Below are 57,671 nucleotides of genomic sequence, written 5' to 3'. Positions count from 1 at the left end.
CTCAGCACCACCCCGCGCCTGGCCGAACGCCTCGGCGCGTTCGTCGCCGAAGACCGAGTGTCCGAGGTCTGGCGCGGCGTCGCCTCCATCTTTCGGGACTACGGCTACCGCCGTCTGCGCGGCAAGGCACGCCTGAAGTTTCTGCTCGCCGAGTGGGGACCGGAGAAGTTCCGTCGTATTCTCGAAGACGAATATCTCGGTTACACCCTGCCCGACGGCCCCGCCGCTCCCCGCCCGAAGACGCAGGGCGACCACATCGGCGTGCACAAGCAGAAGGACGGCCGTTTCTACATCGGCGTTGCCCCCTTCGTCGGCCGCGTCTCCGGCCAGACCCTGATCAGGCTCGCCGACTTGCTCGAAGCCCACGGCTCGACCCGCCTGCGCACGACCCCGCATCAGAAGATCGTGGTGCTCGACGTGGCCGAAGAGCACGTGGAACCGCTCATCACGGCCCTCGATGAGATCGGCCTCTCGGCCCGCCCGAGCCTGTTCCGCCGCTCGACCGTGGCCTGCACCGGTATCGAATTCTGCAAGCTCGCCATCGTCGAGACCAAGCAGTCGGCAACGGATGCCATCCTCGAGCTCGAGAAGCGCCTCGCCGACATCGACGCCCCGCACCCGATCACCCTGCACGTGAACGGATGCCCCAACTCCTGCGCCCGCATCCAGACCGCGGACATCGGGCTCAAGGGCCAGCTGCTGCCCGACGGCAATGGCGGCTCCACCCCCGGCTTCCAGGTGCACCTCGGCGGCGGCCTCGCCTCCGTCGACCGCGACGAGGCCGGCCTCGGCCGCACCGTGCGCGGCCTCAAGGTGACCGCCGACGACCTCGCCGACTACGTTGAACGTCTCGTGCGCCGTTTCCTGGCCGCCCGCGCCGCCGACACCGACGAAACCTTTGCCCAGTGGGCGCACCGCGCCGATGAGGAGGACCTCACATGAGCGCCATCAACCTGAACGCGCGAGCAGCAGCATCCGCTGCCCCCGCCCGTGTCTTGCCGCCGCGCCGACCGGCCGCCGAGCTGCAGGCGCTCGCCGAAGCCGGGTCGGCCGAACTTGAAGCGGCCGCCGCAGCGAACGGCCGTGAGGCCACCGCCGCCGAGGTCGTCGCCTGGGTCGCCCGCAACTTCAGCCCCGACACCGTGGCCGTAGCCTGCTCCATGGCCGACGCGGTGCTGCCCGAGATCGTGTCGCAGCAGCTGCCCGGAGTCGACGTGCTCTTTCTCGACACCGGTTATCACTTCGATGAGACCTATGAGACCCGCGACGCTGTCGCGGCCGCCCTGCCGGTCACCGTCGTCGACGTGCTGCCGCTCACGACGGTCCCGGAGCAGGACGCCCTGCATGGCGCCGAGCTGTTCGCGCGCGATGCCACCGCCTGCTGCGCGATGCGCAAGGTCGAACCGTTGCAGCGCTCCCTCGGCGGCTACGAGCTGTGGTTCACCGGTGTGCGCCGCGACGAAGCGCCCACCCGCGCCAACACGCCGTTGGTGACCTGGGACGAACGCAACGGCCTGGTGAAGGTGAACCCGGTCGCCGCCTGGAGCTACGACGAGCTCATGGACTACGCCACCCAACATGAGGTTCCGGTGAACGCGCTGCTCTCCCAGGGCTATCCCTCCATCGGTTGTGCCCCCTGCACCCAGCCCGTCGCGGCGGGTGCCGATCCCCGTTCCGGCCGCTGGGCCACCCTCGAGAAGACAGAATGCGGGCTCCACCTATGACCACTGCAACCCACCGCCTCTCCGAACTCGACGTGCTCGAGAGCGAAGCGATCCACATCATTCGCGAGGTCGTCGCCGAATTCGAACGCCCCGTGCTGCTGTTCTCCGGCGGCAAGGACTCGGTCGTGGTGCTGCACCTCGCCGCGAAGGCGTTCTGGCCGGGCAAGATTCCGTTCTCGCTGCTGCACGTGGACACCGGGCACAACTTTCCCGAGGTGCTCGAGTTTCGCGACAAAACCGTTGCGGCCCATGGGGTGCGCCTCGTCGTCGCCAAGGTGCAGGACTACATCGATGACGGCCGGCTCGCCGAGCGCGCCGACGGCACCCGCAACCCGCTGCAGACCCTGCCGCTGCTCGACGCGATCGCGGCTGGCCGGCACGACGCCGTCTTCGGCGGCGCCCGCCGCGACGAAGACAAGGCCAGGGCCAAGGAGCGCATCCTTTCGCTGCGCGACGAATTCGGCCAGTGGGACCCGCGCAACCAGCGCCCAGAGCTGTGGAACCTCTACAACGGCCGCCACACCGTGGGCCAGCATGTGCGCGCCTTCCCGATCAGCAACTGGACCGAACTCAACGTCTGGCGTTACATCGAACGCGAGAACATCGAACTGCCCCCGCTCTACTACGCCCACGAGCGTGAGGTCTACCGTCGCGACAACATGTGGCGCGCCGTCAGCCCGGTCAGCCCGGCGAGGGCCAACGAAATCATCGAACTGCGCACCGTGCGGTACCGCACGGTGGGCGACATGAGCTGCACCGGCGCGGTCGACTCGGCCGCGGCATCCGTTGCCGATGTCGTGCGCGAGGTCGGCGTGAGCACCATCACCGAACGAGGCGCAACCCGCGCCGACGACCGCATCTCCGAGGCCGCCATGGAAGACCGCAAGAAGGAAGGATATTTCTGATGAAGACCTCGCTACGTTTGGGCGCCCTCATGCTGGGAACCGCCCTTCTTGTGAGCGGATGCGCCGCCACGGTCAGCACCGAGCCCGCCACCGACCAGGGACCCGCCGCCGAACTGCGGCTGGGCTACTTCGACAACGTCACCCACGCCGCGGCACTCGTCGGAGTACAGAACGGTTTCTTCGACGACGCCCTCGGCGATACGACGCTGACCACCCAGACCTTCAACGCCGGCCCGGCCGCCGTTGAAGCGCTCAGCGCCGGTGCCATCGACGCCGCCTACATCGGTCCGAGCCCGGCCGTAAACACCTTCGTGCAGAGCGGCGGCCAGTCCGCCGTCATCGTGGCCGGAGCAGCGAGCGGCGGCGCTGCACTCGTCGTGCGGGACGGCATCGACAGCCCGGCCGACCTGGCCGGCACCATCCTCGCCACCCCGCAGCTCGGCAACACCCAGGATGTCGCCCTGCGCTCCTGGCTCGGCGATGAAGGCTACGAGACCAGCACGACCGGCGGCGGCGACGTCACCGTGGCTCCCACCGACAACGCGCAGACACTGACGCTGTTTCAGAGCGGCAAGATCGACGGTGCCTGGCTCCCGGAACCCTGGGTGTCCCGCCTGCTGCTCGAAGCCGACGGTCACGTTCTCGTGAACGAAGCCTCCCGGTGGGAGAACGGCGACTTTCCGACCACCGTGCTGCTCGTGCGCAAGGCTTTTCTCGAGGAGCACCCCGACACAGTCCAGGCGCTCTTGGAGGGCCATGTCACAGCCGTCGACTGGCTCACCGAGAACCCGGCCGAGGCCGCGACGGTCATCAACGCGAAGCTCAAGGCCGACACCGGCAAGGCACTCGCCGACGACGTGCTGGCCCGCGCCCTGACCGAAGTGAAGTTCAATGTCGACCCGCTGGCCGCCACCTTTCCGGTCTCGCTCGCCGAGGCGGTCAAGGCCGGCATCGGCAAGGACGGCGACCTGGACGGACTGTTCAACGTGGCCCTGCTCAATGCCGTACTCGCGGAACGCACAGAAGAACCGGTCTCGGCCGGCGGATTGGGAACGGAATAACAGATGACCCTCACCATTGACACCCAGAACCTCGCCACGGAGGCCGTCGTTTCTGCTCCCGAAGGCACCCTGTTTCGTTTCGCAACGGCCGGCTCGGTCGACGACGGCAAGTCCACCCTCGTGGGCCGGCTGCTGCACGATTCCAAGGCCATCCTCGCCGACCAGCTGGAAGCGGTCACCCGCACCTCGACCGAGCGCGGCTTCGGCGGCGAAAGCGGCGGCATCGACTTTGCGCTGTTGACCGACGGCCTGCGCGCCGAACGCGAACAGGGCATCACCATCGACGTGGCCTACCGCTACTTCGCGACACCGGTCCGCTCCTTCATCCTCGCCGACTGCCCCGGCCACGTGCAGTACACCCGCAACATGGTCACCGGCGCCACCACAGCGGATGCCGTCATCATGCTCATCGACGCCCGCAAGGGTGTGCTCGAGCAGACCCGCCGGCACCTCAGCGTCGTCGCCCTGCTGCGCGTGCCGCACGTGATCGTCGCGGTCAACAAGATCGACCTGCTGGACTACGACGAGGCCGCCTACCGGGCGGTTGAGGCATCCGTTCGTCTGGTCACCGCCGAACTCGGAATCGCCGACGTGCTGGTGATTCCCGTGTCGGCCCTTGCCGGAGACAACGTCGTTGACCGCTCCGAGCGCACCCCCTGGTATGACGGGCCGAGCCTGCTCGAACTGCTCGAAACCCTCACCGTGATCGATGATCTCGACGATTCGGGCCGAGCCACCGAGGCGTTCCGCCTGCCCGTGCAGCTCGTGCTGCGCCCGCAGGGCGCGGTCGTCGTCGCCCCGGAGCTCGCCGACTCCTTCCGCGACTACCGGGCCTACGCCGGGCAGGTCGCGAGCGGCAGCATCAAGGTCGGCGACACCGTCACCGTCGAGCCCGGCGGCGGCACCAGCACCGTCACCGGCATCGACTTCGCCGGGGTCGCCCTCGACGAGGCCTTCGCGCCTCAGTCGATCGCGCTGCGCCTGGCCGACGACCTCGACATTGCCCGCGGCGCCGTGATCGCGGCCGCCGACACCCTGCCACCGGTCACCCGCACCCTCGAGGCCGACCTGTTCTGGCTCGACCCGCGCCCACTCGCACCGGGCGCCCGCGTTCTCGTAAAGTTCGGCACGACCGTCGTGCAGGCCCTGGTCAGCGCGGTCACCGGCCGGCTCGACCTGACGACGCTCGGCGTGGAACCCGCCACGGCCCTCGCCGTGAACGACATCGGGCAGGCGAGCATCCGCTTGTCGCGCGATCTGCCCGTTGAGCGTTACACGCAGAACCGCCGCTCGGGCGCGTTCCTGGTGATCCACCCGCAGGACGGCGCGACCCTGGCCGCCGGCATCGTGACCGCGCCCGGCGAGCCCACCCGCGCCGGCGACGGCTCCGGCGCCGGGTCGGAAGTGTCGCCGTGACCAACGTGTCTGTTGCCACAGCCCCGACCACTGCTGGGGTCGGGCCGGCAGCGATCACGATCGACGCCCTCGGCAAGCGTTACGGCACCGGACCGCTCGTGCTCGACGACATCAACCTGTCGATCGAGGCCGGCCAGTTCGTCTGCCTGCTCGGTGCGAGCGGGTGCGGCAAGTCCACGCTGCTGAACATCATTGCCGGTCTGGAGAAGCCGACCGAGGGCTCCGTCACCGTGGCGAGCGGCAAGGCCGCCGTCATGTTCCAGGACGCGGCCCTGTTTCCGTGGCTGACCGCCGGTCGCAATGTGGAGCTCGCCCTCAAGCTGGGCGGGGTGCCCCGCAAGGAACGTAGCGGTGCCGCCCTGGAACTGCTCGACCTGGTCAACCTCGCCGATGCCGCCGACAAACGTCCCCACGAACTCTCCGGCGGCATGCGTCAACGCGTCGCCCTCGCGCGCTCGCTCGCGCAGGACCGCAAGGTGCTGCTCATGGACGAACCGTTCGCCGCGCTCGACGCCATCACCCGCGACCTGCTGCACGAGGAACTGGAACGGGTCTGGCGCCAAACCGGCCGCACCATTGTTTTCGTCACCCACAACGTGCGGGAGGCCGCCCGGTTGGGGCAACGCATCCTCCTGATGTCGTCGCGCCCCGGGCGCATCGTCAACGAGTGGACCATCACCGACACCGGCTCACGCCGCATCGAATCCCCCGAAGTCGCCCGTCTGGGCGACGAGATCACCGACCAGCTGCGAGAGGAGATTCGACGCAATGCCGCTTGACACTCGCACCGGCACCGCCTCCGACCCCGACCACGACGAACTCCGCCGCCTCGAAGCCGGCCTGGATTCGCTGCAGGCCGTGCCCGAACCCCCCCGCGGCGCCTTTCGCCGCACCCTCGACGGTGTGGTGCCGCCGATTCTGCTGCTCATCACCCTGGTCGCGGCCTGGCAGGCCTACATTGTGATCGCCAAGCCCCGCCCCGACCTGATCCCCGGACCGTTCGACGTGTTCGGCGCCCTGGTCAGCGCCTGGTCGAGCGAGCGCCTGCAACTCGCGGTGCTGACCAGCCTCGAACGCGGCGGGCTCGGATTCCTCATCGCCGTCGCCATCGGGACTCCGATCGGGCTGCTGCTCGCCGAATGCCGCCCGGTGCGACGGGCTCTCGGCCCGTTACTGTCCGGGCTGCAGGTGCTGCCCTCGGTCGCCTGGGTGCCCGCCGCCATCATCTGGTTCGGCCTCACCGACGCCACGGTCTATTTCGTGGTACTCATGGGCGCGGTGCCGTCGATCGCCAACGGGCTCGTCTCCGGTGTCGACCAGATTCCGCCGCAGCTGCGCCGCGTGGGCACCGTGCTGGGCGCATCGCGCGTGCAGATGGCCACCCTCGTGGTGCTGCCGGCCGCCCTGCCCGGCTACTTCTCCGGCCTGAAACAGGGCTGGGCCTTCGCCTGGCGCTCGCTTATGGCCGCAGAAATCATCGCCATGGGCGGCACGATGGGCTTCGGCCTCGGCTCGATGCTGCAACAGAGCCGGGAACTCGCCGACCTGTCCGGCGTGCTTGCGACGATTCTGGTGATTCTGTTCGTCGGCATCCTGGTTGAGCTCGTCGTCTTCGCTCCGATCGAGCGTCGTCTGCTGCGCCGCCGCGGACTCATGGCCGCCGGCCTGCGCTGACCCGCGCGCATCCATTCTTCTGTTGTTTCATTCTGCAAGCTTGCGCCATTGAAAGGCACACTATGACCCCCGTTCCCTCTGCCCTGCGCGTTGCCATCATCGGTGCCGGCCCGGCCGGCATCTACGCCGGGAATATTTTGAACCGGCTGGTGCAGGAGGCCGGGCACACCGTGGCCATCGACCTGTTCGATTCGCTGCCGGCGCCGTACGGGCTCATTCGCTACGGCGTCGCCCCTGACCACCCCCGCATCAAGGGCATCGTCAAGTCGTTGCAGGAAATGCTCGACGCCGATACGATTCGCTTCATCGGCAACGTCACCTACGGCACCGACCTGACCCTGGCCGACCTGCGCGAGCACTACCACGCGGTCATCTTCGCGACCGGCGCCATTCTCGACGCCCCGCTCGTCATTCCCGGCATCGACCTGCCCGGCTCATTCGGCGCCGCCGACTTCGTCTCCTGGTACGACGGCCACCCCGACGTGCCGCTGGAGTGGCCACTCGACGCGACCGACGTGGCCGTCATCGGAAACGGCAACGTGGCCCTCGACGTCGCCCGTATCCTGGCCAAGCACGCCGACGACCTGCTCACCACCGACATCCCCGCCTCGGTCTATGCCGGGCTCGCCGGATCCCCGGTCACCGACGTGCACGTGTTCGGCCGTCGCGGGCCGTCGCAGGTGAAGTTCACCCCGATCGAGCTGCGCGAGCTCGCCGACATCCCCGACGTTGACCTCGTGGTCTACGCCGAGGATTTCACGCCCGATTCGCACAGCGAACAACTCGTCGCCAGCAACAACCAGGTCAAGATCATGACCCGCACGCTGAACGGATGGTTGACCAAGGTTCCGCAGGGCGCCTCGCGTCGCCTGCACCTGCACTTCCTGCACGCACCGCTCGAGGTGTACGGCGACGGGCGGGTCGAAGGCATCCGTTTTGAACGCACCGAACACACCGGGGACGGCGACGTCAAGGCTACCGGGGAGGTCGTCGACTACCCGGTGCAGGCCGTCTACCGAGCGGTCGGCTACCGCGGCAGCGCCCTCACCGAGGTGCCGTTCGACGCCGTACGCGGTGTCATTCCGAACGACGGCGGGCGTGTGCTCGATGCATCCGGCGAGCCGATCGCCGGACTGTACGCCACCGGCTGGATCAAGCGCGGTCCGGTCGGCCTCATCGGCCACACCAAGGGTGACGCTTTGGAGACCATCACCCGGCTCGTCGAAGACGTACCAGCGCTCGTCGCTGGCAACCAGACGTTCGGCGCAGCGGATACGATTCTGTCCCTGCTCGACGAACGCGGGGTGGAATTCACGACCTGGGCCGGCTGGCGTACCCTGGACGCGCACGAACGACTGCTCGGCACGCAGGACTCTGTCACGCCGGGCCGGGAGCGCGTCAAGGTCATCTCCCGCGCCGAACAGGTCGCGATCTCCCGCACGGAAGCGTTGCTGACACTGTGACCTATGTGATCGCTCTTCCCTGCGTCGATGTGAAAGATCGTGCCTGCATCGACGAATGCCCGGTGGACTGCATCTATGAGGGCGAACGTTCCCTCTATATCCATCCGGACGAGTGCGTCGACTGCGGCGCCTGCGAACCGGTCTGCCCGGTCGAGGCCATCTACTACGAAGATGACCTGCCCGAGCAGTGGGCCGACTACTACAAGGCCAACGTTGAATTCTTCGACGACCTCGGCTCCCCGGGCGGCGCGGCCAAGGTCGGCGTGATCGCCAAGGACCACCCCGTCATCTCGGCACTGCCGCCACAGGTTTAGGTCGCCACAGGTTTAGGTCGCCACAGGTTTAGGTCGCCACAGGGCTAGCCCGCCGCAGCATCCGCCCGCTGGTCTGCACGGGTGCCGACGCGCTGGCCGACCACGGCGCTGACCCCGTCTTGCCGCATGCTGACGCCGTAGAGGGCATCCGCTATTTCCATGGTGCGTTTCTGGTGGGTGATCACGATGAGCTGGCTGGTCTCGCGCAAGTCTTCGAAGATGGTCAGCAACCGGCCGAGGTTGGCGTCGTCGAGGGCGGCTTCGACCTCGTCCATGATGTAGAACGGGCTCGGGCGCGCCTTGAAGATGGCGATCAGCAGCGCGACGGCGGCGAGCGAGCGTTCGCCGCCGGAAAGTAGCGACAGGCGTTCGATCTTCTTGCCGGCCGGTTTGACCGATACCTCGATGCCGGTGGTCAGCAGGTCGTCGGGATCGGTGAGCCAGATGCTTCCGCTGCCGCCGGGAAACAACACCGGGAACACCTCAGCGAAGGCCGCCTGGGTGTCGTCGAACGCCGACCCGAAGATGGTCTGCATCTTCTCGTCGATGTCGGCGATGATGGTGAGCAGGTCGCTGCGGGTCGAGGTCAAGTCGGTGAGTTGCTCGGTGAGAAACTTATGTCGCTGCTCAAGCGCGGCGAATTCCTCGAGCGCGAGCGGGTTGACCCGGCCGAGCCGGCCCAGCGTGCGTTCGGCAGCCGCAAACCGTTTCTGCTGCTCAGCCCGGTCGAAGCGGATGCCGTCGGTCGTGCGGCCCTCCGCGGGCGCGTCATCGGCACGGATGTCATCCAGACCGGTGCCATCCGCCGGGATGAGCTGGTCGGGCCCGTATTCGCCGACGAGCACGCCTTCGGTCAGGCCGAGTTCGCTGCCGGCGCGTTCCAGCAGGGCCGAGAGGTGCAGCTTCTTCTCGTAGATCTCCAGTTCGAGGCCGTGCACGTTCTCGGTGATCGAGGCGAGCCGCTCCCGCAGGGCGTTCTCGTCACGCCGCAGTTGCTGCAGTTCGCTGTTCTGGCTCGCTCGCTCGGCTTCGGCGCTGGCCAGCTGAAGTTGCGCTGCAGCGACTGAGCGGTCAGCCGCGGCGAGCACGGCGGGAAGCGCCTCGGCGACGCGGGAGGCGGCATCCACTTGGCGGCGACGGATGACGGCGCGGCGGGCGGCCGCAGCGGCCGCCGTGCGGTCGGTCTCCAGCTGCCGGGTCAGGGTCGCCACCTGCAGTTCGCCGGCGCGCACGCGTTCGCGGGCGGTTTCCACCTGCAGCCGGGTCTCGACCTCGGATTCGCGGGCGGCCTCGAGTTCGGTATGGAGCGCGTCGCGCAGGGTCGCGTCGAGGACCGGTCGTGGCTGAGACCGGGCGGTCACCAGGACGGCAGCGGCCCGTTCCGCGACGGCCTCGGCTTCGGTGACGGCTCCGCTGGCGAGCTCGAGCGCGGCGGAGACTCGGTCGACGTCGGCGGCGGCCGCATCGGCCTGCACCACGAGTCGACCGCGACGTTCCGTGCGGGTGGCGAGCTGCGTCTCGAAGGCGCGCAGGGTCGCTCGCGAGCTCACCGACTGTTCCTTGTACGCCTGCAGGAGTGTGCGCTGTTCGGCGAAATCAAACCGCGTCCGCTCGGTCAGCACGGTGACCGTCGCGAGCTTCTCGGCAGCGATATCACGCTCGGCGACGAGTTCGAGCTTGCTCTGCCGGGCCCCCGACCCGCCGCGTACGACCCACGGGCTCAGTACCTCGCCGGCGAGGGTGATACGGGTGAGGCTGTCGGGCAGCTCCGCTGCGCCGGCCAGCGCGAGATCGTCGACGATGACGGTCTGCGCGAGCAGGCCGCTCACGCCTGCGGGACCGTCGATGACCGAGGTCGCCCAGCGGATGCCTGCCCTGTCTCCCAAATCGATCGCTGGATCGATGCTGTCCTGCCCGTCGGCCAGGATCAGTTCGACCCGCCCGAAGTCGTCGCGTGAGGCCTGCACGATCGCGTCGAGGGCAAAGTCGCGGTTCTCGGCGAGCACGGCATCGGCGAGGGAGCCGAGCGCGGCGGCGATCGCCGCTTCGAACCCCGGCTGCACCCGCACGTGGTCGGCCACGAGCCCGCGAATGCCGGTCAGCTGCGCGCCGAGCAGGGCCGACGAGCCGTCTTTTTGGTCGAGCGCGAGGGAGAACGCACCCTGCCGTGCCGCCTGGGCGTCGCGTTCCCGTTCGTGCCGGTGCAGCTCATCGCGCAGTCGCTCCACCTCGACCTCGACGCGCTGTACCGCGGCCTGCGCCAGTTCGAAGGCTTCGGAGAGCTCGCCCGAATCGGGTTCGCCAGCGGGCACTGAAGCCTCCAGTTCGTCGAGCTGCAGCTGCGCCTTCTGGTTGCGGTCCGTCGCCGCGTCCAGGGCATTCTGCTGCCGCAGACGTTCACCGCGAACGGCCGCTAGTCGCGAAGCCGCCGTCTCGGATTGCCCGGTCAGGTGGGAAATCTCCAGGTCATGCCGAGAGACGAGCGCTGCCTGCGCCGCAATATCTTCGTCGACAGCGTCGAGCCGCGACCGCGCAGCCGCGCTCTGCTGCCTGGCGTCATCCCAGGCACTCTGAGCCGCTCCGATACCCGCGCGCAGCCGCTCCATCTCGGCCGCAGCCTCGGTCAGCATGGTCGGGGTGACACTCGGTACGAGGGCTGACGACTCGGCCTGCGAACCGAGCAGGGCCAGTCGTTGGTTGGCCAGGGTGAACAGGCCGCGCAGTCGCTGTTGTACCGATTCGAGCTCGTAGCTGGTGCGGCGGGCCAGGTCGACGGCATCGCCGACCTGGGCGCGCTCGAGCCGCTGTACCCGCCCCTGTTTCTGCACGAGCTGTTCCTGCAGCACGACCCGTTCGGTGTGGCGTTCACTCTCGGTGCGATTGTGGGCGTCGAGCGCGGTGCGCAGCGTCACGACGTCGTCGGCGAGCAACCGGGCACGGGCGTCTCGCACGACGGCGGCGATGGTCTGCGCCTCGCGGGCGATTTCGGCCTGGTGGCCGAGCGGCTTGAGCTGGCGGCGAATCTCCCCAGCGAGGTCACTCAGCCGGGTGAGGTTAGTCTGCATCGCATCGAGCTTGCGCAGGGTCTTCTCTTTGCGGCGGCGGTGTTTGAGTATGCCGGCGGCCTCTTCGATGAAGCCGCGGCGTTCTTCGGGGCTCGCGCGCAAGACGGCGTCGAGCTGTCCCTGCCCCACGATGACGTGCATCTCGCGGCCGAGGCCGGAGTCGCTGAGCAACTCCTGCACATCGAGCAGCCGGCAGGTGCGCCCGTTGATGGCGTATTCACTCGCACCGTTGCGAAAGAGCGTGCGCGAGATGGTCACTTCGGAGTATTCGATCGGCAGGGCGCCGTCGGCGTTGTCGATGGTGAGAATGACTTCGGCCCGGCCGAGCGGGCCGCGGGTCGACGTGCCCGCGAAGATGACGTCTTCCATCTTGCCGCCGCGCAGGGTTTTCACACCCTGCTCGCCCATCACCCAGGCGAGGGCGTCGACGACGTTGGACTTGCCCGACCCGTTCGGACCGACGACACAGGTGACGCCTGGCTCGAACGCGAACATCGTCGGCTGCGCGAACGATTTGAACCCCTTGAGGGTGAGGCTCTTCAAATACAACGTAAGACCCTTTCGCTCGGTCCGCCGCAAGTCCTGGTCTCGGGGCTGATTCAACGGTACCGTGCCCCACCGACACTGGCCGGGACATCCGCTTGTCGGGGAGTGTGGCGGGCAGAACTGCGGAGGTTACCCGGATGAGCACCGATGCCCCGACGGCCGGGCTTGAGGAGCCGGAAGATGTCTGGACCGCCGATGGGCTGCGAAAGGGCTTGGAAACGAGTCGTACCGCCTGATGCCCAATCCTGAGTCACAATTCTGAGTTGTTGTGTTTAGCGGTCGAGAATCTCCCAAGCTCCCCGTCAAGGTGCTGCTAGCCTTGCAGTTTCAGGCTGAGGGGGTTCTGGTGGTTGCACTTACCCAGATGAAAGCGATCGTTCCGTTGGTGTATCTGGTCATGGGGATGCTCTCGGCGATCGTCGGGCTCTTGCCTTGGCTGGTCACCGGGATGCGCCTTCCCCTACAGAATTTGTGGGCCGTCAACACCTTGCCGGAGGACATGCCGATCGTCCTGCTGCCATTTAGCCAGTACACGATCACGCTCATCGTGGCGGTGATCGTGACCGGGTCAGCGCTCGCCGGCGGCCTCGCGCGGGTGACGCGCGCGCAGCACCCCCGATTCACTCTCGCCGCGATCGTCGTCGGCGTGCTGACCGTGCAGGTCGTTGCCATCGTGCAGACCGCCGTCACCACCGCCGTCGGACTCACCGAGAGCCCCGCGGCGAAGGTGTACCTGTTCGTCCTGACCGCCGGAACACTGGCCGCCAGCCTGATCGGACTGCTCATTCTTGCGCTCATCGCCCGAGCGCCCGTCGCCGGCGCGATGGTGGCCGTGAGCCTGGCCGCCGTCGCCTCTAGCGCCTGGCTCAACGGATTCATCGCGCATCCGCTCAGCTTCGAGGTATCGGAGACAGCCAGGGCTCTGCTGAACGCAACCCGGTGGGTTCCGGCCGTGATCGTGGGGCTCGCCGTGGCCTGGGGCGGCCTGGCAACAATTGGTCGGGTGGCCGGGGCGGTCGTCAGTTTTCTTGCCCTCTGGATCGGACCGACACTGTTCACGGCCGTGAGCGCCGCAGCGGGAACGCGTGTGCTGGCCGCCTATCCCGCCGAGATGCTCGATTATGGTGCGCAGGTATTCGTCAGCGCGCTGGGCGTGAAGGGCGGATCGGCCTCACTCCTGATCCCCGCGGTCATCGTGATGGTTCTCGGCTTGGCTGTGCGCTGGGCGCTGCGTCGTCGGCGTCTCCAGGCTGCCCTGGCCTGATGCCCACGTTACCGTTCAGCGGCTAACGCAGGCGCTGACAGCGCGGGCAGAAGTGCGAGCCGCGATTCATGAACTGCTCGCGCACGATCAGGGTGCCGCAGCGGGAGCACGGCGTGCCCTGCCGCCCGTAGGCCTCAAGGCTGTGCGCGAAATAGCCGGACTGCCCGTTCACGTTCACGTACTGGGCGTCGAAGCTGGTTCCGCCCTCGGCGAGGGCGCGGTGCAGAATGGTGCGCACTGCGGCGAGCAATACCGTGGCCTTCGCCGAAGACAGCGACGCAGCCGGCTGCTCGAAGTGGATGCGCGCGGCGAACAACGCTTCGTCCGCGTAGATATTGCCGATGCCGCTGATCAGGTTCTGGTCGAGCAGCGCCCGCTTGATGCCGGTGTTCTTGCGCGCGAGGGCTGCGAAGAAGGCGCTCGACGAGAACGACGGATCGATGGGGTCGCGAGCAATGTGCGCGACCTGGGAGGGTATGCGGTGCTGCCAGGCGGCATCCGCTTGCAGCTCCCCCGAATATCCCGCCGGGAGCGCGTCCCTGGTCGGGCCCATCACGTCGACGGCCATGCTGCCGAAAATGCGCTGGTCGACGAAATTCACCCAGAGCTCGCCGTGGGTCGGGTGTTCCAGCGTCAAGCGGATGCGCAACATCCGATCCAGGGCGGCGCCCGGTCTGCGCAGCAGAACTTGTCCGCTCATACCGAGGTGGATGACCAGGGCTCGGCCGCTGCCGAGCGGCAGCCACAGGAACTTGCCGCGACGTACGGCGGCGAGAATTCGGCGCCCGGTGAGTTGTTCGGCGAAGGAACCGGAAGCCGGATCGTGACGGCGCAGGGAGCGTTCGTCGAAGATCTCGACGCCGGTGACGATGGCATCGGTGACCGCCGGTTGCAGGCCGGCCCGCACGACCTCGACTTCGGGGAGTTCCGGCATAGCGGAGAACTACAGCGCGTTGAGCCGGTCGATGGCTTCGCGGGCGGCAGCCATCTCGGCGAATTTCTTGCTCGGGCCAACGCCCGCGGCGGTGACGACAGTGCCGATCGCTACGGTGGCCACGAACACCTTGGAGTGATCGGGCCCGCTCGCTTCGAGCGTGTAGACGGGAACGCCGACGCCGGCACTAGCCGCTAGCTCCTGCAGGGCTGTTTTCGGGTCCATCGACACACCGAAGTGGCCAGGTTCGGCCAGCAGAGGAGCGATTAGCCGCAGCACGAATGCAGTGGCGACGTCGCCACCGGCGTCAAGGAAAGTCGCACCGATGAGCGCTTCGACAGTGTCAGCCAGGATGGACGCCTTGTCGCGACCGCCGGTGAGGATCTCACCACGACCGAGGCGGATATACTCCCCCAGACCCAGACCGCGGGCGATCTGGGCGAGCGCCGCCGTCGACACCAGGCTGGCCCGGCGCTTGGCCAGGTGTCCCTCGTCGAGGTCGGGATAGGTGCGATAAAGCATCACCGTGACGGCCTGTCCCAGAATCGAATCGCCGAGAAATTCCAGACGCTCGTTGGTGGGGATACCGCCGTTTTCGTACGCAAAAGACCGGTGGGTCAGAGCAAGCTCCAAAATCACCGGTTCAATCTGCACGCCGAGGGTCGCCAACAGGGGCGACCGCTCGGTCTTCACGTCTCTCATTTACACATCTTCATCGACCGAGTTCCGGTCCGGTGAAAAGAGGTGTCCTAGATGTCGGCGACTTTACGGCCCTTGTATTCCATGAACAACGGGGTACCGGTGGAGTCGGTGACAACCTTGGCGCGGTGCGGAAGGCTGTAGACGACCTTGCCGCCCTCCATGGTCTTCACGAGGGTGGGAGGCGTGGCCTTCCACTGCGCGCGACGCGAGTGGGTGTTGGAACGCGACATCTTGCGCTTCGGTACTGCCATGACTACTTCTCTTCTCTGTCTGAAACATGGATGTCCGCACCCATGTCTTTGTCTGTGGAAGCCGTAAACCCCGCAAGCGCTGACCACCGGGGGTCGGGCGCATCGTCGGAAACGAGTTCAGGTAGTTCGGCAAGCGGCTGCCCGGTCTCACTGTCAAGACCAGGGCAATCCCGCCGACATACTGGCTGGAACGGAAGTGATAACACTACCGCGTCCCGGATCAAAGATTCCAAATCGACATGGTCGTCCAAAATCTCAAACTCGAAGGCTTCCTCCTGAGGATAACCGAAAAGCTCGGCAAACTGAACTCGGACGGGCAGGTCGATGTCCTTGAGGCACCGGCCGCACTCCCCGAGGGCGCGCGCATAGACCTCGATGCTCACCAGGATCCCCTCGTGCATCGCCTCGAGGCGCAGCTCGGTCGACAGGGTCGAGCCGGCTTTCACAGCCACGAGGCCAGCCCCGAGGTCGTCGGGAACCACGATATCGAGGTGGCGTTCGTGCATGGTGCCCGGGCGGTTGATGAGGTCACGCACGTCGACCGTGTACGGCGTCTTCTTGAACTTAGTCACGGTCGTAAATTGTACGCTTTCTGGGTGAGTGCTCCGTTCAGGGGGCAGTCACTCGGGCGGGGCGCTCACCGCGCAGCAACGCACCCAGGCTGGCGAACAGCGAGGTCGGCGCAAACGTCGCTCGCAGACGGATGCCGACACTCGCGCTGGCGTGCAGCGCCCGCAGCACCACGGCCAGGTCGGCTGCAAGGGTGTCCCCCCCTGCCGGCGATCGGTCGAACCGCGAACGTTCCAACGCCAGCAACACCCGTTCGAGCGCTTCCATCGACGCAGGGTCGAGCGTTCCCTCCAGGCGGCCCGCGAAAGCACGCGGAGTTTCGGTGACCGGCACCGCTATACCGTGATCGAGACTGGTGTGCTGCAGTTCAGTCCAGGCGAGGCCGGCACCGGTCGAGCGGATGCGGCGCAGCCGCGAACGACGCAGCATCCGCCTGGCGACCCCCGGCAGAACCAGCACAAGCAGTCCCAGCGCGCTGAAACCGATGATAGCCAGCAGGTTGCCGGTCACGGCGTCCTGCGTTGTGGCGCCGCGTTCGAGGGCGGAATCGTCGGCGAGCCGGTCGGCGCCGAGACCGGGTGCACTCGTGGCGGCCGCTCCGCCTGGCAGCGTCGTCGGTGTGTCGGCATCCACTGTCTGCTCGTAGTTGGGAACGGTGCCGCGCCCGGGGGTCGGCTCAAATTTCACCCAGCCGATACCCACGAAATACAACTCCGGCCAGGCATGAAGGTCATGCGAATCCACGAGGTACTGCCCGAGGCCCTGCTCGAGGTCCTGCGATTTCACGCCGGGCAGGTAGCCGAGCGAGACCCGGGACGGAATGCCTAGGCTGCGTGCCATCGTCGCCATGGTCGCGGCGAAGTGCACGCAGTAGCCGCGTTTCTCCTGGAGGAACACTCCGATCACGTCGATTCCGCCACCGTCGTAACCGGCTTCGACGGGCGCGTCCGTGTCATAGCTGAAGGCGCTGCCGCGCAGATAGGTTTGGATCGCGATGGCGGCGTCGTAGGTCGACGCAGCCTGGGCCGTCACCTCCAACGCCGTCTCTTCGATGATCGTCGGCGGATTGGTCGGGAGTTGCAGATTGCCGAGAACGCTTGCCGGGTAGTCGGTGCTGGCCTGGCGCAGCTGGTCAGCCGTTGGTTTGATCTCCAAGGACGATACCGTGTATTTCTGGCCGAGCGTGTTCGACGTCGTGCTCGCAATCGCCCGGGTACGGCTGTCCCAATACCAGCGGCCGCTCAGCCCCTCGATGCTCGTGGCGCGGGCCGGTGCGGGCAGCCAGTGGCTGTTGACGCCGTCGATGACGATCGACGTCGACGCTTCCGCGGTCTCGACGGTGCTGTCCAGCCCGAACGGCCGCTGAATATCGTCGACGGTGTTGCGGGTGTTCGCCCCGTCGATGCGAGCCGTCCAGCTCAAACCGATGACCTCATCGAGGGTGAGCAGGGTGAAGTACGGCCGCTCAGTGCCGATCGAGGTGTAGTGAAAAGCCGGTCCGGCCTTGGGACGGCGCAGGTCCTGCCCGAGATTGATCATGGGGCTGACCCCGCTCCCAAACAACAAGCCGCCCGGCCGAGCCGTGACCAGCCCTCCGGCCGTGAACGCCGGCGCGACCGTGCTCAGGATCAGGGCGCCCACGATGGCAAGGGATCCCACGACGAGTGCGCCGCCGATCGGCCCTGGCCCACGCCGCCGCGGCGCTCGAGAGGCCCGCAATCCGGTCGACGGACGCCTTTCCTCCTGCGCGCGACGCACATAGACGTCGACCCGCAAGAGCAGCAGGAAAGCTATCGCGGCGACGATCAGCGCGGCCATATCTGCACCGTCATCGACGATGAATCCCGGCGCGAGCAGCGGCACGAGTGCGCCCGCCGCGCCGAGCGCAGGCCAGCGCAGGCTCACGGCGAGCAGATCCATGAGTACAGCGATCAGTCCCGTGCCGCCGGCCAGCAGAAAGAGGATGCCGACAGTCACTTCGGCCGGAGTGCTCTGTTGGGCGATCGACGCCCCACCGGCGTCGACCAGGTCGGTGAACGTGCCGATGGTCTGCGGTGTCGGAATGAGCCAGAACAGCCCGGTGCCGCCGCCGAACAGCAGCGTCATCGCGCCAACGAGCACCGCGGCGTTCGCCAACGGAATGATCGGGCGCGGCAGCCCGAGCCTCCGAAACAGCGCGGAGCCCAGCAGCACGGCCGCCCCGACCGTGGCAGAGACCCACCACCAGGCACTGCCCCGCAGCAGCGGGCCGAGTGCCGCGCAGCAGATGAGCAGCAGCAACAGCAGACTGAGGGCGAGCGGCCAGAGCGCGGCATCACGGCCGCCGCGCCGACCGCGCGGCGCCTGGGGCGGGCGCACCGGGCGCCCCGCCGAAACAGAAACCGGCGCCGGCTTCGTCGCCAGGCTAGTCATGGCTGGCGCCTCGCTCCCCGCTCACGTCGTTCCACGCCTCTTCCAGGTCGTCGGCACTGGCGAGCTCCACGCAGCGCCAGCCGGCGCCCTGCAGGCGTTCGCGGGCCGGAGCGCCGACGGTGCGCTGCACAAACGCGACGGCGGGCTCACAGTGACGGGCGAGGGCGACCAGGCCGTCGACATCCGCTTCGGACACGCTCACGAGCAGCGCGAACGTCGGCAGCACGGGTTGCGCTCCCCGCAGCGCGGCGCGCACCGGCACCCGACGCTCGGCGGCGAGGCGAGCGCTGCGACTGGGCCACGGCACCGGAATTACGCTCGCGAGGGCCTCGAGCAGGGCGCGATCGCCGCCGGGCGCGCGAAAAGTGGCCGGCACATCGCCGTGCAGCCCGCCCAGGGTCTGTTGGTCGCCCGGCAGCAGCTGGCTGGCGCCGAGTTCGATCACCTCAAGGCGGTATCCGGCGTCGAGCAGGTGGACACCAACGGATGCCGCCAGTTCGATCTCGAGTTCGAACGCGGCCAACAGGTGCGGTGGAACATGCCCGGCGCCCAGGCCGGCCGCACCGGCCAGGGTCGTATCGAGCACGATGCGGGCCTCAGGATTGCTGCGCTGTTCCTCCTGCCGCACCATGATTTCGCCGTGCCGGGCCGTGGCTGGCCAGTTTACCCGGCGCAGGGCATCGCCAGGGCGGTACTCGCGGGCGATGAGTTCGTCGGAGGTGGGGGTTGCCTGACGAACCAGTTCGCGAATGGAGCCATCGTTGCTGGACTGGGCGAGACCGCTACCGGGCAGCCGGGTCACCCGGGGCGTCACGATCAGGTCGTGGGGGGAACCAGCGTTTCGGTCACTGTTCGCGAAGCCGAACGGGTCCTGCCGGAACACGCGCAACGGGCCGACGTCGTAGACGCCGCGGTGGCGCGGCACGACGGAGTACTCAAGGTGCACGCTCTCGCCCGCCACACCGTTCCGGCTCACGAGCGGGAGTAGGGCTACTGGAGGAGTGTCGATGCCGGGTGACGGGGTGTCGCACCAGGAGGCACCACCGAGCGGCGCCGCAGACAGATTGTGCAGCTGCAGAGACACCATACTCTCACCGCCGACCGGCACGATCGGCGGCCGAAAGACCCGGCTGACCTCGACCCGTGCCGGACGAAGCGATACGTATGCGGCCGCAACCAGCGGTGCCATGATCAGGAGGCTGGCGACGAACAGCATGTCGCGACTGTTCACCAGCACCGCGTTTGTGAACAGCACGACTCCGACCGCCAGGAAGACCGCGCCGCGAAGGGTGAGCCGCGTGGCGAATCGGGCGGCCAACCGTGTATACCACTCGGCGTTGGCCACCGGCCCGGACCCTCTCACCCCGCGTGCCGCCATGACTACGTCGTTCCGGTGGAACCCACGGGCCGAGGCGGAACGGCGCGTACCGCCGGCACTGATTCAAACGCCACTGATTCAAATCGCGCGGATGCCCCGCCCCCGACGGGCACGGGCGTATCGGCGAGGATCCGGCGCACGATATCGTCGATCACCGGGCCGCTGTCCTGGTGGTGGTGACCCAACGCGCGGCTGGTGGGCACCAGCCGATGGCCGAGGACGGCCACCGCGAGCGAGTCGATATCGTCGGGCAACACGTAATCCCGACCGCTCAACGCGGCCTGCGCCTTCGCCGCACGAATCAGCTGCAGGGTCGCGCGCGGGCTGGCCCCAAGGCGCAGGTCGCGATCGTCGCGGGTGGCTCGAACCAGATTCACCGCGTATTCCTTGACGGCACCCGAGGCGAAGACCGCTCGCGCCATGAGCATCATGTCCCGCAGGGTCTCCCCCGATACGACGGCCGAGATTAAAGCGAGCGGACTGCTGGTGTCGCGCGAGTCGAGCATCGCGAGCTCGGAGTCGGAGTCGGGATAACCCATGGAGATGCGGGCCATGAACCGGTCGCGCTGGGCCTCCGGGAGGGCGTAGGTTCCCTCCATCTCGATCGGGTTCTGGGTGGCGATGACGGTGAAGGGCAGGGCGAGCGGGTAGGTGATGCCGTCGACAGTGACCTGGCGTTCCTCCATCGACTCCAAGAGGGCCGACTGGGTCTTCGGGCTTGCCCGGTTGATCTCGTCACCGATGACGATGTTGGCGAAGACCGGACCGGGTTTGAACTCGAACCGGCGCTCGGCCTGGTTGAACACCGACACCCCGGTCACGTCGGAGGGCAGCAGGTCGGGGGTGAATTGGATTCGACCGACCGTGCAGTCGACGGAGCGGGCGAGGGCCTTGGCGAGCATGGTCTTACCGACGCCGGGAACGTCCTCGATGAGCAGGTGCCCCTCGGCCAGGAGCACGGTCAGGGCGATCTGGACGGCCTCATGCTTGCCATCGATGACCGTCTCAACATTGCGCATGATGGCACGCCCGGAGGTTTGCAGCCCGCTGAGATCAGCGGCCGAATCGCTGTTGAACGGCGCAGCCTCGACCGATGGAACCGACGCCAGTTCCGCAGAGGAGCGAGTCGGTTTGCGGTTCATACCCGCGACCGCTCCAGGTATTCCGCAACGGCATGGGGGACGTAGGGCGACACATCGCCGCCGAGGCCGGCCACCTGTCGCACCAGCGAGCTGGAGACATGGGCGTTGGCCGGGTCAGGCAGCAGGAACACCGTTTCAACAGCGGCAAGATTGCGATTGACGATTGCCATCGGCGTCTCATAGGCCACATCGACCTGCGAGCGGATGCCTTTCACCAGCACGCTCGCCCCGACGTCCATGCAGTAGTCCACGAGCAGTCCCATGCTCCAGCTGGCGACGACGATGTTGGTCGGCAGCCCCGCCTCTTTGATGGACTGTTCCAGCAGCGACACGCGCTGGCTGATCGGTAACAGGGCTGATTTGTCGGGGTTGTGCACCACGAGCACATGGAGCTCGTCGAACAGGCCGGCTGCACGATCGATCACGTCCAAGTGGCCCAGGGTTACGGGGTCAAATGATCCAGGGACAACGGCGATCCTGCGCATGATCACACCCTACTGCCACAGGCTGACCGGCGCTGCCCGGTGCATCCGTTTGACGTCGTCATCATCAGCCTTTATTGAGCCAGGAGCGTTCGGATTCGTTCAGCCGGCGGGCTATCGCGTCGCGCAGCGCCGGGTTGGTGCGGATGCCCGGATCGCCCGTCACGAGGTGGTACGCGGCTTGTCGTACCTCGGCGATCATGTCTCCATCGACCGCCACCCGCAGAAAGCGCAGTTTCGAGCCGTCGCCGGACTGCAGGTCGCCGAGGACGTTGCCCTCACGGCGCAGGGCCAGGTCGAGTTCAGCGAGCACGAAGCCATCGAGCGTCGCCGCGACGTCACCGATACGCTGGCGGGACGGCGACCCCGGCCGGGAATTGGTCACCAGCAGGCACAGCCCCGGCACGCCGCCACGGCCGACGCGGCCTCGCAACTGGTGGAGTTGGGAGACACCGAATCGGTCGGCGTCGAGCACGACCATGGCCGAGGCATTGGGCACGTCGACACCGACCTCGATCACGGTCGTCGCCACGAGAACATCGATCTCACCGGCGGCGAACGCCCGCATGATGCGATCTTTCTCGTCGCTCGTCATGCGCCCGTGCAGGGCCTCCAGTCGATAGGGGGCCAGCGTCGGTACGCCGCGCATGCCTTCGAGAACCTCTTCCACGTTGAACAAGGGGCCGGATTTCTCTCCGCCAGACGGTTCGATTCCGGCCAGGTCATCGGGGGCTTCCTCGATTTCTGCCGGAGATATCGCCGGACAGACGACGAACCCCTGACGCCCGAGCGCGAGCTCCTGCGCCAGGCTCGCCCACACCCGGCCGAACAGGGCTCCGTTCTCGCCCATGGGCACCACGACACTGCGAATCCCCTGGCGTCCGGCCGGCAGCATGCGGATGGTGCTCACGTCGAGATCACCGAACACGGTCATGGCGATGGTGCGCGGTATCGGCGTGGCCGTCATGACGAGAACGTGCGGTGGTTCAGCTCCCTTGAGCCGCAGGGTTTCGCGCTGGTCGACGCCGAATCGGTGCTGCTCGTCGATAACGATCAGTCCGAGGTCGAAGAAGGTCACGGTGTCGCTGAGCAGGGCGTGGGTGCCGATCACGATGCGTGACTGGCCCGACACGGTGCGCAACAGCGCCTTGCGCTTCTGCGCGACGGGAAGTTTGCCGGTGAGCAGGGTCGGCATGAGTTCGGTCGCGAGATCGGGGCCGAGCAGCGTCGTGATCGACCGCAGGTGTTGCCCGGCGAGCACCTCGGTCGGGGCCAGTAGTGCCGTCTGGCCGCCGCTGTCGGCCACGGCGAGCATGGCTCGCAGCGCCACGACGGTTTTACCCGACCCGACCTCCCCCTGCAGCAGCCGGTTCATCGGGCCGGACCTGGCCATATCGGTGGCGATTTCAACGGCACAGATCTCCTGGTCGACCGTGAGCACGAACGGCAGCGCGGCATCAAAGCGTTCGAGATATCCGCCGGGTGTTGGCACGCGCGGCCGGGTGCGGCGCTCCCGCGCAATACTGTGCCGCTGCATGAGGGCGCACTGCAGTACCCAGGCTTCGGTGAACCGCAGCGTGTCCTGCGCGGCCATCCACTGTGCTTTCTTGTCGGGGCTGTGAATCCAGCGGATGGCCTGGGTGTGGTCGAGCAGACCGTGTTCGACCCGCAGGTCCTGGGGAACAGGGTCGGGCAGCGTGCCCACCCGCCGGAGCACCTGGTCGATCAGGGTCTGCAGGTTCCAGCTGGTCTCCGAGGCTGTGGCCGCGTAAATCGGGATGAGCGGCTTGTGGCGCAAGCGTACGGTCGGGTCGTCGCGGGCCTCTTCTTCTTCGCTTTCAAAGGTCTTGTACGACGGGTTCGCCAGCTGACTCTGGTTCTGAAACGTCGATACTTTGCCGGAAAAGCTGCCGCGCAGCCCGGGACGCAACTGGTCAAGGCGCCACTGCTGGCTCTTCTTGCCGAAGAACGTGAGAATGAACTCGCCGCCACCGTCGGAGATGACCACCTCGACGATCGTGCCAGGCCGCGACGACATGCGCTTTTCTCGGGCGGACACGATATCGGCGATGACGGTGATGTTGGCGCCGGGAGTGAGCTGATTGAGCGGCCGCAGTACGTCGCGGTCGGCGTAGTCGCGCGGGTAGTGGCTGAGCAGGTCGTTTACAGTGTGAAAACCGAAAGCCTTTTCGAGCGCTCGCGCCTTGAGGGCGCCGAGCGCCTTCTTCAGGGGGGTATCGAGGTTGATCGGTTCCAGCTGGGGCACTGGCAGGGCGACGCCGTCGAATTCGGGGCCATGGGCAGCGCTCGAACCGGTCATGGTTCCATCGTAAACGGAGCCTCTGACAGGGCAGCTAGGCTCGGGAGGGTTATGACGCGAATTATTTCCGGGTTTGCCGGCTCCTTGACCCTGGCGGTACCGAAATCGGGAACACGGCCGACCAGCGATCGGGTGCGGGAGGCTATCTTCTCGGCGCTCGACTCGCGGGATGCGCTGCACGGCATGCGCGTGCTGGACCTGTATGCGGGATCGGGCGCGCTGGGGCTCGAGGCGGCCAGCCGCGGGGCGCGGGTGGTCACGCTCGTCGAGAACAGTTATGGAGCGGCGGCCATGTGCCGTAAGAACGGCGAGGCGGTGCAGCGGTCAGCGCCGAAGGGTACTGTGTTGAAGATCGCGGTGTCATCACAGGCGGTGCAGTCTTTTTTGGCGGCGACCAAGGACGGCTTCGACGTGGTTTTCATCGACCCGCCTTACGACCTCAGCGAGGTTGAGCTGGGTCACAATCTGCGTGCGCTCGCTCCGCTGCTGGCCGACGACGCGCTCGTGGTGCTGGAGCGCAGCTCGCGCTCGCCCGAGCCGGAGTGGGGCGGCGGCCTGGTATTGGAACGCCGCAAGGATTACGGCGACACAACCGTCTGGTACGCCTCACCTCCAGAGCAGAACTAGCCGGCCGCACCGTCCCAGCCGCGGTAGGGGTCCCAGCCGCCCTGGTCGTGCCGGGCGCCGTCGACGGTGATCGCTCCCGCCAGGATCGAAGCGGATGCCGCCACGACCGTTCCGAGGCGGCGAAAGCCGTGTGGCAGGGCGGATTCGGGCGGAAAGGCGGCGAGGAGTCCGTGGTCCTCGCCGCCGCCGAGGGCGACCTCGATGCGATCGCCCAGGCAGCTGGAATCGAAGTCGATGCCGACACCGCTCGCGCGGGCGATCCGCCCGGCGTCGATCGCGAGTCCGTCGGAGACGTCGAGCATGGCGGTGGCACCGGCGAGGGCGGCGAGAGGTCCGCTGGCAATCGGAGGCACCGGGGTGAGCTGGGCGGCCACCTCGGTCGGATGCGTGAGCTTGAGGGCGTTCGCCCGGTCGCGGTCTGGCGTTCCGAGGGAATCAACCCCCAGGCGAAACAAGAGTTCGAGGCCGATTCCGGCTTCACCGAGCCGACCGGAGAGCGCTACGACGTCGCCGGGGCGTGCGCCGGAACGCAACACGGGCGCACGACCCTCGAGGTCACCGAAGGCCGTCACGGCGAGGGTGAGGGCGTCGGAGGCCGACAGGTCGCCCCCGACCACGCCGCAGCCGGGGGCGAGGGCCTCGCAGCAGTCGCGCAGCCCGTCGGCGATCCCCTCGAGCACCGACACTGGAGTCGACGGCGGTGCGGCGATCGCGACGACGAGCGCTGTCGGTCGTGCGCCCATCGCGGCCACGTCGGAGAGGTTCGTGGCGGCCGCCTTCCAGCCGAGGTCGTGCGGCGTCGACCAGGCGAGGCGAAAGTCCGGCCCCTGAATCATCATGTCGGTCGTCACCACGAATCGTCCGTCGGGCGCGGAGATGACCGCGGCATCATCACCCGGGCCGAGAAGCTGCGCTGTTGCCGTCGGCAGCCGGGGAAAGATCCGCCCGAGCACGGCTCCCTCGCTCAGGTCCGCGAGTGTTTCACTGGCGGCGGATCGAGGTGCTGCGGCGGAATGCGAGGCTGGAAGCGGGGCATCCGCTGCGGTGGTCATGTAAGAAACGGTAGCCTGAATACGATGTCTCACCGATTCCTGCTCCTGCGCTCCGCTCCCCTACGCTCCGTCGCCGTCGTGACCGTGCTCGCGAGTTCACTGCTGCTGGCCGGCTGCGCCGCTGCCGTGCCGCTGGCCCCGGCCGCCGATGCCACCAATGTGGTTTGCGCCGACGTGATCGTGCACCTGCCGTCCACCGTCGCCGACCAGCCGTCACGGGAGACGAACGCCCAGGCCACCGGCGCCTGGGGCGACCCTGCCGCGGTGCTGCTGCACTGCGGTGTGACGGTGCCGGCGCCCACAACGCTGCCCTGCCTGAACATCAACGGCATCGACTGGATCGAAGACGACTCCGACGCCCCGACCTACCGCTACACGACGTACGGACGCGACCCGGCCATCGAGATCGTGGTCGACTCTGAAGCGGTGAGCGGCTCGACCGCGCTCATCGACGTCGCCAATGCGGTCGGCTATGTGCCGGCGACCGGTGCCTGCGTCGGCGCCGAAGACGTGCAGCTGCCCACCGACGAGGCCACGACCGCCCCGTAAGTCTCGATCGCTCGTCCCTCACGCCTCGACCAGCGAGGGGTCAGGAACCGTGGTGGGCGTGGGCTAAGGCCACCGCGATGAGTTCGTCGATCAGCTCGGGGTAGGTGTAGCCGCTCGCCAGCCAACAGCTCGGGAACATCGAGATGCTCGTGAAGCCGGGCATGGTGTTGATCTCGTTGATCACCCAGCCGGCAGCCGTCAGGAAGAAGTCCACCCGGGCCAGTCCTGCGCCGCCAATCGCCTCGAACGCGGCGATGGCGAGACGCTGCACCTCGGCCAGTTCTGCCGCCGCCAGGGGCGCAGGGCAGACCAGGTCGACCCCCGGCGCGCCCTGGTACTTCGCCGCGAAGTCATAGAAGTCCCGGCCGGTGACGACGACCTCGCCGGCCACGGAGGCGCGCGTCCGCTCCCCCGGACGGCCCTGCAGCACGGCAATCTCCAGCTCCCGACCGACGAGCCCGGATTCGATGAGCACCTTGGTGTCTTCGGCCAGGCCGACCGTCATGGCCTCGGCCAGCTGGGCTGGTGTCGATACCTTGCTAACGCCCACGCTCGACCCGGCGCGGGCCGGCTTCACGAAGGCGGGCAGGCCGAGCTGTTCGAGGGCGGCATAGGCCATCCCGGGAGCCTGCGCCCAGTCATCCGCTGTGACTGTGCGCCACGGCGCAACAGGCAGGGCCGCCTGCTGAAACACACTCTTTGCGAAGTGCTTGTCCATCCCCAAAGCGGATGCCAGCACCCCCGACCCGACGTAGGGCAGGCCCAGCAGGTCGAGCATGCCCTGGATGGTGCCGTCCTCGCCGAACGGTCCATGCAAAATCGGGAATATAAGATCAACGGAGCCCAACGATCGCTCACCCGACGCGTCGACGACGGTCAGTTCCCGGCTCGACGCGCTCTGCGGCCAGCGCACCCGCGTGCCGTTGTCGGCGACGACGGGCAGCGCCTGCGCGGTGAGAACGAATTTGGCCGGATCGTTGTCTTCGAGAACAAACGCGCCGTCCCCGGTGATTCCGACCGGAATGATCGTGTAACGCTCAGGGTCGAGGGCCGCCAGCACTCCGCCGGCCGTGGCGCAGCTGATCGAATGTTCGCTGGAACGCCCCCCAAAGAGAAGCACCACCGTGAGCTTGTGCATCGTCAAGTGTCCTTTCGCCCTGCGGTTCGCCGGAGTCAGTTGTGAGGTGCGGCGCAATGTCGCGGGGGTTGAGGGTGCCGTCGAGTACCTGGCGCACCTGTTCGACGATCGGCATCTCCACACCCTTGGCGCGGGCCAGTTCGAGAACAGGCTTCACCGAGGCGAGGCCTTCGGTGGTCTGCTGCATCTGCTTGACGACGTCGTTGATGCTGTAGCCCTGGCCGAGCAGCCGCCCGGCTGTGTTGTTCCGCGACAGCGGCGACTGGCAGGTGGCGATGAGGTCGCCGAGACCGGCCAGGCCGGCCAGGGTCTCGGCCTGGGCTCCGTAGGCGACTGCGAAGTCGGTCATTTCGACCAGGCCGCGGGTGATGATCGAGGCCTTGGTGTTCTCGCCGTAGCCGACTCCGTCGACGATGCCGATCGCCACCGCGATGAGGTTCTTCAGCACGCCACCGAACTCGGTGCCGATGACGTCGGTATTGATGTACGACCGAAAGTAGCGGTTGGTGGCCAGTTTGGCCACGGCCTGCGCCGTTTCGAGGCTCGATGACGAAACGACGGCGCCGGTGGGCTGTTCCTTGGCGATTTCCAGGGCGAGGTTGGGTCCGCTGATCGCCGCGATCCGGTCGGGGTCGATGCGCAGCACCTCTTCGATAACGCTGCTCATGCGCATGCCGGTCGAGCGTTCGACGCCCTTCATGAGCGAGATGATGATCGCGTTCTCGGCCAGGTACGGTTCGACCTGCTTGAGGTTTTCGCGTAGCGACTGGCTGGGCACCGAGACGAAGACCATTTCGGCACCGGCCAGGGCCAGGTCGAGACGGCTCGTGGCGCGCAGGCCGATCGGCAGGTTCACGCCGGGCAGGTAGTCGCTGTTGCGGCGCGCTTCGGAGATCTCACGCGCCAGTTCGGGGCGACGAGCCCAGAGTACGACGTCGGCGCCGCCATCCGTCAGAATTTTTGCGAAGGTCGTTCCCCAACTTCCGGCCCCCAGAACAGCCACCCGAGTGCCTGGTTGGATCCTGGGCTGCTGCGGGTTTCTAGGCTTCAAAACGACCGGTCTCTTTCTGGTTGTGCTCCGACGGGTTCCAGCGCTTGGCCGGGGCTTTCTCACCGCGCAGGTCTTCGAGCAGTGCCGTGATGGCCACCATTACGACGGCGGTCGCCTCGTTGAGGGTGGCCGTGTCGAGGCTGCGGCCGCGAAACTGGGCGAGGTCGAGCGGGTCGCCGATCTTCACCCTGATGGTCTTGCGGGGGAACAGGCTGATCTTCTTGGAATACCTCTCCATCAGGTGTTGGGTACCCCAGTGCGCGGCCGGCACGATCGGAATCCCCTGTTCGAGCGCGATGCGCACCGCGCCGGTCTTTCCGCGCATCGGCCATAGATCGGGATCGCGGGTGAGCGAGCCCTCCGGGTAGACGACCACGATCTGGCCCTTCTGGACCAGGCGTTGCGCGGCCTTGACCGGTTCGCTGCCGCGCACCGAGCCGCCGCGCTGCACCGGAATCTGGCCCGACCGAGTCAGCACCCAGCCGATGACGGGAATCTTGAAAACGGATGCCTTCGCCAGGAACCGCGGCAGCCGGCCCAGCTTCCACGCCACGACGCCCATGACCACGGGGTCGATCTCGCTGTAGTGGTTCGGCGCGAACACGAAAGCCCCACTGCGCGGAAACTTATGCGCGTCGATGATCTCGTAGCGGGCTGCGAGGTTCATCACCGGCAGGATCAGCCCGGCAAGAATCCAGAACGCGCTCGGCCTGCTCTTCTCGGAACGGATTCGGGTTGACGGTTCGGACGACTCGGGAACTGCTGGCACGTCATTATTTTCAGGCACGCGCCTATTATCCTTCGAGATCGAAGTCCGCCCCCAAAAGCCGCAGCTTGCCGATGAAGTTCTCGTATCCGCGGCTGATGATTCCCACGTTGCTGACCGTCGAGGTCCCCTCGGCCGAGAGCGCGGCGATCAGGTGGCTGAAGCCGCCGCGCAGGTCGGGCACGACGATGTCGGCGCCGTGCAGCTGGGTCGGGCCGGTGATGACCGCCGAGTGGTTGAAGTTGCGCTGGCCGAAGCGGCACGGGTGGCCGCCGAGGCATTCCTTGTGGATCTGAATGGTCGCGCCCATTTCGACGAGCGCGTCGACGAAGCCGAACCGCTGTTCGTAGACCGTCTCGTGCACGATCGAGGTGCCGTGCGCCTTGGTGAGGGCGATCACGAGCGGCTGCTGCCAGTCCGTCATGAAGCCGGGGTGGACATCCGTTTCGATGATGACCGGCTTGAGGTCACCGCCGGGGTGATAGAAGCGGATGCCGTCGTCACAGATGTCAAAAGCGCCGCCGACCTTGCGGAACACGTTGAGGAAGGTGATCATCTCGGGCTGGCGGGCACCGCCGACGAAGATGTCACCGTCGGTCGCGAGGGCAGCGGCAGCCCAGCTGGCGGCCTCGTTGCGGTCGAACAACGCACGGTGGTTGTAGCCCAGCAGGCGTTCGACGCCCTCGATGCGAATCACCCGGTCGGTGTCGACCGTGATGATCGCGCCCATCTTCTGCAGAATGTTGATGAGGTCCATGATCTCGGGCTCGATCGCCGCGCCCTTGAGTTCGGTGAGGCCATCGGCCCGCACCGCGGTGAGCAGCACCTGCTCGGTCGCCCCCACGCTCGGGTAGGGCAGCTCGAGCTTGGCGCCCTTGAGACCGTTCGGCGCCGACATGCGGATGCCGTTGGGCTGCTTTTCGACGACGGCGCCGAACTTGCGCAGCACCTCGAGGTGAAAGTCGATCGGCCGGTCGCCGATGCGGCAGCCGCCGAGGTCGGGGATGAACGCTTCGCCGAGCCGGTGCAGCAGCGGTCCGCAGAACAGAATCGGGATGCGGGAGGAACCGGCGTGGGCGTCGATGGCGGCGAAGTGTGCACTCTCCACGTCGACCGGGTCGAGAATGAGGTCGCCAGGTTCGGCGCCCTCGGTCACCTTGACGCCGTGCACCTCGAGCAGCCCCCGAACGATCCGAACATCGCTGATGTTCGGAACGTCCTTGAGTACGCTCGGGGTTTCACCGAGCAGAGCGGCGACCATGGCCTTGGTGACGAGGTTCTTCGCTCCCTTCACCTCGATGCGGCCGACCAGCGGGATGCCGCCACGGATGGTGATTTTGTCGGCGGTGAGGCCGACGGATGCCCCGTGATTCTGGGCACTCCCCCGCTCGTTCGCGTCGTCGTTGAGCCTGGCGTCATTCATGTTCTGCGCCTCTTGATCACGCCGGGCTTCACTGAGAGTGCTCACAAATTACCTGTCCTAATGCAAATTGATGCAATACAAATTAGTGCGTTGATTCCGGGGACCGCGCGGGAAGAGTCTGGGGCAACCACGACTCTCGCGTTGCTTCGAATTCACTGATCCGCGCTTCGTCACGCAACGTCAGCCCGATGTCATCAAGACCTTCGAGCAGCCGCCATCTAGTGTAATCATCGATCTCGAAATTCACGGTCAGATCGCCGACACGCACGGTTTTACCCACCAGATCCACGGTCAGCTCGATGCCGGGGGCGGCTTCGACGAGGTTCCACAGGGTTTCGGCATCCGCTTCGCTAATCTGACCGGCGAGCAGCCCCTGCTTGCCGGAGTTGCCTCGAAAGATGTCACCGAATCGGGGGCTGAGCACCACGTCGAACCCGTAGTCGCGCAGGGCCCAGACCGCGTGTTCACGCGAGGAACCGATGCCGAAGTCGGCCCCGGCGATGAGCACGCGCCCGCCCTGGTATTCCTTCTTATTGATGACGAAATCGGGGTCCTGGCGCCAAGCCGCGAAGAGGGCGTCTTCAAAGCCGGTGCGCGTGACGCGCTTGAGGTGCACGGCGGGGATGATCTGGTCCGTGTCGACGTTGGAACGGCGGAGCGGCACCGCGATACCGGTGACGGTCGTGAATTTCTGCATGCTACTGGTCTCCATCCTGAACGAGGTCCCAAGGGCCCGAGAGTGTGCCGCGAATAGCCGTGGCTGCCGCGACGAGCGGCGACACCAGGTGGGTGCGCCCGCCCTTGCCCTGACGTCCCTCGAAGTTGCGGTTGCTGGTAGACGCACAGCGTTCGCCGGGTTCGAGCTGGTCGGGGTTCATGCCGAGGCACATGGAACAGCCGGCGAAACGCCATTCGGCTCCGAAGTCGAGAAAAATCTGGTCGAGCCCCTCGGCTTCGGCCTCGATGCGCACGCGGGCCGAGCCGGGAACGACCATCATGCGCAGTCCCTCGGCCTTGGTCTTGCCCTTGATGATTTCGGCGGCGGCGCGCAGGTCTTCGATCCGGCTGTTGGTGCAGGAACCGAGAAAAACGGTGTCGACCCGAATCTCCTTCATCGGTGTGCCGGCCGTGAGGTCCATGTATTCCAGCGCCCGCTCGGCGGCCGAGCGCTCGTTGGCGTCGACGATATCGGCGGGGTTCGGCACGGATCCGCTCAAGGAGACGCCCTGACCGGGGTTGGTACCCCAGGTGACGAACGGTTCGAGCTCGTTGGCGTCGATGATCACCTCGGCGTCGAAGCTGGCACCGTCATCGGTGGCCAGGGTCTGCCAGTAGGCGACTGCGGCGTCCCAGTCGGCGCCGCGCGGCGCGTGCGCACGTCCCTCGAGGTAGTCGTAGGTGGTCTGGTCGGGCGCGACCATGCCGGCCCGGGCGCCGGCCTCGATCGACATGTTGCAGATGGTCATGCGACCTTCCATGGAGAGCGCACGAATGGCCTCGCCACGGTACTCGAGCACGTAGCCCGCTCCCCCACCGGTGCCGATCTTCGCGATCACGGCGAGGATGATGTCCTTCGCGGTGACCCCGGTGCGCAGTGTGCCGTTGACCGTGATGGCCATGGTCTTGAACGGGTTCAGTGGCAGCGTCTGGGTGGCCATGACGTGCTCGACCTCGCTCGTGCCGATTCCGAGCGCCATCGCCCCGAACGCGCCGTGCGTGGAGGTGTGCGAGTCACCGCAGACCACGGTGATGCCGGGCTGGGTCAGGCCGAGCTGCGGGCCGACGACGTGCACGATGCCCTGCTCGATGTCACCGAGCGAGTGCAGCCGCACGCCGTACTCGGCGCAGTTGCGTCGCAGGGTCTCGATCTGGGTGCGGCTGGTCAGATCGGCGATCGGCTTGTCGATGGCCAGGGTCGGCGTGTTGTGGTCTTCGGTCGCGATGGTCAGATCGGGCCGGCGTAGCTTTCGGTTGGCCAGGCGCAGCCCGTCGAAGGCCTGCGGGCTGGTGACCTCGTGCAGCAGGTGCAGGTCGATGTAGATCAGGTCGGGCGTGCCGTCCTCACCCTTGGTGACGAGGTGCTTGTCCCACACCTTCTCGGCGAGCGTGCGCAGGCCGGTGCTGGAACTCACTTGCGAAGTGGGTATTACATTGGTCATTTTGAGCGTCTTCCTCACGAATCGATGGCAGCCACGCCGAACTCCGCGACGAGGGAGGCCTCAGGACAGGGACTCGTCGCGGCACAGAAGAAGTCGGCTCAGTACCACGGGTTCAGGGTAACACCTCGCCCCGCACCCTGGCTCGCACACGGTCCGGCGAACACTTCAGTCGAACGCCGCCTCCACATAGATGACGCTCACGTTGTCACGCCCGCCGTGTTCGATGGCTTCATCGACGAGAACGTCGGCGATACTGCGTTCGTCACCGTCCAAACGGATGTCCATGGCCAGCACGCGCGCGATAGCCGCGTCGTCGAGTTCCTTGGTCAGCCCGTCGGAGCAGATCAGAAACGACTGCTCATTCAGGGCGGGCAGCAGCCAGACGTCGGCATCGACGAACTCGTCGGCGCCGATGGCCCGGGTGATGACGTTGCGCTCGGGGTGCTTCTCGGCGTCTTCGACCGAGATCAGCCCGGCGTCCACCATCTCCTGCACGGCGGAATGGTCGACCGACAGCTGGGTCAGAACGCCGTCGGTCCAGGTGTAGACGCGAGAATCACCGACGTTGAAGGCCATCCAGTGGTAGCTGACATCATCACCCGCGTCGACGAAGGCGATGCCGGCGAGGGTCGTGCCCGACACGGCCGTGCCGTAGTCATCGGCTGCGCTGAGATCCCGCACGGCATCGTTCGAGGAATGGATGGCGTCGAGGATGCGTTCCGGCGTCGACGGCAGGTCGCGCGCGATGTGTTCGTCGAAAACACGCAGCACGGTTTGGCTGGCGACCTCACCCTGGGCGTGGCCGCCCATACCGTCGGCAACCAGGAAGACCGGGGACTGCGCGAGGATGCTGTCTTCGTTGACCTTGCGCACGCTGCCGACATCGCTGCGGGCACTGAAGACGAGGCGGGCCGTCGCGGTGGAAAGTTCCATCGTGCTCTGCTGGACCAGAGTCATGAGAAGCCCCCATACGCCGGCGCCCGGCCTCGATCAATCATTCCTTAGCGTCAACCGAGATCTGCTCGGCCAGCGTGTGCCCGTGCTTCGTGGCATCATGACGGGCTTTGATCAGGCTCGCCACGGTGGCCACGGCCATGCTACCGATGATCACGCCGAGCGAGGTCCAGGTGCCGATCTCGGGCGCCCACAGAATGTGCTCGCCACCGTTGATGAACGGCAATTCGTTTTCGTGCATCGCGTGCAGCACGAGCTTCACGCCGATGAAGCCGAGAATGACCGCAATGCCGTACTTGAGGTATTCGAGGCGTTCCAGCAGGCCACCGAGCAGAAAGTACAGCTGGCGCAGGCCCATAAGGGCGAAGATATTGGCGGTGAACACGATGAACGGGCTTTGGGTGATGCCGAAGATCGCGGGGATCGAGTCGAGCGCGAAGATGAGGTCGGTGGTGCCGATCGCGATGAACACGATGAGCATCGGGGTGAAGACCCTCCTGCCGTCGATCTGCGTGCGCACCTTGGAGCCGTCGAATTCCGACGAGATACGAATACGGCGGCGCAGCAGACGAATGACCGCGTTTTCCTTGTCTTCGGTTTCCTCCTCCGACGACAATGCCTGTTTGACGGCGGTGTAGAACAGGAACGCGCCGAAGATGTAGAAGATCCAGCTGTAGCTTTCGATCAGCTGGGCGCCGAGCAGAATGAAGATCCCGCGCAGCAGAAGGGCGATGATGATGCCCACCATCAGCACTTCCTGCTGATATTTCCGCGGTACCGAGAACCGGGCCATGATGATCACGAAGACGAACAGGTTGTCGATCGAGAGGCTGTATTCGGTGAGCCAGCCGGCCAGGAATTGGCCGGCGTGTTCGGCGTCGCCGAGCACGAGCATCAGCAGGGCAAAGATCAAGGCCAGGCCGACATAGAAGGCCACCCAGAGGCCGGCTTCGCGCATGCTCGGAACGTGCGGGCGCTTGTAGACGATGAGCAGGTCGGCGACCAGAACCAGGGTCAGGACGACGAGTGATCCAACTTCGAACCAGAGGGGGAGAGCGAGTTCCACGGGGGCCTTTCAAATGATGACGGGAGTCGGGTGTTACAGAACCCGAAAGTCTCTCCCGCACCAAAAGGACCCAATCGGAACCAATCGATACCACCGCGACCGGGGCCCCGCCAGTGCGGCCCGTATTGACGATCGCGATATAGAACCCGATCGGGCCCAGAGGGATACTCCCCTTCGCTTGCAGAATTCTAACAGTGTGACGGACCCGCGCGTGCGCGTGCCCCGACGCCAAGCCCGACCGCAGCCTATAGTTGGAGGCTATGACTACGCTCCGGTTTCGATGACGGCCGCCGAATACATCGACTGGTCGAACGAGGGTCAGCCAGCCACCGCACCCTGGCGATCCGCGAACGGAGCGGCGGCCCCCAGGCGGGTCGTGCCGGTTGACGACACCATCACAGCGGATGCCGCCTACCGGCTAGCCTCGCAGGGCGTCGCGATGCTCTGGAACGGCGACTTTCAGAACGCCCGCCAGATTCTGACGGCGCTGGAGCACCGCACGAGGCCGCGCCCCGATCGGACCGAGCGCACGACCGCCGAGCTGTTCTACCGCTATCGGCAGAACCGCTCACACCGCGCGCGCATCCTCGGTCTGCTGCTCATTCCCCTCGAGGTCGGCAATATCATCGGGCTGCGCCGCGCACCCGACGTGGTCGCTGCCACGGTCGCTGCCTATGGGAGCATCACCGAGGCATCCGTCGTCTCGCTGCACGAGGTGCTCGGCACGATCGGCGCCCACCAGTGGCGCATCAAGGGCATCCCCGTGGCCGCGTTGAACGCCAGCGTCTATCCGCACTACGGCACGTTTTTTCCGGTGCGCAGCGAATACGTCGACCTCGTGGCGGGCGCTCCCCTGGCCGCGCCGAAGGTTGCCTTCGACATCGGCACCGGCACGGGGGTACTCGCGGCGGTGCTGGCGACCCGGGGCGTGCCGCGGGTGGTCGCGACGGATATCGAGCCGCGCGCGGTCGCATCCGCTCGAGAAACTGTGTCGCGCCTGAAACTCGGCGACCGGGTGGAGGTGCACCTGACCGACCTGTTTCCCGACGGGCGCGCCGACCTGATCGTGTGCAACCCGCCGTGGATCCCGGCGACAGCGCACTCCCTGCTCGACGCGGCCGTCTACGACCCCGGCTCCCGCATGCTCAAGGGGTTCCTGGCCGGCGTGCTGGGCCACCTGCAACCCACTGGTGAGGTCTGGCTCGTGCTCTCCGATTTTGCCGAACTGGTCGGGCTGCGCTCCCGCGACGACCTGCTGAACGTGATCGAGGCGGCCGGTCTGCGCGTGATCGGTGCGCTCGAGGCGCCTGCCGTGCACTCCCGTGCGACCGACACGAGCGACCCTCTGCACGCCGTGCGCCAGAACGAAGTCACCTCACTCTGGCGTCTGGGCGCTCGCTAACACCAGCACTACCCGCGTCGTCGACCGGTTAAACAAGAAGGCCCGGCGCCTTCCAAGGGAAGGCAACCGGGCAATTGTGACCCCAGCGGGATTCGAACCCGCGTTACCGCCGTGAGAGGGCGATGTCCTAGGCCGCTAAACGATGGGGCCGTTTTTGCAACTTACCGAGTATGCCACACGGAGGAGCGCACTTCCAAACTGAGCGTACGCGGCGCGTCGCTGCGGGTGGGCGCCGCCCCGCCAGCGCGTGCAGAAACCTCCGTGAAGAGAGCGGATGCTGTTGCGCCACGACTCGAATCGGGGTTAGCTCAGGGCATGAAACTGACCAAGCTGGAGCATGCCGCACTGATCCTGGAGCTCTCGGGCAAGAAGCTCTACATCGACCCGGGGTCGTTCACCACCGCGCTCACCGGCACCGCGGGCGCCGTTGCCGTGGTCATCACGCACGAGCACGCCGACCACTGGACCCCCGAACAGCTGGGTCGCATCGTCGAAATGAACTCGGACCTGCGCATCTTCGCGCCGGCCGGTGTCGCTCGGGCCATCGCTGCCTCCGACCTTGACGGCGTCGAGGTCACAACGGTGCAGGCCGGCGACACGTTCGACGTCGACCCGTTCACCCTGCGCTTCTTCGGGGCGACCCACGCCGTCATCCACGAATCGATCCCGGTCATCGACAACGTCGGGGTGCTCGTCAACGACGAGCTGTACTACGCCGGCGACGCCTTCACCATCCCCGAGGGGGTGGAGGTGGGAACTCTCGCCGTGCCGGCCGCAGCGCCCTGGATGAAAATCAGTGAGGCGATGGATTTCGTTCTGGCCGTGAAACCCAAGCGCAGCTTTCCGACCCACGAGATGCTGCTCTCCCGGGCGGGAAAAGAGCTGTCCAACGCACGATTCCAGAGCGTCACCGAGCACGGCGGTGGGGAGTTCTTCGCGCTCGAGCCGGGTGACAGTCTCGACCTGTAGACCGACCGGCGGAATAAGATCCGCTCGGAAACGACCCGCCCTCAGGCAATTTGCAGCAACTGCAACTTAGAGTGCAGTTACTGCAAATGTGACCCGTGCGGGTCGCCAGAACCGAGGGAAACCGATGGACTCCGAGTGGGTAATTGATGCGCAAGGCCTGGAGAAATCCTACGGGTCGGGTGCGAGCCGTTTCGACGCCCTGAAGGGCGTGTCCGTTCAGATCGCGCCCGGCGAGACCGTGGCGATCGTCGGTAAGAGCGGGTCGGGAAAGTCGACCCTCATGCACCTGCTCGCCCTGCTCGATGAGCCAGATAGGGGAACGCTGCAGGTCGCCGGCAACGACGCCAAGTCGCTGTCGAAGCGCGCGGTGAACGAATTGCGCAACAAGGAGTTCGGCTTCGTCTTTCAGCAGTTCTTCCTCACCCCCAACGTGAGCGTGCTCGACAACGTCATTCTGCCGCTGAAGATCGCCGGCACGGGCGGCAAGGAGCGGCGCCGCCGCGGTATGGAAGTTCTCGAACAGCTCGAGCTGGCCGACAAGGCCGGCAACAAGGCCACGACCCTGTCCGGCGGGCAGAAGCAGCGTGTCGTGATCGGACGCGCCCTGGTCAATGCGCCGCGAGTGATCTTCGCCGACGAACCCACCGGTAACCTCGACACCGCCACCGGAGCCGTGGTCGAAGACATCCTGTTCGACCTCAATCGCAGCCAGGGCATCACGCTCGTCATCGTCACCCACGACGAAGAGCTCGCCGCCCGCTGCGATCGCCAGATCTACATCCGCGACGGGCTCGTCGTGTCCCGGACCGCGTCGACCCACACCGGCGCGCACGCACTGAGCACTGCAGACGCACTGACCGCCGGAGGCGCAGCATGAGAACCAAAGACCTCGTCACCACCGCGATCTCCAACACCTTTCGCAGCAAGCTCCGCACGACCCTGACCGTTCTGGCCATCTTCGTCGGCGCGTTCACCCTCACCCTGACCAACGCGGTCGGCGCCGGCGTCAGCCAGTACGTCGACGCCCAGGTGGGCGCCCTCGGCTCCCCCGACGTGTTCATCATCACGCAGGCGAGCGATGCCACCGCCGCCGGCGACGGCCCGGTCGAGTACGACGCGAGCTCGTCGGCATCGGTCTCCAGCAACCAGGGACCTCCCGGCACCACGACCAAGGCCCTGACGGATACCGACCTCGCCACGATCGGCGACACCGCCGGCATCGAGTCGGTCGATCCGATCCGATCGGTGCAGCCCGACTACATCGAGTACGACTCGGGTATCCCCTACGAGTTCAGCATCAACGCCACCTCAGCCGTCACCACGGCCGACCTCACGGCGGGCGCGCAGCTCGACGGCGGCGCCAGTGAAGCCCAGCTCGTGCTGCCGGACACCTTCGTGACCCCGCTCGGGTTCGCCTCCGCGGACGACGCGGTGGGGGCATCCGTTTCGATCGGCATCACCGACATTCTCGGCGAGACGCACGTGGTCGACGCCACCGTCGTCGGCGTCTCGCTCGAGAGCCTGCTCGCTGCGGGCGCCGGGGCTAACGACGCGCTGATCGCCGAACTGGCCGACGCGCAGTCCGGCGGCATAGACACGGCCGTCACGAGCTACGGTGTGGCCGTGGCTCACTTCGACACCGCGCTGTCAGCGGATGCCGTGACCGCGCTTAAGGCGGACCTCGCCACCGCCGGCTATACCGCGAGCACCATCGAAGATCAGCTCGGCGCCGTGCAGACGGTGATCAACGGCATTGTCGGCGTGCTGAACGCCTTCGCCGTGATTGCCCTGATCGCCGCCGCATTCGGCATCATCAACACCCTGCTGATGAGCGTGCAGGAACGCACCCGCGAGATCGGCCTGATGAAGGCGATGGGCATGAGCGGCGGCAAGGTGTACACCCTGTTCAGCCTCGAAGCCATCGTCATCGGGTTTCTCGGCAGCGCCATCGGTGCCGGTGTGGCCATCGCGCTCGGCTCCGCACTGAGTGCTGTGTTGTCCCAGGGTCTGCTCGCCGGGCTGCCGGGATTGAACATCCTCGTGTTCGAGCCGGCGTCGGTGGCCTTCGTCATCGGCCTGGTGATGCTGATCGCGTTCCTCTCCGGCACGCTGCCGGCCCAGCGGGCGGCCAAGCAGAACCCCATCGAGTCGCTGCGGTACGAGTAGCGCGATAGACCAGGACGAGGCAATGACCGACACCCCCACATCAACGACCATGCGCGCGCAGTCTCGTGAGAACAAGCATCACGCGACGAGCCTGCGCGTGGAGCGAAGTGCAGTCAGCCTCGTTCTGGAGCACGGGTTCGACAACGTCACCGTCGATATGATCTGCGGCCAGAGCGGCATCTCCCAGCGCACTTTCTTCAACTACTTCAAGACCAAGAAGGCCGCCATCATCGGCGCCGAGCCGCCCACGATCGATGAGGGTCGTGCGCGCGCGTTCATCGCCGCCCCCGGTGACGATCTGCTACCCGATGCGCTCACCCTGATGAGCGCGATCGGCCCCCGCGAGGGCATGGACGAGCAGCTGTTCACCGACCGCCTGCGCATTTTCGGGTTGCACCCCGAGCTCATGCAGGAGCAGATGGAGCGGATGACCAGGGTCACCTCCGAGATAACCGAACTGGTCTACCTGCGCCTCGGCCGCGGCGCCGTCACCGAGGTCGAGAACGATGCTGACCGGGCTTTTCGGCACGGGCAGGCTGAACTGCTCACGCACGCGATGCTGGGCGTGCTGCGCTTCATGGCCCTGCAGTGGATTCCCGATTTCGAGCGCCCGGTCGGCGCCGATGGCGCGGCTGACCGGGCGGCGACACCGACACTGGCCGAATCACTGAGCCGTACGGTCGAATTGTTGCGCCGAACGCTGAGCATTCCCGGGCTATAGGAGATGACCGTACTCCGTCTCGGAACCCGCCGGTAACCATTTCTGCAGGGCTGAGCGCAATTTTGCCACGTGCCAGCTTCGGCGCTTGCCTATTCCGAACCGCGCTCTCGCTGCTCGAGCGACTCCAGAAGACTGCGGGTGAGCATGCCGACCGCATCCGACGCAACTTCATTGGCGGCCCGGGGCATGAGCCAGTTGATGGCGTCCTGAACCTCCTGATACTGCAACGGCTTGGTGATGTAGGCATCGCAACCGGCCTGGCGGGCTCGCTCCTCATCACGAGTCATGGCCATCGCGGTCAGTGCGATCACCGGGATCTTTGCTGTCACCGGGTCAGACTTCAACTCAGCGGTGGCGGCGAAGCCATCCATTCCCGGTAGCTGGACGTCCATCAGAATCAAGTCCGGAATCTCGATCCGAGCCAGCAACAATCCACTCTCGGCATCGACGGCCTCAAGCGTCGAATGCCCGGCCCGTCGCACCAGCAGGGTGGCAAGCTTCATGTTGATCGGGTTGTCTTCGATGATCAGAATTCTGGCCACGACTCATCACCCGTCCAGATCCAGCCCGGAATTCAGCGCGCGCTTCACCTCAGCGATGAACGCCGTTCGGTTGAAGTTCTTCGTGCCGAGCACGCGTACCGGCTGGGTGGGATCGCTGTCCACGGCCGCCAGCTCCTGCTTGGTGAGCTGCTTGCCGGTGACCACGAGCACGGGAATGTGTTCGGTCGTCGGGTCGCTCTGCAGTGCCAAAACCACTTGATATCCGCTGAACCCCTCCATCATGAGGTTGAGCAACACGAGGTCCGGGTGCAGTCGCTGCGCCATCTCGATGGCATCATTCTTGGTGAACGCCCGTTCCACGGCATATTCCGGGCGGGTCAGGAAGCGCGCGATCACATCGACGGTCTCGGGATCGTCGTCGGCTACCAGCACCCGTCGGGTGCGCAGAGCATCGGGGCTGAGCCCGAGCACATTGAGCGACTGCTGCAGCGCTGCCCGACTGATCGGCTTCTCCAGCACCGCCGCTGCGCCGTGGGTCAGCGCCAGGCTCACATCGGCATCCCCCGCGATGATCACGATCGGAACCGCCGCGAGATCCGAGAACTCGTGCAACCGAATCAAGAATCCCCACCCGTCCATGCCCGGCAAGCGGATGTCCAGGGTGATCAGACTGAGATGCTGGTGCGGGGCCAGGGCGAGGCCTTCTTCGCCGCTGGGAGCGACGATCACGCGAAACCCCTCGGCCTCGAGCAGCAGCCGCAGCACTTCGGCACTCTTGGCATCGTCTTCGATGACGAGCGCCACGTATTTCTCCGAACGCGCCACGTACTCCTGCTGCGACTGGGACTTCACGACTGCGGCGAGCGATTCGGCGACCGACTGGCCGGTCGACGTCGAATACACTTCAACGTCGGGCGTAGTCGTCGCCGTTTTCGGCTCAGCGGCCGGCGAGTATGCCGTGGCGGACGGGTGAAACGGATGCGGCTTCGGCCGGTTGGCAGTGGATGCCTGCGTCTCGATCGCGGCGGCCAGATCAGGATCCGTCTCCGACTTGTCAGAGCCCGGTGCCGACCAGGCCGGTGCGGTCTGGTCGGTACTGCCGAGTGGCAGCCAGACGGCAAAGCTCGCGCCCTCGCCCGCTGCGCTGGCGACCGCCACCGTGCCGCCCTGAATACCCACCATCTCTCTAACGGTGGCCAGACCGAGTCCGGTGCCCTCGAACCGTCGAGCCAGGGTACTGTCGATCTGGCTGAAGGCGAGGAAGAGTTTCGACATGTTGTCGGATGAAATCCCCATTCCGGTATCGTCGACCCGAATTTCGAGAAAGTTTGCGACGGTGCTGGCTGGCAGTGGAAAATCGTGCACGGGCCACATGCCGGCGATTTTTCCGACAGCGCTCCGCGGCACGCGTTGGGCGCTCAGGGTGACCTGCCCCTGGTCGGGCGTGAACTTGACCGCGTTCGACAGCAGGTTGTAGACGATCTGTTTGGTTTTTCGCCGGTCGAGAAGGGGTACGCCGAGGTCGTCGGCCCCCTCGAAGCGAAGCTGGATCGCGTGAGCGGCTGCGCCATCGCGCACGATGGATAGGCTTTGCTCCAGCAACGACCGCACATCGACCGGTTCCAGCTCGATGTCCATCATTCCCGCCTCAACCTTGGACAGGTCGAGAATGTCGTTGATGAGGGCAAGGAGGTGGTGTCCGCTGGTAAAGATATCGCCGATGTATTCGCGCTGGGAGTCACTCATGTCGCCCATGAGCCCGTCCTTGAGCGCCTCAGAGAACCCGATGATCGCGTTCAGGGGCGTGCGCAATTCGTGGGACATCGTCGCCAGAAACTCCGTCTTCATGCGGCTGGCGTGTTCCAGCTCGATGTTGCTTTCTTTGAGCGCCCGCTCGAATCGCTTGCGTTCGGTCACGTCCCGCGCCGAAGCGAACACGCCCTGCACGACCCGGTCGCGATCGTAAAATGTTGCAGCGTTGTAGGAGACATCGGTTTCATCACCGTTGAGCGCCCGCACCGTGAGCTCGTAGTCGCTGACCCTGCTCTCGGTGAGGGCTCGCCGAATCGCCGTGTCGGCCCGTGCTGGATCGGTGAAGAAGTTGCGGCAGGGCGCGCCGATGAGTTCGTCTCGAGTGCGACCGGTGAGTTCGATCATCTGCTGGTTGACGTCGGAGATGATTCCCATGGTGTCGGTGGTCATGAGCGCATCGATATTCGACTCGATCAGCGACCGAGTGTAGAACTGCTGGTCGCGCAACCGCTGGTCCAGAACCGATTGGGCAACCTCCACCTGCTTACGCGAGGTGTTGTCGGTACCGATCAGCAGGTAACCGATAATGGCCGCGTCCTCGTCACGCAGGGCGGTGACCGAGACGATGGCCGGAAACCGGCTGCCATCCTTGCGAATCTTGGTGAGTTCGTAGATATCCTCGATGCCGCGACTGGCCTTGAAGACGAGGGCTTCAAAGCCCGGCTTGATCGTGGTACCGAACTCCAGACTCAGCTGGGCCGCCCGCAGAATGATCTCCTCCGGATCGTGGATCTCGGCCGGAGTGATCTTGTTCACCACCTCCTCCGCCGTGTAGCCAAGCATCCGCTGCGCGCCCACATTGAAGATTTGAATGACACCCTGCGCGTCGGTGGCAATGCTCGAGAAATTCGCGCTGTTGAAGATCGCGTCCTGCAAGCTCACCGTCTGCTGCAGTAGATTCTCCGCCCGAATCGCCTCTTGCGCGACCTCGCTGTCTGCACCGGGAGGGCTCGACTCGACAGTCACACTTCCCTCAGCTGTGGCGGGCGGCCGCGCATGATTTCGTCGGCTGTGGGTCATGGTCATCACGCCTTTCGTGATCTATCGAACAAAGAACGCGTCACGATAAGGCAGAAGAGGCACGCGGTCGGCTACTTCGCCTCGCTGGATTGCCGCGAGTCGACCGGGGGAATTTCCCTCACTTAAATCTATATCACGAAAAGGGGCGAATCACCCCTCTTTGGGGGTAGCCAAGATCGAGCGCCGCACGCCACAAAAAATGGTTCGGGTTCGGCCGGGGCCGAACCCGAACCTCGGGTCGTGTCTTGTGCTGCTAGCGCACCGAGGTCACCACGACCTCGCCGTCGACGACGTTGACGTCAGCGCTGATCGTGAAATAGTTTTCCGCACTCTCGTGGCGGGTCTCGCTGGAAAAGCCATAATTGACGTCGTACTCCATGTTCACGACACCGTAGGTGTCGGTGGAAACCGACAGACCACCGGGCTCGTAGGCCAGATCGACGGTGAGTTCGGGCGCCGTGACCAGGGTGTAGGTCACGTTGGAGTAATAGGAAGAGCTGTACCCCATGTACGGGCACTCGTCAGACTCGGTATCGCCCGCGGCGAGGCAGGTCGTAATGAGCGTGTTGACGGCTTCCAGAGCCGCGGCTTCATACACGGCCGTTGCGCTGGCCGTAAACGTATCGTCGCTCGATTCGAACTCTCCGAACCCACCGAGCAGGCCGCTCACGACATAGGTCACCGACGATTCTTCGAAATAGTCGGTGGCTGGAATGGTCACTTCGTAGGTACCGGGGAAGGCCGACAGGCTCAGTCCGTCGTCAGTAGTTGTACCGACCGAGGTACCGTTTGCCTCAAGTTCGACATCGCCCAGTCCGGACGGTGTGTAGACGTCGATCTGACCGGGCTCGGCATTTAAAATGGACCAGTTGTCGGCAATCAGCCAGTTGGTGCTCGTGCGAGTGAGCTTCAGCACGGCAGAATCGGCGACTCCGCCCTGCTTGAAGTGCACCTCGATCTGGGCGACATCTCCCACGATGGTGACATCCGAAATGGCGGCGTCTTCGATACGATCGGTTGCCAGACCAAAGATGTCGTTCGACAGCAGGCCGTCGCCGGCATCCGCTGACGACCCGAGCAGTTTCAGAGCCGTCGTGGCGTTGCCCTTTTCCAACGCATCCAGGTAGGCGGTCGCGACATTCTGCGGGCCGAATACCGAGGTGCGCACGATTCCGCCGGCCACACTGCCCGCGATGATGAGCAGGGCAGCCGCACCGACGATAATGGCGCCGATCTTGACTCGCTTGGCGGTGGCCGGAGACAAGGTGCTGGTCGCGAACGGTAGCGGTGCCGCACCGGACTGGGCCGCGGGGGGATAGTCGCTGGTGGAATAGGCGCTGGTGGGAGCGATGCCGGATGGCATCCCGGCCGCAGCAGGAGCCGGGTCGGCTGCAACGGTTCCAGCCGGCACCAGCGGTGCCGTCGGCAGCACGGGCAGTAGGCGTTCCTGCCCCGATAGCTTGACGAGAGCGCCAATCGCTCCTGGCGTTGCAGTGGCCAAGATGGTCGGTGCGACGAAGCGGGTGAGAGCCTCGATAGCGGCACCCCAGATTGCGAAAATCAGAAAGGTCCACGCAGCGGGCCCGAACGTTCCCGACGCCGAGGCGTTCCCGGGTGCGGTCATCGACGCCGTGACGAGGGCGCTGCCGAGAAGCTGCAGAATCAAGCCGAAGGTCATGTACGTGGCGATGGTCGCCAGCCACGACAACGGCGCCGGGCGCACTCGGTTGCGACGAACGGCGAGCAGAAGCGAGGCAGCGACCGCCAGAACCACGGCGAGCAGCACGATGAGCCAGACGTAGCCGGTGATTCCATCGCTGAATACGGAGACGTTTTGCTGAGTCTGCTCGTCGGACGCACCGCCCAGGCTGGCCAACACGCGGTCCAAATCACTCAGATCGGCGGAGAAGGCGCCCAACATGCCGATGACGACGACGTTGATAGCGATGGTGAGCAGAAACACGGGAAGCACTCCGACATATTCGTCGGCCTCGGATAACGGGGTCAGAATAGCCAGCAGCACGGCCATCACGGTGATGAAGGCGCCGAGGTGCAGGGAGGCGATGCGCACGGTGCCCCACGGCAGCCAGGTTGCGCGGGCGACAAGACGCGCCCAGCCGTCGGTGGCCTGCAGTCGGGCGAGGTAGGAGACGGCGAATCCGGCTACGAGAGCGCCGAGGAAAGAAGCGACGGATGCCGCGGAGGTGGAGCTGACAGGGATGTCCAGCTGCAGGTCGGGGAACTGTACCGGCAGCACGGCGGCCAGCACGGTTACACCGACGGCGAGCGTCAGCCCGGACACGGCCGACAGGATGAGGGCCGAGGAACCCTGCCAGACGCCGCGCCCCACGAAACGACTGGACAGGTAGGTGCCGGTCAGTAGTACGGCGAGCACGAGAATCGGCAGCACGCCGACGCTGGCGCTGCCGGTGAAGGAGACGAAGAAGTCGACTTCTGCCGACGCGCCAAGCTGGCCGAAGGTCGCCAGCGCGACGAGCTGCACGGGGCCGGAGACGAGCCAGCCAGCCGAGAACATCTCCCAGCCGGTGAGAAGCCCGGTCAGGGCAACCGTCAAGAGCGCGACAACGAACGCTGCTCCGTAACCGATTCCAGCGGATGCGACGGCTCCCCGCCACGCGCGTGCCGGGATGGTGGAAAAGGCGTTCGGAGCGGTCGACCCCTGTGCCGGCGGCCCTGCCAGGGGCGGCGCGACCGGCGCGGCGTAGGGGTTGGACTGAGCGGGCGCGGCCTCGGCTGGCGCGGGCGGAGTCGGTGCGGGCGGCATCGCACCGGGCTGGAACGGATTCGGTGGCGTGGTCGGCGGCGTGTTTTCAAGCGACATAAATGTCGTACTCTCCCCAAATGTTTGTGTGCGCAGGCATGGCTGATCGTTACCTGTGCGTTCCATGAGCATTGCATGGCGGCAATAAGCCTATTACACACAAAAGACTGGGCTATCCGCCCTTAGCGCATTGCAAGAAACGCCAGCGTGCGCTGCCGCAGCAGCGCGGCCGCATCGGCGTCGTACGACGGCAGCGAGCTGTCGGCAAAATAGTGTTGGTCGCCGGGATAGAGAAAGAGCTCAGCGCCGTCCGTCGCGGCGACGAGCGCGCGGGCCGCGTCGATGTCACCCTCGCCGGCGAAGATCGGGTCGGCGTCCATGCCGTGCACCTGCACAGGAACACCTTCCGGCCAGGCAGAGCCGAATTCGGAGACTGGCATACACGAATAGAACAACAGGGCGCCCCGTGCTCCCGCACGGGTCTGCGCGAGCATCTGTGCGGGGAGCACCCCCAGGGAGAAGCCCGCGTAGACCAGTGGGACGGGGAGTCCCTCAACCGCTTGTACGCCGCGGTCCAGGACTTCGCCGAATCCGATCTGCTCGGCATAGGCCACGCCCTCCTCCAGGGTCGCGAAGGTTCGCCCCTCAAAGAGGTCGGGCGTGTGCACGATATGCCCAGCGCTGCGCAGCTCGTCGGCGAATTGCACGATACCCGGCGTGAGTCCCAGGGCGTGATGGAACAAAACGACTACGGCCATGATGTGAACTCCATTTGCTCGCATCGGAGGATCAGTCCCGACACGGTAATAACTTCATCGGCTCAGCTCAACGGTGCTTCCCAACGAAAATCGCGATTGAGCGTCACGAGTTCCCTCGCCCTTGGTAAAGGGCCAGGGTCGAACTATCACCGGGTTCGTTCAGGGCTCGAGATTGCGAAACTGGAATTGCAGACGAACCGAGCCGTCGAGCGGCAGCACGAGGGTTGTGTTGTGGCTGTCCCAAGCGTTGGGGATGAGAAACATGCGGTCACCACCGACGATGAGCAGTCGCAGCCCCCAATAGCGGAACTGAAACGTCTCGTCGGCTGACGCGGGCAGCGCGGTTTCGTTCACCCGCGCCTCGTTCGGGAGGAAGAGCCGCTCCTCTGTATCGACGATGACGCTGGGAAGGTTGTCAGGAGTCCGTGCCTGTTGCTGGGCGAGGCCCAGGCCCGACCACTGCGCAACGGTGGCCGTCGCCCAGAAGACGCAGGCGGCGACCGCAGCCCAGAGCAGCACTACGACGCCCGTCGGCGGGCGGTGACTCGCACCGGCTTTACGGGCCAGGAACCGCACGGTACCCAGGCAGTACGCGGCGATCGCGCCGCCCAATGCCACGACGAGCGGGGTGACGAGCGGGTAGTAGCCCCATCCAGCCAGGAGCGGATAGGCGAAGAGCAAGATGAGCCCCGCTCCCAGGATGACCAGGCCGACGACGACGCCGCGCCTCACTGCAGCCGTAAAGCCGGACCGGCTTGAGCGGCGTCGAATCTGAGCATGCCAGGCGATCAGCGCGGCGCCCGCAAGCGCGAACACGAGGAGCGGAACCAGGAGCGGCTGTGGGCTGCGCATCACGTAGTCCTGCGTGCTCAGGCCGATGACGTCGACATCAATGCCGAAGTAGTCGTACTGGGCCCGCGACGAGACGTAGCCGAAATAGAAGAGCAGAGCGCCGAGGAGCGTCGCCGGAGCGATGATATTGCCGAGCACGTTCAGCCCGCGTTCAAACTGTGCACCGCCCGCCTTCTCCCCCGATTCGGACATCAGGCGGGTCCGCTCGTAGTCACTCCCAAACCCTCATCCGCGGGAGGCGCATCGGAGGGGGCATCCGCTGGTGGCGTGTCGAGGGGGATGCTGAGGTTGTTCTCGGTGACCAACGCAGACAGGAATTTCGCGCACTTAAAGCTCTCACCGTCGCTGCAGGTGACCTCACCGGAGATGCTCACGTCAAGTGGCGCATCGGGCGAACTCGGCTGATTGCCCGTCGGAGCGATCGCCAGATCGCAGGTCTGGTTGGCTACGTCGAAGACGAACCCGATGCACGGCGGATTCTCCCCGCTGCACCCCGAATCGGCGAGCGCGTACACATCGTCTGTGAAGGTCGCGCCACTGATCCAGATCTGCACATTGTCCGGTATGTTAGCGTCGTCCTGTTCGACGATCCAGTTCACCGTCACGCAGTTGTCGGCCAGGGTGTTTTCGTCGAAACTCACATTGCCGCCGATCGGGAGCTGGGCGAGCTCGACCGAAATTTCGCCTCCACCGGTGTCGGGAGGCGGAGCAAGCGACGACGTGCTCGGCGCTGACGAGCTGGGCGCGTTCGGGGTGACCTCGGGCTGCTGGGGCTGTGCGACGGCACAACCCGCCAAGGCCGCCCCCACGAGAGCGATCTCGGCGAGAACGACGCGTGCATCCATGACAACCTCCCGTTGGAGGGCGACGACGAAGCGAAGCGGATGTCGGTCGCGTTCGCTCCGGAACGCCACTGATGCCTTGAGTATCCCGCGACATTGGACTGCAGGCAATCCTCAGCCACCTTCGATCCTCAGCGCTGCCAGGTTTGGACCCGCTCAAGCGTCAGCGGGTGACTCCGCAACGCTGGTGCCTCACCTGACGTCCCATGCGCCGACATGGTGGCCCGGTGCGAGTCTGGCGTCACTCCTCGAGCGTGCGCGACGAGACCGGCAATAGGTTGGAAACCTGCTGCCTCCTGAACGAATAATTGATTGACGCGAGTGCAGGATAGTTCACCATGCGTGCATTTGATAGCATTCAAAGATGAGCCGAAAATTCAGCCAGGTCGACGTGTTCGGCGATGGTCTTTGCAGTGGTAACCCGGTCGCTGTCGTACTCGATGCGGAGGGCCTCGACGATGAGGTCTTACGAGCCTTCTCCGTGTGGTCCAATCTCTCTGAGTGCACCTTCGTTCTGCCTGCCACAGTGGCGGAGGCAGACTATCGAGTCCGAATCTTTAGCCTGAGTACCGAACTACCTTTCGCGGGCCATCCGACCCTGGGCACGGCAAAAGCGTGGTTAGAGGCGGGTGGCGTGTCGGCGATTCCGGGCGTTGTGGTTCAGGAATGCGGGGCAGGGCTGGTGTCCGTCCGCGTCGACGAGGACCGTCTTGCGTTCGCGGCGCCGCCACTGCTGCGCTCGGGTCCGGTTGATCCCGAGATGGTAACCGCGTTGGTCGACATTCTCGATATCGGGTCAGAGCAGGTGGTTGATGTTGCGTGGCTGGACAACGGCCCGGGTTGGGTCGGCCTGCTGCTCGACAGTGCCCGGACCGTTCTGGAACTTCGTCCAGATGCCTCAGCGTATGCAGGCCGATGGGATATCGGCGTGATCGGTGCCCACGACCCGGGTTCTGAGACGGCGTTCGAACTGCGTGCGTTCTTCACCGACGGGGACGGGCCGCTGCGTGAAGATCCCGTCACGGGAAGCCTGAACGCCGCAGCCGCCGAATGGCTCATCGCCACCGGTCGGGCCCACGCCCCATACCGTGCCTCCCAGGGCACCGCCATGGGGCGTCGCGGACGCATCCACCTCTCCAGCGAGGACGGCCAGCTGTGGGTTGGCGGTCGGGCCGAAGTTGTCCTGACCGGGACTGCTGCACTGTGAGAGCGGCAAGGGCACCCAGACAAGCGGATGCCGTGACGCTCGCCTCGACAATCGGCGCGCGCATCCGTCGTGAGCGGCTGGCGCGAGAGTGGACGCTTGATCACCTCGCCGACGCGGCGAGCATCAGCCGCCGTCAGGTGATCAACCTCGAGCAGGGCGAAGCGAACCCGAGCATCGGGACTCTGTTGAGCCTGAGCGATGCTCTCGGAATCACCCTGTCGGCACTCATCGAGCCCCCCTCGTCCCGGCTGGTGAAAATCACTCGCGCCGGCGAGGGCGCCCAACTGTGGACCGGCGACAATGGAGGCCGCGGAGTACTGCTCGTGAGCACCCAGGCGCCCGACGTCGTCGAACTGTGGGACTGGACACTGAACCCGGGCGAGCGCCACGCAAGCAAACCGCACCATCAAGGCGCCCGAGAACTGCTCCGTGTTCACGTCGGCGTCGTGACGCTCGACGTGGGCGACGACCGTCACGAGCTCGCCGCCGGTGACACGATCATGTTCCCCGGTGAAGTGGCTCACGCCTACGGTAACGAGGGCGCCGAGCCGGCGCACTTCTCGTTGGCCGTCTACGACCCGACCGGCCCTCGCACCTCGGCCGCGGCGCGCGCGTGAACGGTCCCGATCATCGCCGCGGTCTCGGCGCGGGCATGAGTGCGCTAACACCACGGGCCCTGCCTGTTCCACCGTGGCTGCTGGCGGTGACGGCGATGTTTTCCGTCCAGCTCGGCTCGGCGTTGTCGGTCGGACTGATCGACAACGTTGGGCCCGCGGGGACGGCCTGGCTCCGACTCAGCCTGGGCGCAATCATATTCCTGATCCTCGCCCGCCCACCGCTGCGGTCCATCCGGCTGCCGGATATGCCCGTGCTTCTGGGCTTGGGGATCGTTACCGGAACGATGACAGTCTCTTTTCTCGTCGCGATCGAGCGAATACCGCTTGGTACCGCGGTCGCAATCGAGTTCCTCGGCCCGCTCACCGTCGCCGCAGTCCGCAGCCGCACCGTGAGGGCCGCCGCCTGGCCCGCCCTGGCACTTCTCGGGGTCGTGCTCCTCACCGAGCCGTGGCATGGCGCCGTGGATATTGTCGGAATTGGTTTCGCCTCGCTGGGAAGCGTCTGCTGGGGCGGTTACATTCTGCTCACTCAGCGCGCCGGTGATCGCTTTACCGGCATCCAGTCGCTGTCGATCACTATCCCCATCGCCGCCGTGACCGCTGCCGTCGTGGGAATCCCGCAAGCCGTCGGTCACCTCAGCCTCGGCATCATCGCCGCGGCCGCGGGACTTGCCCTGCTGCTGCCCGTTTTGCCGTTCGCACTGGAGATGCTCGCGCTGCGCCGCATGTCGGCATCCGCTTTCGGCACCCTGATGGCGATCGAGCCGGCTCTTGGCCTGTTAATCGGTCTGCTCGTTCTCGGCCAAATGCCCTCAATAGTGCAAATCATCGGCATCTTGCTCGTCGTCCTCGCGGGCGCCGCCGCCCAACGCGGCGGAGACCGTGACGACCCCATTCATCATGACCCGGTCACCGAGACCGGGCTGGCCTGAGAAGGAGAACGCTGTGTATATTCCGCGCCATAATCTCATCAAGAACGAGGCTGACATCCGAACCATGGTCGCCAGCGTGCGCACCGGGTGGTTCGTCACCGTCGACACGAATGGGATCCCGCAGGCGACGTTCCTGCCGATCGTCTGGCGCCACGACACTGTCGTCATGCACATGGCGCGTGCCAATCGGCAGTGGAGGGCGTTGGCGCCCGACAGCCCCGCGCTGATCATTGTGACCGGCCCCGACGCCTACATCTCCCCAAGCTGGTACGAGCAGAAGCGCATCGACGGGCGGGTCGTGCCGACGTGGGACTACACGGCCGTGCATCTCACCGGAACCGCCACAGCCCATGAAGACCCCGAATGGCTGCGCACGGCGGTCACCGACCTCACCGACGTGCACGAGTCTGGACGAAGTCACCCCTGGGCGGTCCCCGACGCGCCACCAGACCACATCGACTTCGAGCTCAGCGGCATCGTCGGCATCGAGGTCGCCGTCACCCGTGTCGAGGGCAAGGCGAAACTCAACCAGAACTATTCCGAGGCCGACCGGCGAGGCGCGATCGACGGTCTGTCCCACGAGCCCTTCCCCGACGCCTCAGCAGTCGCCGAGCAAATCGCACGTACGTTACAAGACTGAAGGTCAGCGTCGGAGACACGTTCTGGCCGCAGTCCGGTTGATCAGCGAGTCGATGGCGTCAAAGTCAGGGTGATTCCGAGACATCACCCCGAAGCGAGGTCCGCTCCGAAATCAGGTCACTCGCACACTCCAGCCTTAAAAGGCTACCTCTCCTGCGGCGAGGCCAACGGCAGGTGTGCGCCGGCGCGCTCGAAGATACTGCTCTGGCCAATAGTCAATCTCAATGCCGAGTTCACCCGCAGCTCGCAGGGTGAAATGTGGGTCCCGCATATGCTCCCGACCGAGGAGAACGGCATCCGCTTCCCCGGACGTAATAATTCCATTGGCGACCTCAGCGTCAAAGATCAACCCGACCGCCGCGGTCGAAACCTGAGCCGTACGTTTCACCTGTTCGCTGAAGGTGACCTGGTAGCTCGGAACTGCCGGAATCGCGACGCCGGTAACGTTGCCCCCGGTGGAGACGCCGGTAACGTTGCCCCCGGTGGAGATGTCGAACAAATCCACACCCCGGTCAGCGCACCAACGCGCGACGGTAGAGGCCTCGTGCGGAGTCCAGCCCCCTTCGACCCAGTCCGTCGCGGAAAAGCGCACGAACACGGCCAATTCTTCACCGGCCTCCGCCCGAACGACATCGACTATTCGCAACAGGAGTCGGGCACGGTTCTCCAACGATCCGCCGTATTCGTCGGTGCGACGATTGCTCAAGGGGGACAAGAATTCGTGTATCAGGTAGCCGTGAGCGGCATGAATCTCGAGCACTCGGAAGCCGGCCTGCACGGCCCGTTGGGTGGCCGTCGTGAAGTCGACAATGATGCGGTCGATGTCGCCGCGCGTCATCTCACGCGGGGTGGATGACTCGCCATCGAACGGAATGCTCGACGGCGCGATTGGCACCCAACCGCCTTCGGAAACAGGCATCGGTCCAGCGGCTCCGGCATAATTCCAATCAGGGCGAACCGATGATTTGCGCCCGGCATGCGCCAGCTGAATTCCTGCCACCGATCCCTGGTCGTGGATGAACTCGACAATGGGGGCCCACGCGTCTCGCTGTTCGTCATTCCAGATCCCGCTGTCATGAACGGTAATTCTCCCATCGGCGGAAACGGCGGTCGCCTCGACGATGATGAGACCGGCGCCACCGACCGCCATGGATCCCAGGTGCACCAAGTGCCAGTTCGTGGGCATTCCGTCACGGTTGAACGATGAATATTGGCACATTGGCGGCACCCACACCCGATTTCGGATCTCTACCGAACGGATGCTCATGGGGCTGAACAGATTAGCTGCGGTCACGTCTACACCACTCCCCAACTGCGGCCAAGCCTTGTCTGCCACCGATGCACATCGGCTCGAAGGAATCCATCAATGCTCTCTCCAAAGGGTAACCACAGGCCTGCATCCTGCGAGTGACCGCAGGATCGCCGCCTCGTTGCGGAATTCCGACTATCTCCACGATGTAGGACGACGTCCCAGCGGATAGCTTGAAGGTCCAATTATCGATACATCGGGAGTGCGCGTCATCGATGTGTGCAAATTCTGTACAGAGAGCGATCTGGCGCTACGGCACCAACGTGCGTGGGCAACAAGAATGCCCGAGGGTCGTGCGCAACCCCGACCGTGAACAGCCCGTCTGTGCCGCACTGGTTCCTTATGGGACCGGGCAGCAGAACGGGGTTCTTGGGCAGTTTCAGGTCACAGGCCCTGTTTGGGCCCACGGGACAGAGTGGGCGATAAGTGATTTCGCCGCGGAATCCTGCGCCTGCTAGTGCTGGGGTACCTGGACTCGAACCAAGAACAAATGACGCGAGCCGGGCTGCCTGTTTTGGTGGCACCATCCCCCAAGTTCCGCGTGATTTTGCGGAAGTTGGGGGATTTAGCTTACCTTTTACCCCGAGTTGTAACGGATTGATTCGGATAATTTGGAGGTTTTACGGCACCCAAAGTGGCACCCGCTCAGCGGCTCCATTTGTCCGTTCCGCGATGTCTTCCTGTCGCTCACGTCCAGGTGCCCGTGATCGGCTCCCAGTTTCTTTCCGGTTCGATTCCTTGGATGAGTGGGTCGATGAAATGAGCTACCTCGGCAACGACTTCAGCAAAGTACGCCGGCAGATCGTCGGCGTTGGCTTGGTCGCCGTGCCATCGCCCCCATTTCGATTGACCCACCACAGGCATGCCCGCGAGCGCTGCCGCGACCGGTGACAGTTCAATTTTGCGGTGGTCGGCCACAGCGTCCATCGCCGCACGCACCTCGCCCGAGGTGAAAATGTGGTGCCTGCTGATGGCGATGACGTCCGCGAAGTCGCGCCACCGGGTGTTCGCCTCTCCGCGTTGCATCATCGTGACTGTCTTCTCTGCGATCACCATTGCCAGGGGGTAGCCGAGAACCTTGACGGGGTTGACGCCTTCGGCTTCAAGGATTCGCGGCACCTCGACCTGCTGTGGTGCAGGCCAGATGGGATCGCCGAAGCTGACGTCGAGCCCGACGACGGAGTGATATCGACCGATGCTGCCCTCCAGCCGCACCCGGATTCCTTGATACTCATCTCCCTCTCGGATTGTTTCGGCACGAATGGAATCGGCGTCAAAGATGATCCCGTCGTCCAAGTCGATGGCCGCAATCTCGTGGATGCTGACGTCGACCACGTCATTGCTGACGCCGGTCGCTTCGAGGTCAATGTCCTTCGTGGGTCGCCGGAGTGCGAATGCCGCGAGCAGGACGCCACCTTTGAGAACAAAATCCCCGGCATAGGGCGAAGCAGCGATTCGAGTGAGCATGCCTTCCAACAGGTAGAGGCGCGCGAGTTCATCAACGTTTCGACCCTGCGCGCGTGCCAGCTTCTGGATCTTCAGGAAGGTCGGGGAAACGCCGGCGATCACAGCAGAATCTCCAACGCCGAGCGAATTGCCGGGAGTGCCTTCGGGAAGCTCTTCGCCATGCTGATCAACTCCGATGGCTGAGATCCTGGCCGCCGCAACCAGCGCTTGAGGGCTTCGTTCGCGTGCTCAGGGCCAGTCATGTGTCCTGTTCTGAAGACGTCGATGATTGTTCGTTCCGCACTGTAGAGACCGATGCGGATGCCATCGATAAGTTCGATAGTTTCGCGGCCGATCTCGAAGGTCGCCGCATCGAATGAATGCCAGCGAATACGGGAGGTGGGCGTCTTTAGACTGCGGGAGCCTCGTGGGAGCGCAATGTCGATGCGAGATGGGATCGCGTCGGTGAGGTCGTGCCGGTCGAGCGCGCTCGCCAGGGCAATCGTTGCCTGCGGCTTGCGAATCACGATTGACGCCAAGGCCGCCGTGTCATCGTCGATGAGATCGGTGCGGGCGTAGGCACCGGGGGCGATGCGCATGATCGCGCCCGCATCAAGGAGCGCGTCGACGGAACGCCAGCCAATACCTGCTCGGGCAAGATCCCTGCGGCGATAGATCGACCCATCTAATTCCGATGGCAGTTTCATGCCGTCCCTCCGTGGTGACAAATTGTTTACATGTACCTTGTATCTGTAATCATTTTTACACCAAGATCGCTTTAGCGCAACCGAGACATACGGCACCCGGCATCGCAGGATTGGCCCACTCATGCACCCCCATCGCGCACCGCGAGTTCCTGTCAAGCGCGCACGGTCGGGGGCAGGCAGGCGGCTGGTGCGTCCCGCGCGGTCGAGAGCTTGCCGGATCAGATAGCTCGGCACCTGCATGACCCGATCGCAGTGCTACTGCGAGCGATTGAGTATTAGCCCTGCTGGGGGCCATCGATATTGACCTCGGGGGCCACGGAGTGATGCGGTCAGTAGCGCGTTTCGGGGCCGCCGAATATTTCTGTTGGGGGCCATCTGTTTAGCTCCTTCTGTCGCGTGTAGAGGCACGCGGCAGAAGGAGTAATCAATCATGGTACGAAGGATTCAAGCCAAGCGGGTGCTCGAACTCCGCGCTGAGGGCATGACGGGGCGCGCGATCGCCGTGGCGCAGGGCATGTCGCGCAAGAGTGTGCTGGCAGTGTTCGACGCCGCCGACAAGGTCGGCCTCGACCGTGACGGTCACCTGAATCGCAGCGAGGCGGAGGTGTATTCGTTGCTGTTCCCGGGGCGGGGCGAGCACGAGAGTGTGTTCGTGCAGCCGGGTTGGGACGCGGTGCATAAGGAGCTCGCCAAGGTCGGGGTGACGCTGAAACTGCTCCATAGCGAGTACGTCGACGGGTGCGCGGTGAAAGAGCAGCCGGCGATGGGTTACGACCGTTTCTGCAAGGCGTATGCGGCGCATACGCTGATTACGGGTGCGGCGTCTCGGGTGGGTCATAAGGCCGGGCGGACGGTTGAGGTCGACTGGTCAGGTCCGACGATGCAGCTCACCGACCCGATCTCGGGAGAGACGTCGCGGGTGTATTTGTTCGTCGCGTGCCTGCCGTTTTCCCGGTATGCGTTCGTCGAGCCGGCGCTCGATATGCGGCAAGACACCTGGCTGCTTGCCAACGTCGCGATGTTCGAGTGGTTCGGTGGAACGGTTCCCCGGATCGTGCCCGACAATCTGAAGACCGGGGTGATCAAGCACCCTCGCGAGGGTGAGATCGTGTTGAACGACGCCTACCGCCAGATGGCCGCGCACTACTCGGCCGCCGTGCTGCCGGGCAGACCTCGGGCGCCAAAAGACAAGGCATCCGTGGAAAATACGGTCTCCCATGTTGCGACGTGGGTGATCGCCGGGTTACGTCACCAAAGCTTCGGAACGCTCCCCGATCTGCGGGGCGCGATCCGGGGACGCATGGATGCCTATAACCGGGAACCGTTTCAGAAACGCGCCGGCTCCCGCCTCAGTGTGTTTGAGACCGAGGAGAAAGCGTTGTTGCGGCCGTTACCGTCGGCTCCGTATGAGATCAGCCGGTGGATTATGGGGCGTCGGGTGCAAAAGAACGGGCATGTGGTCTGGGAGAAGAACTTCTACTCCGTCCCCTTTGCGCAGATCGGCCAGGGCGTCGACCTGCGCATCACCAGCCAGGTGCTGGAGATTTACCGGAATCATGAGCGTCTCACCAGCCACCTCTTGTTCGGTGAGCATGTTGTGAACGAATACCGCACGAACGATGCCGACCAGCCTCAGGGTGAGAAGTATCGGGAATGGGACACCGTCAGAATTCGGGCCTGGGCTGACCGGGTCGGCCCACACATGGTGACCGTCGTCAACAGGATCTTCGACTCTGTCCCCGTGGAGGAACAAGGCTTTGACGCGGCCCTCGCCGTGCTGCGGCTGAGCCGCCGATACTCCAGTGACAGGGTGGAAAAAGCGTGTCAGATCGCCCTGAACGGTCGCGTCCGCTCGCCCCGATATGCGCACCTGCAGCCGATCCTGGAGACCGGGCAAGACAAGAAGAGCACCCGCAGGATGCCGCAGTTCGAACCCACGGAACCCGAAACTGGCGGTTATGTTCGCGGCGCCGACTACTACGCCGGGGGCGGTGCACGATGAGCCGGATCGATATCGAGACCAAACGCAAACTCCGCGAGATGGGTGTCACCACATTGTTGGACGCCTTCGATGCTCAGGACGATACCTTGACGCTGGGTTTGGCGTTTGAGGAGAAGATCAAGCTGGCCGTCGATGACGCCCATTCCGTCTTCACCCAAACGAAGGTCGAGGGGCTGATCCGTCGGGCGAACCTGCGCTATCCCAACGCTGATCTGCGCCGTCTGGACCTCGTCGAGGAGCGCGGCCTTGACCGGTCAATGATCGCCGGACTTGGAACGTGCTCGTTCATCGACCGGCAGCAGAACGTCGTGTTTCAGGGCTTCACCGGGTCGGGGAAATCGTATCTGGGGTGCGCCTTGGCGAAAGCAGCCTGCCTGCACCGAGTGCGAGCGCATTACATTCGGATGCCAGAGCTTGAAGAGGCCTGGCAGCTGGCCCGCGATAAACCCGCCGGCACCACGAAGTTCTTGAACAAGTACGCCGCGTTCACCCTGTTGGTGATCGATGAATGGCTTTTGGACGAGCCCGACGAGAGCACCAGAAGCATGCTGCTGGAACTCCTCGAGCGGCGCTACGA

The 57,671-nt window shown here is 65.5% G+C and carries 51 protein-coding genes and 1 tRNA gene (1 of these 52 running past the window's edge); 23 read left to right on the top strand and 29 right to left on the bottom strand.

Translation table 11 applies throughout. The annotated features are described in order from the left end of the window. The 9 genes from E3O06_RS16560 to fdxA form a co-directional block, all read left to right on the top strand. On the top strand, window positions 1-942 hold the 3' portion of the coding sequence (locus tag E3O06_RS16560) for a nitrite/sulfite reductase (RefSeq protein ID WP_134504716.1). 792 nt of this gene lie to the left of the window's left edge; only the last 942 of its 1,734 coding nucleotides appear in the window; the start codon falls outside the window, past its left edge; its stop codon occupies window positions 940-942. Beyond that, entirely contained in the window at window positions 939-1,724 is a 786-nt protein-coding gene (locus tag E3O06_RS16555; protein ID WP_134504527.1) for a phosphoadenylyl-sulfate reductase, read from the top strand. The genes E3O06_RS16560 and E3O06_RS16555 overlap by 4 nt, the downstream gene beginning before the upstream one ends. Next, complete coding sequence (cysD, locus tag E3O06_RS16550) at window positions 1,721-2,629, top strand: sulfate adenylyltransferase subunit CysD (RefSeq protein ID WP_241980338.1); 909 nt, start codon at window positions 1,721-1,723, stop codon at window positions 2,627-2,629. The genes E3O06_RS16555 and cysD overlap by 4 nt, the downstream gene beginning before the upstream one ends. Beyond that, window positions 2,629-3,690, top strand: coding sequence for an ABC transporter substrate-binding protein (locus E3O06_RS16545; protein WP_134504523.1), 1,062 nt, complete (start codon window positions 2,629-2,631; stop codon window positions 3,688-3,690). Before cysD ends, E3O06_RS16545 begins: the two co-directional genes overlap by 1 nt. A 3-nt stretch (window positions 3,691-3,693) precedes the next feature. After that, the gene (locus E3O06_RS16540) at window positions 3,694-5,106 is read left to right on the top strand and encodes a sulfate adenylyltransferase subunit 1 (protein WP_134504521.1); all 1,413 of its coding nucleotides are present in this window, start codon (window positions 3,694-3,696) and stop codon (window positions 5,104-5,106) included. 5 nt (window positions 5,107-5,111) lie between these two features. After that, window positions 5,112-5,885: an ABC transporter ATP-binding protein gene (locus tag E3O06_RS16535; protein WP_134504714.1), complete on the top strand. Its 774-nt coding sequence runs from the start codon at window positions 5,112-5,114 to the stop codon at window positions 5,883-5,885. Further along, window positions 5,875-6,780, top strand: coding sequence for an ABC transporter permease (locus tag E3O06_RS16530; protein WP_134504519.1), 906 nt, complete (start codon window positions 5,875-5,877; stop codon window positions 6,778-6,780). The genes E3O06_RS16535 and E3O06_RS16530 overlap by 11 nt, the downstream gene beginning before the upstream one ends. A gap of 62 nt (window positions 6,781-6,842) precedes the next feature. After that, window positions 6,843-8,243 (top strand): FAD-dependent oxidoreductase, encoded by a 1,401-nt coding sequence (locus tag E3O06_RS16525; RefSeq protein ID WP_134504517.1) that lies wholly within the window; start codon window positions 6,843-6,845, stop codon window positions 8,241-8,243. Beyond that, complete coding sequence (gene fdxA / locus E3O06_RS16520) at window positions 8,240-8,557, top strand: ferredoxin (RefSeq protein ID WP_134504515.1); 318 nt, start codon at window positions 8,240-8,242, stop codon at window positions 8,555-8,557. The genes E3O06_RS16525 and fdxA overlap by 4 nt, the downstream gene beginning before the upstream one ends. Window positions 8,558-8,601: 44 nt before the next feature. On the opposite strand, the gene smc is transcribed toward fdxA, so the two are convergent. Then, window positions 8,602-12,171, bottom strand: coding sequence for a chromosome segregation protein SMC (smc, locus tag E3O06_RS16515; RefSeq protein ID WP_134504513.1), 3,570 nt, complete (start codon window positions 12,169-12,171; stop codon window positions 8,602-8,604). A gap of 343 nt (window positions 12,172-12,514) precedes the next feature. Between smc and E3O06_RS16510 the strand changes: the two genes are divergently transcribed. Further along, window positions 12,515-13,432, top strand: a complete 918-nt coding sequence (locus E3O06_RS16510; RefSeq protein ID WP_134504511.1) for a hypothetical protein — start codon at window positions 12,515-12,517, stop codon at window positions 13,430-13,432. A 22-nt stretch (window positions 13,433-13,454) separates the two neighbouring features. On the opposite strand, the gene mutM is transcribed toward E3O06_RS16510, so the two are convergent. From mutM to E3O06_RS16465, 9 genes are all read right to left on the bottom strand, one after another. Further along, a complete protein-coding gene (gene mutM / locus E3O06_RS16505; protein ID WP_134504509.1) occupies window positions 13,455-14,366 on the bottom strand; it encodes a bifunctional DNA-formamidopyrimidine glycosylase/DNA-(apurinic or apyrimidinic site) lyase in 912 nt (303 codons plus the stop codon). Window positions 14,367-14,375: 9 nt separating this feature from the next. Further along, window positions 14,376-15,068 (bottom strand): ribonuclease III, encoded by a 693-nt coding sequence (rnc, locus tag E3O06_RS16500; protein WP_134504507.1) that lies wholly within the window; start codon window positions 15,066-15,068, stop codon window positions 14,376-14,378. A gap of 47 nt (window positions 15,069-15,115) precedes the next feature. Next, window positions 15,116-15,319 (bottom strand): 50S ribosomal protein L32, encoded by a 204-nt coding sequence (gene rpmF, locus E3O06_RS16495; protein ID WP_092108959.1) that lies wholly within the window; start codon window positions 15,317-15,319, stop codon window positions 15,116-15,118. Between the two features lie 2 nt (window positions 15,320-15,321). Then, a complete protein-coding gene (locus E3O06_RS16490) occupies window positions 15,322-15,891 on the bottom strand; it encodes a YceD family protein (RefSeq protein ID WP_241980330.1) in 570 nt (189 codons plus the stop codon). Window positions 15,892-15,928: 37 nt separating this feature from the next. Beyond that, window positions 15,929-18,301, bottom strand: coding sequence for a transglutaminase TgpA family protein (locus E3O06_RS16485; RefSeq protein ID WP_134504505.1), 2,373 nt, complete (start codon window positions 18,299-18,301; stop codon window positions 15,929-15,931). Next, window positions 18,294-19,646 (bottom strand): DUF58 domain-containing protein, encoded by a 1,353-nt coding sequence (locus E3O06_RS16480; RefSeq protein ID WP_166788243.1) that lies wholly within the window; start codon window positions 19,644-19,646, stop codon window positions 18,294-18,296. The genes E3O06_RS16485 and E3O06_RS16480 overlap by 8 nt, the downstream gene beginning before the upstream one ends. 35 nt (window positions 19,647-19,681) lie before the next feature. Continuing rightward, window positions 19,682-20,821, bottom strand: coding sequence for an AAA family ATPase (locus tag E3O06_RS16475; protein WP_174843249.1), 1,140 nt, complete (start codon window positions 20,819-20,821; stop codon window positions 19,682-19,684). Continuing rightward, window positions 20,818-21,306 carry a pantetheine-phosphate adenylyltransferase gene (gene coaD / locus E3O06_RS16470; RefSeq protein WP_174843248.1) on the bottom strand — a complete coding sequence of 163 codons (489 nt, stop codon included), beginning with the start codon at window positions 21,304-21,306 and terminating at the stop codon, window positions 20,818-20,820. The genes E3O06_RS16475 and coaD overlap by 4 nt, the downstream gene beginning before the upstream one ends. Before the next feature lie 64 nt (window positions 21,307-21,370). Next, the gene (locus E3O06_RS16465) at window positions 21,371-23,623 is read right to left on the bottom strand and encodes an ATP-dependent DNA helicase RecG (protein WP_134504501.1); all 2,253 of its coding nucleotides are present in this window, start codon (window positions 23,621-23,623) and stop codon (window positions 21,371-21,373) included. A 51-nt stretch (window positions 23,624-23,674) separates the two neighbouring features. Between E3O06_RS16465 and rsmD the strand changes: the two genes are divergently transcribed. Beyond that, window positions 23,675-24,250, top strand: coding sequence for a 16S rRNA (guanine(966)-N(2))-methyltransferase RsmD (rsmD, locus tag E3O06_RS16460; RefSeq protein ID WP_134504499.1), 576 nt, complete (start codon window positions 23,675-23,677; stop codon window positions 24,248-24,250). On the opposite strand, the gene thiL is transcribed toward rsmD, so the two are convergent. After that, on the bottom strand, window positions 24,247-25,302 hold the full coding sequence (gene thiL, locus E3O06_RS16455; RefSeq protein WP_134504497.1) for a thiamine-phosphate kinase: 1,056 nt from the start codon (window positions 25,300-25,302) through the stop codon (window positions 24,247-24,249). The two genes, rsmD and thiL, sit on opposite strands and share 4 nt — an antisense overlap. Window positions 25,303-25,326: 24 nt before the next feature. Here thiL and E3O06_RS16450 point away from each other — a divergent pair, with 24 nt between their 5' ends. Next, window positions 25,327-25,851: a DUF3515 family protein gene (locus tag E3O06_RS16450; protein ID WP_134504495.1), complete on the top strand. Its 525-nt coding sequence runs from the start codon at window positions 25,327-25,329 to the stop codon at window positions 25,849-25,851. Between the two features lie 40 nt (window positions 25,852-25,891). Here the strand turns inward: E3O06_RS16450 and E3O06_RS16445 are convergent, their stop codons facing one another. From E3O06_RS16445 to E3O06_RS16410, 8 genes are all read right to left on the bottom strand, one after another. After that, window positions 25,892-26,989: a D-alanine--D-alanine ligase family protein gene (locus tag E3O06_RS16445; protein ID WP_134504493.1), complete on the bottom strand. Its 1,098-nt coding sequence runs from the start codon at window positions 26,987-26,989 to the stop codon at window positions 25,892-25,894. Then, complete coding sequence (locus E3O06_RS16440; RefSeq protein ID WP_134504491.1) at window positions 26,889-27,992, bottom strand: NAD(P)H-dependent glycerol-3-phosphate dehydrogenase; 1,104 nt, start codon at window positions 27,990-27,992, stop codon at window positions 26,889-26,891. Before E3O06_RS16440 ends, E3O06_RS16445 begins: the two co-directional genes overlap by 101 nt. A gap of 37 nt (window positions 27,993-28,029) precedes the next feature. Beyond that, window positions 28,030-28,770, bottom strand: a complete 741-nt coding sequence (locus E3O06_RS16435) for a lysophospholipid acyltransferase family protein (protein ID WP_420898896.1) — start codon at window positions 28,768-28,770, stop codon at window positions 28,030-28,032. A gap of 64 nt (window positions 28,771-28,834) precedes the next feature. Beyond that, the gene (murA, locus tag E3O06_RS16430) at window positions 28,835-30,229 is read right to left on the bottom strand and encodes a UDP-N-acetylglucosamine 1-carboxyvinyltransferase (RefSeq protein WP_134504489.1); all 1,395 of its coding nucleotides are present in this window, start codon (window positions 30,227-30,229) and stop codon (window positions 28,835-28,837) included. Between the two features lie 82 nt (window positions 30,230-30,311). Continuing rightward, window positions 30,312-30,926, bottom strand: a complete 615-nt coding sequence (gene leuD, locus E3O06_RS16425; protein WP_134504487.1) for a 3-isopropylmalate dehydratase small subunit — start codon at window positions 30,924-30,926, stop codon at window positions 30,312-30,314. A 1-nt stretch (window position 30,927) separates the two neighbouring features. After that, the gene (leuC, locus tag E3O06_RS16420; RefSeq protein ID WP_134504485.1) at window positions 30,928-32,388 is read right to left on the bottom strand and encodes a 3-isopropylmalate dehydratase large subunit; all 1,461 of its coding nucleotides are present in this window, start codon (window positions 32,386-32,388) and stop codon (window positions 30,928-30,930) included. Between the two features lie 165 nt (window positions 32,389-32,553). Then, window positions 32,554-33,345, bottom strand: a complete 792-nt coding sequence (locus tag E3O06_RS16415) for a PP2C family protein-serine/threonine phosphatase (protein WP_241980322.1) — start codon at window positions 33,343-33,345, stop codon at window positions 32,554-32,556. A 37-nt stretch (window positions 33,346-33,382) separates the two neighbouring features. Further along, entirely contained in the window at window positions 33,383-34,408 is a 1,026-nt protein-coding gene (locus tag E3O06_RS16410) for a TerC/Alx family metal homeostasis membrane protein (RefSeq protein WP_134504483.1), read from the bottom strand. 280 nt (window positions 34,409-34,688) lie between these two features. On the opposite strand from E3O06_RS16410, the gene E3O06_RS16405 reads away from it, so the two are divergent. Further along, window positions 34,689-35,810 carry a methyltransferase gene (locus tag E3O06_RS16405; protein ID WP_134504481.1) on the top strand — a complete coding sequence of 374 codons (1,122 nt, stop codon included), beginning with the start codon at window positions 34,689-34,691 and terminating at the stop codon, window positions 35,808-35,810. Between the two features lie 77 nt (window positions 35,811-35,887). Here E3O06_RS16405 and E3O06_RS16400 read toward each other — a convergent pair. Next, window positions 35,888-35,960, bottom strand: a tRNA-Glu gene (locus E3O06_RS16400). A gap of 165 nt (window positions 35,961-36,125) precedes the next feature. On the opposite strand from E3O06_RS16400, the gene E3O06_RS16395 reads away from it, so the two are divergent. The 4 genes from E3O06_RS16395 to E3O06_RS16380 all read left to right on the top strand — a co-directional run bounded on the left by E3O06_RS16395 (window position 36,126) and on the right by E3O06_RS16380 (window position 39,666). Then, window positions 36,126-36,779, top strand: a complete 654-nt coding sequence (locus E3O06_RS16395) for an MBL fold metallo-hydrolase (RefSeq protein WP_134504479.1) — start codon at window positions 36,126-36,128, stop codon at window positions 36,777-36,779. A 124-nt stretch (window positions 36,780-36,903) separates the two neighbouring features. Beyond that, entirely contained in the window at window positions 36,904-37,656 is a 753-nt protein-coding gene (locus E3O06_RS16390; RefSeq protein ID WP_134504477.1) for an ABC transporter ATP-binding protein, read from the top strand. Then, complete coding sequence (locus tag E3O06_RS16385; protein ID WP_134504475.1) at window positions 37,653-38,945, top strand: ABC transporter permease; 1,293 nt, start codon at window positions 37,653-37,655, stop codon at window positions 38,943-38,945. Before E3O06_RS16390 ends, E3O06_RS16385 begins: the two co-directional genes overlap by 4 nt. 22 nt (window positions 38,946-38,967) lie before the next feature. Further along, a complete protein-coding gene (locus E3O06_RS16380; RefSeq protein WP_198415843.1) occupies window positions 38,968-39,666 on the top strand; it encodes a TetR family transcriptional regulator in 699 nt (232 codons plus the stop codon). 89 nt (window positions 39,667-39,755) lie between these two features. Here E3O06_RS16380 and E3O06_RS16375 read toward each other — a convergent pair whose 3' ends face one another. From E3O06_RS16375 to E3O06_RS16350, 6 genes are all read right to left on the bottom strand, one after another. Further along, the gene (locus tag E3O06_RS16375) at window positions 39,756-40,208 is read right to left on the bottom strand and encodes a response regulator (RefSeq protein WP_134504473.1); all 453 of its coding nucleotides are present in this window, start codon (window positions 40,206-40,208) and stop codon (window positions 39,756-39,758) included. A gap of 6 nt (window positions 40,209-40,214) precedes the next feature. Beyond that, a complete protein-coding gene (locus tag E3O06_RS16370; RefSeq protein ID WP_198415842.1) occupies window positions 40,215-42,863 on the bottom strand; it encodes a hybrid sensor histidine kinase/response regulator in 2,649 nt (882 codons plus the stop codon). A gap of 391 nt (window positions 42,864-43,254) precedes the next feature. Beyond that, entirely contained in the window at window positions 43,255-45,843 is a 2,589-nt protein-coding gene (locus tag E3O06_RS16365) for a hypothetical protein (protein ID WP_134504469.1), read from the bottom strand. 122 nt (window positions 45,844-45,965) lie between these two features. After that, window positions 45,966-46,541 carry a dienelactone hydrolase family protein gene (locus E3O06_RS16360; RefSeq protein ID WP_134504467.1) on the bottom strand — a complete coding sequence of 192 codons (576 nt, stop codon included), beginning with the start codon at window positions 46,539-46,541 and terminating at the stop codon, window positions 45,966-45,968. A 159-nt stretch (window positions 46,542-46,700) separates the two neighbouring features. Next, window positions 46,701-47,585, bottom strand: coding sequence for a hypothetical protein (locus E3O06_RS16355; protein WP_198415841.1), 885 nt, complete (start codon window positions 47,583-47,585; stop codon window positions 46,701-46,703). Next, complete coding sequence (locus E3O06_RS16350) at window positions 47,585-48,238, bottom strand: hypothetical protein (RefSeq protein WP_134504465.1); 654 nt, start codon at window positions 48,236-48,238, stop codon at window positions 47,585-47,587. Before E3O06_RS16350 ends, E3O06_RS16355 begins: the two co-directional genes overlap by 1 nt. Before the next feature lie 361 nt (window positions 48,239-48,599). On the opposite strand from E3O06_RS16350, the gene E3O06_RS16345 reads away from it, so the two are divergent. From E3O06_RS16345 to E3O06_RS16330, 4 genes are all read left to right on the top strand, one after another. Continuing rightward, window positions 48,600-49,442, top strand: coding sequence for a PhzF family phenazine biosynthesis protein (locus tag E3O06_RS16345; protein ID WP_134504463.1), 843 nt, complete (start codon window positions 48,600-48,602; stop codon window positions 49,440-49,442). After that, the gene (locus tag E3O06_RS16340) at window positions 49,439-50,059 is read left to right on the top strand and encodes a helix-turn-helix domain-containing protein (RefSeq protein WP_134504461.1); all 621 of its coding nucleotides are present in this window, start codon (window positions 49,439-49,441) and stop codon (window positions 50,057-50,059) included. The genes E3O06_RS16345 and E3O06_RS16340 overlap by 4 nt, the downstream gene beginning before the upstream one ends. 95 nt (window positions 50,060-50,154) lie before the next feature. Continuing rightward, on the top strand, window positions 50,155-50,991 hold the full coding sequence (locus E3O06_RS16335) for an EamA family transporter (protein ID WP_198415840.1): 837 nt from the start codon (window positions 50,155-50,157) through the stop codon (window positions 50,989-50,991). Window positions 50,992-51,004: 13 nt separating this feature from the next. After that, window positions 51,005-51,631 carry an FMN-binding negative transcriptional regulator gene (locus E3O06_RS16330; RefSeq protein ID WP_134504457.1) on the top strand — a complete coding sequence of 209 codons (627 nt, stop codon included), beginning with the start codon at window positions 51,005-51,007 and terminating at the stop codon, window positions 51,629-51,631. A 135-nt stretch (window positions 51,632-51,766) separates the two neighbouring features. Here the strand turns inward: E3O06_RS16330 and E3O06_RS16325 are convergent, their stop codons facing one another. From E3O06_RS16325 to E3O06_RS16315, 3 genes are all read right to left on the bottom strand, one after another. Beyond that, the gene (locus E3O06_RS16325; protein ID WP_174843252.1) at window positions 51,767-52,897 is read right to left on the bottom strand and encodes an NADH:flavin oxidoreductase/NADH oxidase; all 1,131 of its coding nucleotides are present in this window, start codon (window positions 52,895-52,897) and stop codon (window positions 51,767-51,769) included. 729 nt (window positions 52,898-53,626) lie between these two features. Then, window positions 53,627-54,508 carry a nucleotidyl transferase AbiEii/AbiGii toxin family protein gene (locus tag E3O06_RS16320; RefSeq protein WP_194087786.1) on the bottom strand — a complete coding sequence of 294 codons (882 nt, stop codon included), beginning with the start codon at window positions 54,506-54,508 and terminating at the stop codon, window positions 53,627-53,629. Beyond that, the gene (locus E3O06_RS16315; RefSeq protein WP_134504453.1) at window positions 54,505-55,092 is read right to left on the bottom strand and encodes a type IV toxin-antitoxin system AbiEi family antitoxin domain-containing protein; all 588 of its coding nucleotides are present in this window, start codon (window positions 55,090-55,092) and stop codon (window positions 54,505-54,507) included. Before E3O06_RS16315 ends, E3O06_RS16320 begins: the two co-directional genes overlap by 4 nt. A 430-nt stretch (window positions 55,093-55,522) precedes the next feature. Here E3O06_RS16315 and istA point away from each other — a divergent pair, with 430 nt between their 5' ends. Further along, window positions 55,523-57,094 carry an IS21 family transposase gene (gene istA / locus E3O06_RS16310; RefSeq protein ID WP_134504451.1) on the top strand — a complete coding sequence of 524 codons (1,572 nt, stop codon included), beginning with the start codon at window positions 55,523-55,525 and terminating at the stop codon, window positions 57,092-57,094. Then, window positions 57,091-57,671, top strand: a 581-nt coding sequence (locus E3O06_RS16305) for an ATP-binding protein (protein WP_134504449.1), incomplete at its 3' end; no start/stop codon positions are given. The genes istA and E3O06_RS16305, both read left to right, overlap by 4 nt.

Origin of the sequence: Cryobacterium glaciale (genome assembly GCF_004402535.1) — a bacterium.
Lineage (GTDB): Bacteria > Actinomycetota > Actinomycetes > Actinomycetales > Microbacteriaceae > Cryobacterium > Cryobacterium glaciale.
Note: the sequence above shows the minus strand (reverse complement) of the source record. Positions and strands in the feature narration are given on the sequence as shown.

Excerpts from the sequence above, each read along its gene's own strand:
- leuC (WP_134504485.1), bottom strand. The coding sequence starts at position 32,388 with ATGACCAATGTAATACCCACTTCGCAAGTGAGTTCCAGCACCGGCCTG.
- istA (WP_134504451.1), top strand. The coding sequence starts at position 55,523 with ATGGTACGAAGGATTCAAGCCAAGCGGGTGCTCGAACTCCGCGCTGAG.
- E3O06_RS16315 (WP_134504453.1), bottom strand. The coding sequence starts at position 55,092 with ATGAAACTGCCATCGGAATTAGATGGGTCGATCTATCGCCGCAGGGAT.
- E3O06_RS16365 (WP_134504469.1), bottom strand. The coding sequence starts at position 45,843 with ATGTCGCTTGAAAACACGCCGCCGACCACGCCACCGAATCCGTTCCAG.
- E3O06_RS16525 (WP_134504517.1), top strand. The coding sequence starts at position 6,843 with ATGACCCCCGTTCCCTCTGCCCTGCGCGTTGCCATCATCGGTGCCGGC.
- E3O06_RS16555 (WP_134504527.1), top strand. The coding sequence starts at position 939 with ATGAGCGCCATCAACCTGAACGCGCGAGCAGCAGCATCCGCTGCCCCC.
- murA (WP_134504489.1), bottom strand. The coding sequence starts at position 30,229 with ATGAATGACGCCAGGCTCAACGACGACGCGAACGAGCGGGGGAGTGCC.
- rsmD (WP_134504499.1), top strand. The coding sequence starts at position 23,675 with ATGACGCGAATTATTTCCGGGTTTGCCGGCTCCTTGACCCTGGCGGTA.
- E3O06_RS16355 (WP_198415841.1), bottom strand. The coding sequence starts at position 47,585 with ATGTCCGAATCGGGGGAGAAGGCGGGCGGTGCACAGTTTGAACGCGGG.
- rnc (WP_134504507.1), bottom strand. The coding sequence starts at position 15,068 with ATGAGAGACGTGAAGACCGAGCGGTCGCCCCTGTTGGCGACCCTCGGC.
- E3O06_RS16530 (WP_134504519.1), top strand. The coding sequence starts at position 5,875 with ATGCCGCTTGACACTCGCACCGGCACCGCCTCCGACCCCGACCACGAC.
- E3O06_RS16335 (WP_198415840.1), top strand. The coding sequence starts at position 50,155 with ATGTTTTCCGTCCAGCTCGGCTCGGCGTTGTCGGTCGGACTGATCGAC.
- E3O06_RS16380 (WP_198415843.1), top strand. The coding sequence starts at position 38,968 with ATGACCGACACCCCCACATCAACGACCATGCGCGCGCAGTCTCGTGAG.
- E3O06_RS16395 (WP_134504479.1), top strand. The coding sequence starts at position 36,126 with ATGAAACTGACCAAGCTGGAGCATGCCGCACTGATCCTGGAGCTCTCG.
- E3O06_RS16415 (WP_241980322.1), bottom strand. The coding sequence starts at position 33,345 with ATGACTCTGGTCCAGCAGAGCACGATGGAACTTTCCACCGCGACGGCC.
- cysD (WP_241980338.1), top strand. The coding sequence starts at position 1,721 with ATGACCACTGCAACCCACCGCCTCTCCGAACTCGACGTGCTCGAGAGC.
- coaD (WP_174843248.1), bottom strand. The coding sequence starts at position 21,306 with ATGCGCAGGATCGCCGTTGTCCCTGGATCATTTGACCCCGTAACCCTG.
- E3O06_RS16385 (WP_134504475.1), top strand. The coding sequence starts at position 37,653 with ATGAGAACCAAAGACCTCGTCACCACCGCGATCTCCAACACCTTTCGC.
- rpmF (WP_092108959.1), bottom strand. The coding sequence starts at position 15,319 with ATGGCAGTACCGAAGCGCAAGATGTCGCGTTCCAACACCCACTCGCGT.
- E3O06_RS16545 (WP_134504523.1), top strand. The coding sequence starts at position 2,629 with ATGAAGACCTCGCTACGTTTGGGCGCCCTCATGCTGGGAACCGCCCTT.
- E3O06_RS16350 (WP_134504465.1), bottom strand. The coding sequence starts at position 48,238 with ATGGATGCACGCGTCGTTCTCGCCGAGATCGCTCTCGTGGGGGCGGCC.
- E3O06_RS16345 (WP_134504463.1), top strand. The coding sequence starts at position 48,600 with ATGAGCCGAAAATTCAGCCAGGTCGACGTGTTCGGCGATGGTCTTTGC.
- E3O06_RS16475 (WP_174843249.1), bottom strand. The coding sequence starts at position 20,821 with ATGAACCGCAAACCGACTCGCTCCTCTGCGGAACTGGCGTCGGTTCCA.
- E3O06_RS16445 (WP_134504493.1), bottom strand. The coding sequence starts at position 26,989 with ATGCACAAGCTCACGGTGGTGCTTCTCTTTGGGGGGCGTTCCAGCGAA.
- E3O06_RS16450 (WP_134504495.1), top strand. The coding sequence starts at position 25,327 with ATGTCTCACCGATTCCTGCTCCTGCGCTCCGCTCCCCTACGCTCCGTC.
- E3O06_RS16325 (WP_174843252.1), bottom strand. The coding sequence starts at position 52,897 with ATGAGCATCCGTTCGGTAGAGATCCGAAATCGGGTGTGGGTGCCGCCA.
- E3O06_RS16360 (WP_134504467.1), bottom strand. The coding sequence starts at position 46,541 with ATGGCCGTAGTCGTTTTGTTCCATCACGCCCTGGGACTCACGCCGGGT.
- E3O06_RS16405 (WP_134504481.1), top strand. The coding sequence starts at position 34,689 with ATGACGGCCGCCGAATACATCGACTGGTCGAACGAGGGTCAGCCAGCC.
- leuD (WP_134504487.1), bottom strand. The coding sequence starts at position 30,926 with ATGCAGAAATTCACGACCGTCACCGGTATCGCGGTGCCGCTCCGCCGT.
- E3O06_RS16540 (WP_134504521.1), top strand. The coding sequence starts at position 3,694 with ATGACCCTCACCATTGACACCCAGAACCTCGCCACGGAGGCCGTCGTT.
- E3O06_RS16390 (WP_134504477.1), top strand. The coding sequence starts at position 36,904 with ATGGACTCCGAGTGGGTAATTGATGCGCAAGGCCTGGAGAAATCCTAC.
- E3O06_RS16465 (WP_134504501.1), bottom strand. The coding sequence starts at position 23,623 with ATGACCGGTTCGAGCGCTGCCCATGGCCCCGAATTCGACGGCGTCGCC.
- mutM (WP_134504509.1), bottom strand. The coding sequence starts at position 14,366 with ATGCCGGAACTCCCCGAAGTCGAGGTCGTGCGGGCCGGCCTGCAACCG.
- thiL (WP_134504497.1), bottom strand. The coding sequence starts at position 25,302 with ATGACCACCGCAGCGGATGCCCCGCTTCCAGCCTCGCATTCCGCCGCA.
- E3O06_RS16485 (WP_134504505.1), bottom strand. The coding sequence starts at position 18,301 with ATGACTAGCCTGGCGACGAAGCCGGCGCCGGTTTCTGTTTCGGCGGGG.